We start from the raw sequence: 57,671 nt of genomic DNA, 5'->3' as shown, positions 1-57,671 counted from the left end.
TGCGCGGCCCCTTGCTGGCGACGGTTCCGTCCTTGTCGTAGTCAACGTCGGAGAGGGCTTCGGTCGCGGCTTCTTCCTCTTCGTGGCTGACGCGCAGCTCGCGCCACATCTTCCAGCAGACCCACAAGAGCAGCAGGCCGCCTGCGATCAGCAGCATCGGCCCGATGGCCAGCAATGTTTGCGTGATCAGTGCGAAGATGATGCGCAGCACGGTGGCGGCGCCGATGCCGACCAGGATGGCCTTCTTGCGCTGGTCGGAGGGCAGGCCGGCTGCAGCGAGTCCGATGACGATGGCGTTGTCACCTGCCAGAACCAGGTCGATGGCAATGACCTGCAGAAGGGCCGAAAAGCCCGCAGCCGTGAATATTTCCATGAGACGAGACCTCTCCGTAGCGCGTCAGGAATGGGGCTATAACGCGCAAAGCTTCGCCGTCAACCGACAAGCCGGACGTTTTGGCGAATTCGCGCAAAACTGCGGGAATGCTGACGCCAGGCTGACGAAAATTGGTGAAAAACGGCCTTTTTCGGCTGCGATCCGCAGCCGGCCAGATGCTCAATCGCAGACGTATCTGACCCGGCCGCCGGCGCCGGCGACGTTGCGGCAGGACAGCGGCTTGTCCGCCTGCGCGGATGCCGGGGCCGCGGTTCGGCGGGACGGAGCAGCGTGCGGACGACCTTCCTGCTCGACGAAACGGATGTCCTGCCCGGTCGGGAAGGTCGACGCCTGCGCACGCTCGGCGGCGGCGCGCCTGGCTTCGTCGTCCTGCCAGAAGCGTCGCGAGTCCAATGGCCTCGGGATCACCACCGTGCCGTCGGACGAGCGGGCGCAGCCGCTGAGTGAGACGGCAAACAGTAGGGTCGATAGCGCAAGGACAAGTCGCGAGAGCATCATGATGGATCTTCTATAGCCTGCCGCATATCCTTGGAAAAGACCAACATTACAGTAAGTTGCGCAAAGAACTGCATGCCGTCGCCGTGACGGGGCGGTTGAGCCTTGCCAACGAGATCGCGCCGCGGGCTCAAAGCGCGTTCTCGGCCAACGTCAGGGTCGCCGCGATGACCTCCTTGTACTTCTCGAACTCCGGCGAGGTCTGGCGGATTTCCTGCACCGGGGGACTGGTCGCGGTGGGCTGTGTCGGCGGTGCCCTGCCGCGCATCTTCTTTTCCGCCCATGCCACGACGTAGCTGGCGTTCTTGCCGGTCAGGAACGGGTTCGCCTTGATGACGCTCGCCCCCAGCAGGTCGACCAGCATGGCCTCCTGCGGCGCGGACAGCACCTGGCTTGCGCCCTCCATGCCGAGGAAATGCGCCAGATAGAGCCGCCCGGCCGTGATCTGGTGGCCGCGCGCCTTGAGATAGGCCTCGCCCTCCCGTGCCAGGTTGCGCACCATTTCGCGCGAGATCGTCGGATCGAACCGCAGCGCCAGCAGTTCTTCGGTCGAAAGCGATTTCGCCAGGTCGGGCCGATAGGTGTTCATCATCCGCAGCCAGGTCTTGCTGATGAACTGGCCCAGGCCGGTCGCCGAGGAGAGGGGGTTCTTGGCGGTGGCGCTGCCTCCGCTCTCGACGCGGACGATGCGGTCGGTGAGCAGTTCGATGGCCGAGTCGTCCGTGGCCACGACGGTCACGTTGCCGAGCGGGTCGACGGCCTGTGCGTCCTGGTAGAGCTCGAAATGCAGGTGCGGCCCGGTCGACAGGCCCGTGGTGCCGACATAGCCGATGACGTCGCCGGCCTTCACCGATGAACCGACGCCAATTCCGGGCGCAAAGCTCTGCATGTGGGCATAGCGCGTCTCGCGGTTGCCGGCATGGGCGATGCGAACGAGGTTGCCGTAGCCCTTGCCGTCACCCTGGAACACGACCTGGCCGTCGAAGGCGGCCGCGATCGGGGTGCCGACGGGTGCTGCCCAGTCCACGCCCTTGTGGATGCGGACGGTCTTGAGGATCGGGTGCATGCGCGGGCCGAAGGTCGAGGTCATCACCCCCTTGACCGGGGTGAACAGGCCGCTCGTGGCCGCCAGCGAGCGAACCTGGTCGTTCTGGCTCACGCAGGCGAACTGCCCGTCGGACTGCTGGAAGACGAAGCACTCCAGGCTCTTGCCCGCGCCGCGCACGCCGACATAGAGCACCCTGCCGCTCAGCCCGTCCTTGCCGCGGGCGGTGTCCGAATACATCAGCACGAGGCGCTGGTCCTCGCTGGCGAAGGCGTTCAGGTCCTCGCCGCGCGAGAGATACATGATGGCCTCGCCCAGCACGCCGGTCGGCACCTGGTTGCGCGCGGCCGTCGAATAGATGGCATCGAGCAGCCGGTACTGCCGCTTGCGCCCGCCGGTGTCGGGGACGCCCGAATAGTTGAAAAGGTCGTCGCGCACCCATGGATCGACGCCGGAGGCGAATTGTCCGGTCGAGGCGCGCGCCAGCGTGCCGACGAACTTGTTCCTGGCGTAGATGGAGACCTGCATGAGGGCGAGCGCGGCATTGCGCCGGGGCCTGAAGCCGCGCATGGCCACGACATAGCCCGGCTCGAGCTTCTCCATTCTGAACAGCGATTTCAGCGAGGCGCCTGCCAGCGTCGCCTCGTCGGCGGCGAATTTCGCCTCCGCGACCACGCTGTCGAGGCTCCGCTCGGACAGAACCTTGACGAAGATATCCTCCGTCGCCTCGAAGCGGTCCTGTTCCGATGCGACCGCCGCCACACTCGTGTTGTTTTCGACCGCCGTCTTCTGGAAGGCGGGCAGGGCGGCTTCGCCCTCGTCGATCGTCTCGCCCCAGCCCGCGCTCAGGTCCGCATCCGGGCCGGCCTCCGCCTCGGCGTCGCCGGGCCGCAAGGCCTCGTCTTCAGGCATGCCCGCTTCGGGAAGCGCAGGCTGCACCGGCGAACCTCTTTGCGCCTGGAAGAACGCGAAATCCTCCTGCGACGAGGGAATCGCCGTCATGAAGCGCTCGCTCGAGCTCAGCATCGCGTCGGAGAGAAACTCGATCCGGGGCGATATCCCGTCGTCCCCAAGGTCGGCCGGCCTCGCGATCCTGCGCCGCTTCGTGTCGCTGCCCGCTTCGCGTGCGAGGTTGATCCACATCGGATCGCCGGCCAGGTCGACGATGGCAGGTACATAGACCGGGGCATCGGCGGGAACGATGTCCGCATCCTCGGAAACCTGCAGGTCGCCTTCATATTCCTCGACCGGCTGCAGATAGCCGGAAAGCAGATAGAACGCGGCGCCGACAGCGACCAGCGCCAGGACCGCCACCGCCGCCAGCGCCCGGCGCAAGCGCGCCCGCCGTTTCCTGGCCGCCCGATCCTGCTTGCGCATCCGGAAGCTCGAGTCGATGCCATGCGTCATGGCGAAGCCCCGGTGAGGAAGAAGGTCCACCGGACCTGGGCCTGCGTGTCGACTTCCTGGAACCGCGCCGCGATGTGCCCGCGCAGCCAGCACTCCTCGATGCCGCGGATGGTGAAGCGCCGGCGCTCGACGCACATGTCGGTCGTGCCGGCGAGGATGGCATTGCCGAAGACGTCGGTCGCGTAGACGTAGATGAACCGGTTGGTCAGTTCCTCGCGGATCACGTTGACGCACTGGTTGGCGCCGATGGTCCACCACCCATCGGTCTGGAAGGCGCCCTCGACCTCCTGGCCGACGGCGAGGTTGACCACGTCGAGCGTCTGGTTGCAGACCGTGAATTCGGCTTCAGCCCTGGTTGGAAACCACAACAGCATCAAGGCGATGGCGGCACTTGCTGATCCGAATCGCAGCAGCCGGCCTTCAGCTGCCGGCCCGGACGTTTCGGTCTGCCGCCGCCAGCCCCTAGCGGCCTCCCTCCGAAGGCTTGGTCTCAGCACTTGCGCCCCGCATCCGCACCAGCACGATGGTCACATTGTCGGTTCCGCCGCGCTCCAGAACCTTCGCCAGCAGCGCTTCGCAGGCTGCCTGCGGCCCGGCGGAACTCGCCGCCGATGCGATCTCCTCGTCCGACACATGCGCGGTGAGCCCGTCCGTTCCCAGCACGAAAACGTCGCCGGGTTGGATGTCGCCCTGGCGGAAATCCACCGTGATGTCGTCGCTGACGCCGATCGCCCGGGTGATCACGTTGCGCCGCGGCCACCTTCGCGCCTCCTCGGGTGTGATCGCGCCGCGGTCCACCAGTTCCTGGACTTCGGTGTGGTCGTGCGAAACCTGCACGATCGACCCGTCGCGCACCAGGTAAAGCCGACTGTCGCCGAGCCACAGTCCGGCAAACTTGCCGTCCATGGCCAGCAGGGCAGCCACCGTGGAGCCGATGGTGACGCCGCGCTTGGCAGAGATCTGGCGGATTTCGGCATGCGCCTGCCGCAGCCGGTCCTCGAAACGGGCGCGCAGGTCGGGCGCCGAGGAAGCGATGCCGATTGTCGCCAGATGGTCGACGATACAGGCGGAGGCGATCTCGCCCGCGTCATGGCCGCCCATTCCGTCGGCGACCACCCACAGGCCGCTGCGCGGCTCGATCAGATAGCTGTCTTCATTGGTCTGGCGGACGCAGCCCTGGTGGCTTACGCCGAAGCTCTCGAAGAGGAGGGCGACATCGGTCAATTGCGTCGGCGCTTTTCGGGCGCCCCTCTACGGTACGGTCTCCCACGCGCAGACCCACTCTGCCACAGAGGCGGGGAATGGAATATCGAAATCAGCAGTCCGGCCGGTACCCCCATCGGAGGAGTCACAGCCCGTCCGGACAGCTGAATTCGGAAAAGGCCGGCAGTGCGAACGGATTGCCGGGCGGGTTCGTCTGCAGCCGGTAGGCGACGTCGCGCCCACCGATCACGAAGCGCAGCTCAAGATCCTCGCCTGTGGGTGTCGCGGTCGCCGCGTCGAGCAGGCGCTTCAGGGCCCAGGGGCCTTCGAACTTGAGGGCGGACTCGCGCCCCGGCAGCTCAGGCGTCAGGCTGAGATGGGCCGTTCCGGCCTGTAGGCTGCCCGGCCAGGTCACCACCCCGGCGCTGCTGCCGCTCTGGTAGCTCTGCACGATCTGGCCGTTCACGTCGAGCAGGGCCATGTCGGCATCGGTGTGCAGCGAAAACGGCATGAAGGTGAGGTTGACCGACGGCATGGAGCCGCCGAGCGGAAAGAACGCATCCCTGATCGCGGCGGCCCGTTGAAACTGCTTCAGGCTCGCCACCGATAGCCCGCGGCTGGTGGGGTTGTCCTGCCTCCACGACCATTCGGTCCCGGATGTGTCGGCGAGCGAAGCGAGGTTCTGCGCGAAGAACCGGTCCATGATGCCGCCCGGGGCGAAAAGCCTGGCGAAGTCGGCGATCGGCACGTCGTTCGCGGCGCCGGCCGCGAAGGGAAAGCGGTTGGCGATCGCCTGGTCGCATGCGGCGCTGACCGTTTCCTTGAGCGCGCTGTCCAACTGGGCGACCGACGCCGAAGCCACGTCGACCTCGAACTCGTCGGCGGCAGCACGGACCATCCGCGCCAGCGCCTTCGGCAGGCGGGATGCGTTGATGCCGAGGTTGGAGATCTGCATGCGCAGGTTGGCGTTCGCCTGGCCGGCCTGGGCAGGTGCTGCGGCGGATATCGCAAGGCTCTGCTGGATCGCGCGGAAGTTCTGGATCAGGGCATCGATGGGCCGCTGCCCCGGTCGGCCGTCGACCAGGAGCTGGAACAGCCGGAACTGCGCCTCGATGTTGGCGCCCAGCACCTGTCCCGCTTGCGTGGCGGTGCCGGCGCGGTTTGCCGACTTCTGACCGGCAACCTCGATGCCGATGCGGGCCAGGCCGTCGGCGCGCGCCGCGTCCATGGCAGGCGCGTTGCGGGTGAGGGCGGTCTCCCGGGCGATAGCCTCGAACAGCTGTGCGAGCGGCGAGTTGGGAGCGCCCGCCGCCGACAATGCCAGGTAGTCGGGCTTGTCCGCGGCCAGCGGCTTGAATTTCAGCCGGTCGAGGACGTCGTTCCAGGCCCTGGCGAAGTCGGCGCTGTAGCGATCGAGAAGCTCCGGGCCGAGCCGCAAGAGGTCCTGTTCGATGTCACCCTGCTCGCCGCCCGCGCCAATCACCCAGCTGTCGTCCTGAAGCCGCCCGGCGATGTCAGCGAGTTGATCGAGGTAGACGTCGTGAAAGCCGGCATAGGTGTAGATGCCCGGAACGCGCAGGCTGGAGAAGTTGCTGCCGTCGACGGTCTCGAACACCAGCGAGGCCTCGGGGCCGCTCCGCGCGGTGACCGAAAAGTCCTCCGGCGCTTTCGCCGATGTCGAAGCCTGGATCAGCGCCGCGGCCCGCTCAGCGACCGTCATTTGGCCGAGCGAGCGCTGGGCTGCCTCCACCAGCTGCCGGTCGAGCGCGACCGCCGAGCCATAGGCATCGTCGAGCACGAGCATGGCGCGAAGGTGCCGTTCGAGCGCCATCCGGCCGTCGCGGTTCTGCGGCCCGGGATAGAGGTTCTGCTCCCAGTCGCTGGTCAGCCAGGCGACCACCGCTTCGTCATCGTTGCGGGGGGCCCTGCCGCCCAGCATCAGGTAGGTCTTCAGCGGCTCGTAGAGCGCGGCGGGATCGTTCATCCGCTCGGCGATGATCTTCTCCAGGTGGACAAGCAGCCTGGGCCGGAACAAGCGCTCCAGCGCCTGCCTGTAGGCGCTCACCGAGGCGGACTGCAGCCGCGCGCGCTGGCTGAGGCCGAGCGTTTCCCGCGCCGGTACGGCCTGCTCGCTGGTTTCGTAGCCGACGGGAAGATTGCGGGCGGCCTCCAGCGCGTCGATCACCGTGCCCAGGTCCGCATCCGCCACGGTTACGGCCGCGAGCTGGGCATCGGCGGTGGCCCTGAGCTGCTCCGTCGACTGCTCGGTGCGCTGGATCAGGTCGCGATTGGCCTTGAAGCTTGCCCCCAGGACCCCGAGCGCTGCCAATGCCGCAATCGCGATCCCGCCGATGGCAAGCGAGCGGCCGAGGCGCGCCCGCCTGTCGGCCGAACTGTCGAACGACACCCAGCCGGACTCGCCGAACACCACCTTGGCCAGCAGGTCGTGCAGGAAGAAGCTCTTGCCGGTTCCTGACAGCTGCGGCCGCGGCGCGCCGGCGAGACCTCTTTCCATCGCCCCCAGCACGCGGTCGATCGGCGTGCCCTCCTGGGTGCCCGAGGAAAAATAGAAGCCACGCAGGATGGCGCCGGCCTGCTGCCGGGCTGCAAAGACCGTCGCAATGAATTCGGTGCAGTGCCGTTCGAGCGAGGCGAACTGCGCCGGAAAACCGAAGATCGCGATCCGCGAGACCGGATCGGCCTCGTCCTGCAGCCGATCCGGCAACTCTTCCCCAAGGCGCTGGACGAGCGCCCGGAACTCGCCCGGCACGTCGCCGGGCGGGTTTTTCGTGCGGTCGGGGCTCTGGAAGGTCGCTCCCCATACCGCTCGCCTGCGTTGTTCGTCGAAATCGCCGAAATAGTCCATGAACCCGGCGATCAGGTCTGCCTTGGTGAACATCACATAGACCGGAAAGCTGATCTTCAGCGTGTCGCCTATTTCCTGCAGCCGGTTTCTGATCTCGATCGCGCGGGCCTCCGCTTCCTGGCCACCGGCGAGCATCAGGTCCGAAAGGCTGATGGCGACGACCACGCCGTTGATCGGCTGCACGGCGCGGTGCTGCTTGAGCAGCGACAGGAAGGCCAGCCAGTCGCCGCGATCGCGCTCCGGATCGGAATCCTGCGTTGCGTAGCGCCCGGCGGTGTCGATCAGCACGGCGTTGTCGGTGAACCACCAGTCGCAGTTGCGCGTGCCGCCGACGCCGGGCACTGGCTGGGCCGTGCCGGACACCGCCAGGGGAAAATTCAGTCCGGAATTGACCAGCGCCGTCGTCTTGCCCACGGCCGGGGGACCGATGACGAGATACCACGGCACCTCGTAGAGGAAGTTGCGCCTGCCGCTGGCCCGCCTCAGCTTGGCGATGGCATCCTGCATGCCCCTTTCCAGCGCCCGCGCGTCGCCCGCGGCGTCGAACGGACGCGAAACCGCCGCTTCCAGCGCATGCTGTGCCTCGCGGGCCCTGAACAGGCGAAAGAACTGGTAGCCGCCAATCATTGCGATGGCCGCGCCGATGAGCGAAAGGCGCACCCACGTCGAGCCGAGCGGACGCGCTTCGCCGAAACCGATCAGCGGACCCGCGTACCAGACGGCTGCGGCAAGACCTGCGAGGGCGAGCGCGCTGATCACCGGCATCAGCCAGTTCGCCGGCGCCCGTGTTTTCGGGCTGCGGCGCGCGCTCACTGGCTGGCCTCCCTGCGGATCATGACGTCGACACGCCGGTTCTTGGCCCGGCCCTCCGGCAAGGCGTTGTCCGCGATCGGCTCGTCCTCGCCCTTGCCCTCGACGGTGATGCGCGACGGGTCGCCGACGAGCGGCGCAAGCAACGTGGCCACCGCCTGCGCGCGGGCGACCGAAAGGTCGTAGTTGGATTTGAACGGGCTCGTCCGCCCCGGCCGCAGATTGTCGGTATGGCCAACGATGCGGACAGGTCCCTGTTCGGCTTGCAGGGCGGCGCCGATCCGCGCTGCCACCGGGGCGAATTCCGGCTTCGTGTCGGCGCCGCCGGGTTCGAACAGCAGCCTGTTGTCGATGGCCACGACGATGAAGTCGCCCCTTGGATCGACCTTCAGTGCGCCGCTTTCGATGTCGGGGGCGAGCGTGCCGCGGATGCGCTCGATCTGCGAGGTCACGGGTGGCGCCGGCTCTTCCTCCGCCGGAGGTGCTGGCATTGCCCGCTCGATGGTTACCTGAGCGGCGGGCGCGAGCGCAAGCAGCCGGCCGGCGAGGGCCTCGCCTTCGTCGGTGACTTCCGCCCGCATCCAGAAGAATGCGCCGGTGACGGCAGCGATGGCAGCCGCGGCGATCGCCCATAGAGGCAGCCGCCGCGAACGCCTTGCCGTCGCCGTCGACTGGCCTTGCCATCGCGGCGACAGGTCGATGCCGTCGCGCGGCCGGAAATAGCGGAGCGCGTTGAACACGTCCTGCCGAACCGGCTCGAGGCTCTGCCCGCCCCGCGCCGTGCCTCGATAAGGCCCCTCGAAGCCCAGCGACAGGCAGGCATGCATCAGTTCGAGCAGGTCGCATCGCTCCTCCGGCGCCCCGAGCACCGAGTTGAGGGCGTCGAGGAAGCCGTTGCCGGGCGCTTCGAGCTGGTAGAACCGCCGCAACAGGCTGTGCGGTTGCCAGGCGTCCCTGCCGATGCCCGGCAGGTTGCCCGCAATGTCGTCGGCGGTCTCGCAGAGCACATATTTGGCGATGCGGGCGTCTTCGTCGGCGACATCGGCCTCTGCCGCGCTGTGGTCGAATGTGTCGACGAGCTCGCCCAGGTGCCGGCCAAGTTCCTCTGCGCCCGCCTCGGGACCGGCAAGGCGCAAGCGGCCGAGCATCATCAGCAGTGGTGCCGCTGCAGCGATGAGCGGGTTCGAAGCCGGAAAATCGACGCGATGGTAAATGTCGTAGGAGGGCCGCTGCAAGTGTTCAGCATCAGCCGCGGAGCGCTTGCCCCGCCGCCGGTTGCCGTCCTGAAATCCGGGCCCGTGAAACACCGCGCCCGAACCCTCCGCCGCCGGACTGGCTGCGTAGAAGATGGTCGAATCGGAAGGAGCGGCCGGCGGGCGATCACCGCCAGGGCTCCGCGCTGCACGATGCGGCGCGGAGCGAACGATGGTCCTGCCGCCGGAGCCGGAAGGATCGTCCTTCGAACTCATCGCCGATCACCCCGTTCTCGTGCGGCGGTAATGCCTTGCAGCCGCAACTTCCCGCAGGCCGCACGCGCCGGAGGTGAGCCATCCTCGCTCCTTCGGCCCGCCGCTCGGAACCATGGTAGTGCAAGCAATTGGCGATGCAACGGGCATGCGCGCCGGCTGCCGGCAACGCTGGAAGGGGTCGGAGCGCTACTTGTGGCCCGCGGATTTGGCGTAGGCCTCGGCGAAGTAGGCAAGGAAGACGTCCAGCATGCCGTTTTCGTGAGCGTCCTCCTTTGCTTCCCACGTCGCCACATAGGCATCCCAGGCGCGCCCCTTCTTCGAGACGAACGATGGCGGCGCCTTGCGCTCCATGGCCTCGGGCGACAGCTCAGAGAGCAGCCGAGACAGCGCCGCCTGCATGGCGGCGTAGGTGGCGATTTCGTGCGACTTGAGATCGCGGAATGCATCTTCGATGCTGCGCCGCGCGTCGAGATAGCCGGCATGCCGCCGCGCGAACATGATTTCGAGGATCTCGTCCGCACGCGGAATGAACTTGAGCGGATTGTTGTCCGCGCCGCCGATCATGGTCCGGTGGCTGCTCTTGGCCAGCGCCTTCGCCGCGGCACGCGCCTTGAGCAGCTGGGCAAGCTCGTCGACGACCGCGCGCAGCACCGAGCCGATCTCGGCCGCCACGTCCTGCGGGTCGCGTTGGGTGAATACCTCGGGTGCCACGCCGGCGCCCGCCGCGATCAGCCTGAGCAGTTCCGTGGCGTCGGCCTGCGGCCGGGCAGGAGTGCTTTGTGGCGCCGGAGATATCTGCCTCGCCTCTGCGGCGGGCGTTGCCCTCGCCGGGGGCGCGGGCCGGGCAGCCGGCGGTGCGAAGAACGGGTCGACGGCCTGCGGCGCGGGCGAGGGGCCGAAGTCCCCGCCGCCGTGGTAGGGCGCGCTGGCCCATTCGCCTGCGCCGACCGCATCGGCCTGGCGGTCGTCCTCGATCGACACGGCAACGATGTAGCGGCCGATCCAGATGCGGTCGCCGTCGCACAGGCGGTAAGGCGAGGCCAGGCGCTCGCTCGTGCCGTTGACGAAGGTGCCGTTGCGTGAAACGTCGTGCAGCCAGAAGCTGCCGCCGTCATATTGCACCTGGCAGTGCAGGCCCGAGATGAAGAGATTTGGATCGGGCAGGTTCCAGTCGCGCCGCTCGCGGCCGATTTCGAAACTTCGGCCGTTCGAACTGAAGCTGATCGGCCCGCCGTTCGGCAGCCTGTCGACATTCTCGATAGTCAGACTGATGAACATCCGAATTTGCCCGCCAGATCTCCGGTAGCCAGCAGCCTCGTTGTAAATCTGCTTGTCATTCTAGCAGTTTGCGGCCCGTCGAGCACAGCGGCATTTCAAATGGCCGCATCCAGCGCCATCCGACCGGCATTTTGGCCGCCCGATAAACTTATGCTAAGCTTCCAGGGAAGGTCCGGCCGTCCCTGGAGAGGCACGACGCCATGGCTAACGATCGTGCGACAGTGGTCCGGACACCCCTTGGCGCCGATACGTTGACCTTCACCCATCTCACCGGCCGGGACGAGGTGAGCCGCTGCTTCGGCTATACCGTCGGCTTCGTGAGCCCCGATCCCGACATCGACCCTCTCGAGATGCTGGGCGGCGCCGTTTCGGTCGAAGGCGAATCCGACCCCAAGCGCTGGTTCAGCGGCCTGGTCTCGGAGTTCCGTCTCACCCGCATCGAGGACCGGCTGGCCTATTACGAGGCCATGGTCAGGCCGTGGCTCTGGTTCCTCGGCAACACCACAGACTGCCGCATCTTCCAGAACATGACGGCAATCGAGATCGTCGAGAAGATCTTCTCGAAATACGGCGCGGCGAAGTTCGAGAAGCGGCTGCAGGGCTCCTATCCCTCGCGCGAATATTGCGTCCAGTACGACGAGAGCGACCTCGATTTCGTGCAACGCCTGCTCGAACACGAGGGCGTCATGTACTTCTTCGAGCACGGCGACGGCGAGCACAAGCTGATCCTCGCCGACGCCATGAGCAAGCTGAAGCCTTCGCCCGGCTACGAAAAGGTTCCCTACCACTTCGAGGGTGAGGTGACGCGCCGCGACGTCGAATACATCACCGAATGGGTGCCCGGCAGTTCCGTCCGGCCCGGCGCCTACGCCCATACCGACTATGACTTCCAGAAGCCCGGCGCCGACCTGATGGCCAAGTCCGAGCAGGCGTTCGGCCACAAACTCGCCTCGGGCGAGCATTACCGGCAGCCCGGTGCCCATCTCGACGTCGGCCGCGGCGACGCCATCGCCTTGCTTCGCCGCGAGGAACTGCAGGCGGTACACCAGCGCATCGCCGCCGCCGGCACCGTGCGCGGCCTTTTCTCCGGCTGCACCTTCAAGCTGGAAAACTTCCCGCGTGACGACCAGAACCAGGAATATCTGGTGCTGAGCGCCGAATACCGGATGTTCGATCCGAACTACCGGGCAGGCATCGACACCGAGGGAGAGAATTTCACGGTGGTTCTGGGGGTGGCGCCGACGAGCCTGCCTTACCGGCCGCCGCGCATCACGCCCCGCCCGATCATGCGCGGGCCGCAGACGGCGACCGTGGTCGGGCCGTCGGGCGAGGAGATATTCACCGACAAATATGCCCGCGTGAAGGTGCAGTTCCACTGGGACCGCGAGGGCAAGAAGGACCAGAACAGTTCCTGCTTCGTGCGCGTCTCGCAGACCTGGGCCGGCAGCGGCTACGGCTTCATCCAGATCCCGCGCATCGGCCAGGAGGTGATCGTCGACTTCATCGAGGGCGACCCGGATTGGCCAATCATCACCGGGCGCGTCTACAACGCCGCCCAGATGCCGCCCTATGGCCTGCCCGGCAACGCCACGCAGTCGGGCTGGAAGTCTGACTCCTCGAAGGGCGGAGGCGGCTATAACGAGCTGATGTTCGAGGACAAGGCCGGCTCCGAACTGGTCAATTTCCAGGCGCAGAAGGACCACAAGCTGCTGGTCAAGCATGATCGCACCAAGCTCGTGCAGCACGACCAGTCCGACCGCATCGATCACGACGCCAAGCATTCCGTCGGCCACAATCTCGATGAGGACGTCGGCAACAACAAGACCGTCAAGGTCGGCGTCGACCAGAAGACCGACATCGGCTCGAACGATACCGAGACCGTCGGCAAGAACCGATCGCTGACCGTCGGCTCCAACGAGACCATCAGCATCGGCTCCAATTCGACCGAGACCATCGGCGCCAATCATGCGCAGACGGTGGCAATCGCCCAGGCGATCACCGTGGGTGCCGCCCGCGTCGACACCGTCGGTGCAACCGAGACGCGCAGCGTCGGTGCTGCGCAGACCAACACCATCGGCGCCACCCGCTCGGTGAGCGTGGGCTCGGGCCAGAGCCACCAGATCGGCGCCTCCGACAAATGGACCGTCGCCGCCAGCCAGGAGGTGACGATCGGCGCCGACCAGAGCTTCACCGTGGGCGGCGGCCACTCCTCTCAGGTCGGCAAGGCACGCCTGGCCAGGATCGCGGCGGACGAAGGCGTCGAGGTCGGCGGCGGCTACTCGCTGAAGGTCGCCAAGGCCAGCACCGTCAATGTCGGCGAAGACGGCGTCATGAAGTTCGGCAAGAAGCTCTACATCGAGGCGGCCGACGAGATCACGCTGAAATGCGGCGACGCCAGCATCGTGCTCAAGAAGGACGGCACGATCAGCGCCAAGGGCAAGGACATCAGGCTCGACGGCAGCGGCGACATCGACGTCAAGGCCGACGGCAAGACCAAGATCAAGGGCAGCAGTGTTCACAACAATTGAGGGCCAGGCGATGGACGTTGTGGAGAGAATTGACGGCGTGGTCATCGGGCTGTTGATCGGCTTCGATGGCGACCAGCCACTCGTCGTTTTTGTGGGCAACCCCAGCGACACCGCGCTCAAGGCGCGCAGCCTCGCCGCCCTCGACGGTTCCGCCGTCGGCTCGGAAGTGGCGCTGCTGTTCGAGGCGGGCGACCCCTCCCGGCCGCTCGTGGTCGGACGGATCGTCGATCCGCGCCGCGATCCGCAAACGGTCGAAGCGCTGCGCGACGGCGACACCGTGATCCTCGACGCACGAGACCGCATCGAACTCAGGTGCGGCCTGGCATCCATCATCCTCGAGAAGAACGGGCGCGTCTCCATCCGCGGCACCCAGCTCAACAGCCATGCGACGGGCACGAACCGCATCCGTGGGGCGGCCGTCCACCTGAATTAGCCGAGCCGATGCAGCGCCTTGCCACGATCCCGGCCATCGTCGAGCAGCACGCCGAGGACGCGGCCTTCCTCTGGTCGCGGCGGCGGCGGGAGATCGACGGGCCGCTTCTGGGCGAAGCCGACATCGGCCGCATCGACCAGCGGCTGGATGCCAATCTCGAGGGCCTGTTCGCCTCGGGCGAGGCCGCATGGGAAATGGCGAAGGCGCGTTTCTCCGACTATCCGGAAGCCCCTGAACTCTTCGTCATGGCCTGCCTGGCGCTCCATTGGGGTTCGGAAAGGCCGCTTGCCGAGGTGATGGAGGCGGCAGCGTCGCTCGGCGAGGCCGGCACCACGGGCATGTCCGGCGCCATTGCGCGGACGCCGCGCGAACAACTCCGGCCCTTCGTCGCCAAATGGGTCGATAGCCCCGAAACGATGCTCAAATGCATCGGCCTCGCGGCACTCTGGCATTACCGCGCCGATGCCGGGCCAAGGCTCGGCGACCTCATCGCGAACGGCCAGGCCGAGGTCCGCATCCGGGCGCTGCGCCTGGCTGGCGCGATGCGCCGCCGCGATCTGGTCGCTGCGGTCTCCGAGCGCCTCGCCGCCGACCAGCCACGGGAGCGGCTGGCGGCCTCGGCCGCCGCCTGCCTGCTCGGCGCGGGCCACATGGCGCTGCCGGTTCTCGACGAACTGCTCGCCTCGGCAAGCGTCCCCCCGGCCGAAGTGATCGACATGCGCCTGCTCACCTCGTCGCGAACGGCAGCCAAATCCTGGCTTCAGAAATGCCTGACCGAACCGTCCTTGCGACAGCCGGCGATAGCCGCCCTTGGCGTGCTCGGCGACAGGTCGGTGGTGCCGTGGCTGATCGAACGCATGAGCGAGCCTCGGTCCGTCTGGACGGCGGGCCTCGCCTGGCGCGACCTGTTCGAGGTCGATTTCAACGACACCGACGTCTTCACCGTCGATCCGGCGCCGCTTGGCGACGGTTTCGCCGAGATCGAGGAGACGCCGCTTGCCGTGGCCGACCGCGCGAACGCCTGGTGGGACGAGGGGCGGGGACCCGGCAGGCATGCCCCGTTCCATTCGATGCGCCGGCAGCGGCTTGACGCCATGCGCGCCGCTCTCGAGAATCCCGGCCTTCCCCTGGCCGACTGGCGGCGTACGCGGCGCTTTCCCGCCTGGATGTAGCTCAGGCCGACCTGACCTGGCTGACCAGTGCCGCGGCGCGAAAGCCGGCTTCGGACGCGACCTCGCACATCGCCACCGGACCGGGCGCATAGCCGGCCGCAAGGCTGTCAGCCGCGACCAGCAGGGCGAGTGCTCCGCCGGCAGCACCCGTCTCGCCGACGGTCATCGCCGGGTAGGCGATGGGCAGGATCTCTCGCCGCGTGCGGTAGAAACGCGACCGCGCGATGTTCGCCTCCCAGCCGCCGTAACGTTCGCCATTGCCGTTGCTGACCACAAAGACGATGTCGGGTTCGCGCGGCCCGTTGCCGGTCCCGTTCAGCGCGGCCCGAAGCGAGCCGAGCAGCGCCTTGCCCTGGCTGTAGCGCTCGGTCAGGACGGAATCGGCCTCCGGGGCAAATCCGGCACCGTGAATGGCGGCAAGGCCTGGCGACTTCGGATCGGGGCGCGATTGCAGGCAGACGAAGGCCGCGGCCTCTCCGGGCACGAGCCCCTGGGCATTGTCGGAGCCCTTCAACCGTCCCGCCTGGGCAAGCCGGGCGATGTCCCTGTCGTTGACCAGGCTGTCGACGCCGCCGAGCAGGACGCGCTCGACGCCGGGCTGGGCGAGGATCTCGGCCACCTGGCCGAGCACGCCGATGCCGGCCGCGGCACCGCCATCGATGGCGCGCGACGCTGGGTGGAACGGGCCGCCGCATGCGCGCGCGACCGCATCCAGGAAGCCCGAGGGATCGCGTTCCTCGAACGCCGGATGGTTCCTGAACTGCTCCGGCAAGGCCAGCATCAGCGCGCTGGAGCGCGGATCAGCCGCCGTCGGCGCGAGCGCATCCATGATGGCGCGCGCGGCCATGTTCACCAGCCAGTCCCACTCCGTGCTCCTCAGCGACCAGTGGGTCGGGATGCGCGAGACGATCTGGCTTTCGCCCATCGGCTCTTCCAGCAGGTATTCCTCGAACGCCGAGATCCCGGCGCGGATCGCGGCGAGCGTCTGCCGCCGGTTCAGGCCGGCGGGCGTCACAGCACCGCCGCCGCAGACATAGATCGGCCGCTTCATGGCAGCCACGCCGGACGGTCGGTGATGGTGCCGTCGGTCCCCCGCAGCGCGATGTAGTCCTTGCCCTTGAGCTTCGCCGCGATCAGCGCCGGCGTGACATGGCCGAAGACGATCTCGCGCAGCGCCGGTCGGTTGCGCCGCGCCGTCACGGCCACCCGCGCCTTCAGCGTCACCCGCAACATGTCGGGCTCGATGATGATCGTGTCCGGCTTGAAGACCTGGTCCTCGACGCGGTCGTCGAAGATCAGGCGGATGGGTGCCACCACGCGCGGCAGCCTGAAGCTCCAGCGGCCGCCGGGCGTGAGCCCGATCAGCGTGGCCTGCTCGCCGCCATTCAGATGCGGAAGCTGCTGGTCGGCCGGCGCCGCGAGATTGTAGCGCGGGTCGAAGTCCTTCGGCGGCAGCGGCCATTGCGTGTCGATCCAGGCCTGGTCGTAGGTCCCCGCCAGCGGCAGGCGCGGCTGCCACCCACGCCCGAGCGCCCCGAAACCCGCCGGCCGCGGCTTGTCCGAGGGGCTCGTGAACGGCTCGGCCGGGTAGGTCATGTTCGGCGCCTGCGTCCTGACCGCCGGATCGGCCGAGCGGGCATGGGCGAAACCCACGCCCAGCGGATTGCGCGGATCGGTCTTCTGGTCGGCGGTGGTCCCGCCATAGGCACGCTCGTAGACGATGGGCATCCGTGTGAACGGATGCGGGGCGCTGTAGCTGCCGGCGTCGTAGATGCGGTCGCCGACGACGTTGAGCACCTTCTGCAGCGGTCCGAATTTCACGCCCGCCTGCATTTCGCGGACCGGCTTGCCGTTCGGCGCATGGGCAGTGCCGTTGACGATGACGTCGACGCCGGGCTTCACCGCCGCGATGTCGGCCTCGTAGCGCGTCGATGAACAGGAAGGATCGCCGAAGAACACGTCGCCGAGCGTCACAGGCAATTGCTCCTCGGCCGGTTCAAGGGCGCTCATTTCGTCCACACCTGCAAAACTCGCCGAGAAGAGTCCCAGGAAGACCTCCTGGCCGTCCGCGTCCGGCAGCGCATAGGAGCCGACTGAAAAGGGGGTGCGATTCTCCAGCCAGACAGCGAAGCTCATGGCTCAGCACCAGGCGCCGTTAGCGTCCATGCCGATCGGCCAGTAGGGCATGCAGGCGATCAGCCGCACCAGCTCAACTTCCTCGGCGTCGACCAGCCATTGCAGCAGCAGGGTTTCAGGGTAGACGACGCTGCCGGTTTGCTTGTTGACCTCGCAGCAATCGAGCCAGTAGTTGCGCACGATCCAGATCACGTTGCCGTGCGCGGCAGCGCCCGCGGCTCGCTTCATGAAGGCTTCGCGGATCGCTGCGTCGCGGCCGAGGCCCAGTTGCAGCTGCGCGGCGACCGTGTTGGCCCACCAGTGCGCCGCGATGTCGTAGGCGGTCCGGATATCGTCCCGGTACCCGTCGAAAAGCGCCTGGTGTCGTTCGGAACTCTCGCCGAGCTTGCGGGCCGCGACCTTCGCGTCCCTGGGCTCGACATGACCCGGCTGGCGCAAAAGGCGACGAATCCCGCGTTCCGTTTCGAAGAAGGTGATCAGCGACATCAGGTGATCTCGTCGTCCTGGTCTAGCCCGATGGGCACGAACACGAAACCGTTGACGACCTCGACCAGGTCGGGCGCCTTGCTGGGAATGTCGTCGACGAGCAGGTCTATTTGGCCGGCGTAGCGGGGGCTGTCGCCGATGTCGTCGACACCCCATTTCTCCTCCGGCGCCTTCTCCGCTGCTTCAACGAAGTCGTGCTCGTTCTTCCGGTTCAGGTTCTCGATCTCGAAATAGAACTTTCGGAAGACGTGCAGGAAGCGCGGATGCCCGGAAATTCCGGTCGGCCAGGTCAGCGAGGCCGCATCATAGCCCTCCGCCGCGACGATGCCGCGCCACCAGGCCCTGATCTCGGGCAGGACCGCGCGCAGTTCGGCGATATAGCGTTGCTGGATGTCGTTGTAGCTCTTGGCAATGGAAATCATGGCCCGCCCCCTCAAAGCGTCGCCGCATAGGCGTCCGCCTGGCTTCCCTGGCTGCGGTAATGCGCTTCGCAGTGAGGTTTGACCCGGCTTGCGCGTTCGAAATACTTCTTGAAATCCGCAAGCTTCATGTTGCACCCGCCGAGCGCCCAGGCCACGCACAGCGGCGGCTGGTGGTCGTGGGTCATATGGCCCTTGCCGCGCGCCATGTCCTTTCCGTGGACTGGGTCCTCGTAGCGTACGATCGCTCCGGTGCTCGACCTCTCGGTACGCCAGTGGGCGCGCGAGACCCTTTTGTCGTCTCGCTTGCATTCCCAGCATGGCTTGTTGCGCACCGCCTTCTTCTGGGCCGGGGAGGGGTCCTTGTCCGGCCGGTGGACGTCTGCGTCATAGGGCTTGCTCGGGCACGGGCCGGGCGCGATGCCCTTGCGCCTCAGCAGCGCCTTGAAGGTGTTGATCGCCGTCTGGTCGATGCAGTTGGGTATGTCGCTGGCCGTGTTCTGGGCCATCATGTCGCCGTGACGGTCGACGCCCTTGCCCTCCGCCTTGACCGTGAACGACCACAGCTTGAAGACGCCCTTGCCCTTGATCTTGTGGGTGATGACGCCGGCGCCGAGGCCCTGCGTCGCCGGCTCGTTGCCGGTGCTGGTCGAAATCTCCGAGGAATTCTCGATCGCCGTCGGCTCGCCGTCGATCTTGACGCTCTTGGTGCCGTTGGACAGGTCCGAGGAGGACAGCATGTTGACGTAGGGCACCGGCACCGGGCCTGCGGGCGGCGAGGGCGGCGACAGGCACACATCGCCCGGCGCAATGCCCTTGCCGTTGCTGCCCTTGTGGAAGAAGCCCATGCTCTCGGCAAAGACGGTGATCGCCATGATCAGCCTTCCTCCGCCGGCAGGGGCACCGTGCGCATGGCCGGCAGGCCGTTGTCGGCGAGATCATGGATGTCCCTGAAATGGCATTCGTGCACGTGCCAGCCCTCGCACCAGAACACGATCCCCGGTTCCGCGTCGCCGGCGGCCGGCAGCGGAACGGCGCCGAGCCGTTCTGCGATCATGGCGCTCGCCCAGTAGCGCGACACCGCATCGCCCGCGATTGCGGCGACCGTTTCGAACCATGCGTCGTCCTTGCGGGGCGCGTGCCCGACGGCGGCGATCACGAACGGATACCTGCGCCCGGCGCGATCCTCGCTCATCCGCCACGCCCCGGCGCCCGGCTGGTCGCAGAAGATGCCGGCCGGCACCGTGAAGCGCCACACGCGCGGATCGAGTTCGCCCTCGTCGGGGCGGGCCCGGAGTTCCATCGACATCCAGCGATCCCAGCGGTCGACGAAGCTGCGCGGCAGGTTCCAGGAAACGAAGTCCCCCGTCGCCGGGATCTTGCCGAAGAAGCCCGTGGTCACAGCTGCGGCGGGCATGTGAACCTCTTGAACATCTGCAGATTGTAGGGGTTCTCGACGCTTGCCGCCTTGAGCTCGAAATCCGCATAGAAGTTCTTCGCCCCGAGGCGAAGATTGTAGACGTCGGGCAGGGCCGTGCCGGAAAAGCGGCCGTTGCTCAGCATCCTGAGCCACGCCCAGCTGCCGGTCTCGTTGACGATCACCTCCGGCGAGCCGTCGATCGGCTGGAACGCCAGCGAGATCGTGCCGGTGCCGTCCTTGCCCGGCCAGGTCATCGGCTGCGGCCGCGTGGCGTTGTTCGAATAGACGAGGTTCTGGCCATCGAGATTGAGCGTCACGCGCACCACGCTCGGCGACAGGTCCTTGGGCTCGAGCGTAAAGCTCATCACCGGCCCGGTGCCGCCGGGAAAGAGGTCGTCGCGGATGCGCCGCGCCTGCTCGAAGGCGGAGAGCGCCGCGGAATCGAGGCCGAAGTCGGCACGCCATGTCCACGGCTGCCTGGCCGTGTCGACATAGCTGATCAGATGGTCGTTGGTGAAGCTGTCGATCAGCCCGCCCGGCCCGAACAAGCGGGCAAAATCGCGCACGTTTACGTCGACGGCGCTGTCGGGGCTGAACGGATAGCGGTCGGTCAGCGCCGCCTGGCAGAAGGGCAGGATGTCGGCGCGCCAGATGGCGTTGAGCTCGGAGGTCACGGCCCTTTCGGTGAGGCCGCTGGTGTCGCCGGCGATGCCGCCGAGCCAGTCGTCGATCGGGTCCGGCAGGATCTGGGCCTGCCTTGCCACCGCGCCGGTGAGTTCGGCGAGGCCGCCCTGCTTCTTGATCGCGTCCTGCGGGTCGGGGCTGGCGGTCACCGTCTGCAGCACGTTGGACAGCGCGGTCAGCGCGACGACGGCCGAGTCGAGCGCCGGCGGCTGCCCGTCGACCTCGGCGACAGCGCCCTTGAGAGGCTTGAAGTGCTCGGCGACCAGCGTGCCGGTCATGTCGACCTCGTCCGCCGATCCGGCGCGCGGCAAGAGCTTTGCGCCGGCCTTGGCGAGCTTGCCGACCTTGCCGAGCTTGCCCAGAAGCTTGGACGCGCCTTTGGAGCCCGCCTTGTTGTCGGCCGGCTCTTCCTCGTCCGAGCGGGTCAGGTCGGTCTCGCGCACGACGGCGGTGACCAGCCGCTTGAGCGCCGAATCCGCGCTCGACAGGTCCTTCAGGTTCTCGCTGGCGACGTTGAGGTCGGTCAGCGGCGCGAGCCGGATATCGCGCAGCATGCTGTCCCACTGGGCGATGAAGTCCTCGTAGTAGAGTTTGAGGATGTCCTGGGAGAGCGCCGACACCGACGTCTCGGCATTCTCCTCGCAGCCGCCGGCGAACACCGCACGGTCGAGCGCGGCCTGGGCGGCGACGTCCTCCAGCCTGTCGAGGATGACATCGTGGAACCCGGCATAGGTGAAGGCCCCTGACACTCCCATGCGCAGGGTCTTGTCCGAGCGGCGGGCGAACACCTTGGAGCCGTTCGGGCCGGCAAAATTGGCCGGTATCCACTCCTTCAGCTCGGCCACGGCCGGGTCGCCCAGCAGCTGCTCGTAGGCGCGGGCGGGCAGCGAAATGGTGCACACGCTCTTCAGCGCTTCGCCGACCAGCGCCTGGTCGGGGGCGACGTAGCTCACGTCGACGGCCATGCGGCGGATCGCGGCGAGCTGGTGCTCCTCCGCGTCCGGGGTCGGGAAGGGGGCGACCGGCGCATATTCCGGCAGCTGGTTGACCCACCAGTCCTGCGCGAACTCCGTGTCCATCTGCGACAGGCCGGTCATCATCCGGTAGGTCTTGAGCGCGCCCAGCATGAATTCGGGGTCGCGGACCTGCCGCCACATCGTGGTTTCGAGCAGCGCCACCATGCGCGGCTCCAGTATGTTGCGCAGGGCGTGGTCGTAGGCGTCCGTCTGCGCGCGCAGCAACTCCGGGGAGGCGCTCGGCCCGATGAAGTCACGGGCGCCGCCGGGCGGCGCCGTCCGCGCGTTGGCGACCTCCGTCATCGCCGCAAGGGCCACGTCGATGTCGGGCGTGTCGACGGGGGCAGGGCTCGCCGCCATCGGCGCCAGTGGCCCCTGCAGCGCCTCGAACTGGCCCGCCTGTGCCGAAATCGCGTTGCGGCTGTCGTAGTAGGACAGCCCGAACACCAGCGCCGCGACCAGGGCGGCGGCGGCCGAGGCTGCGGCGGCGCCGCGCCAGATCCAGGTCCGGCGGCGCTGCGCCAGCGGATCGAAGGTGCCCAGCCCGGCTTCCTTGAAGATCACCTCGGTGAGCAGGTTCTTGAGGAAGAAGCTGCGCTTCTCGATCCGGGGCGAGGACATCATGCGCCGCTGCGGCAGGCCGAAGGAGGCGGACAGTGCGGCAGTCAGCCGGTCGATCGGCGCGCCCTCCTGGGTAGCCGACGTTAGATAGACGCCGCGCAGCCAGGCGCTGTCCTCATAGCGGCTTTCGCCGAAGATCGTCTCGACCAGCAGCCTGACCGGATCGGACAGGCTTTGCAGCTGCGCTGGGAACCTGAATATCTCCGCTCGCGCGGCGAGGTTGTCCTCTTCTTCCAAGCGCGGCACCAGCCGGCGTTCGAGCTCGCCGCCAAGCACTGCGATGCCCTGCGCCACCATGTTGCCGTCGACGCGGGCGTCGGGGGCGTAGGTCGTGCCCCAGACCTGCTCGCGCGCCGCGGTCGAAAGCCCGTCGAAGAAGGGTTCGAACCCCTTGATCAGGTCCGCCTTGGTCAGCATCAGATAGACCGGCAGGCGGATTTCGAGCCGCTCGTTGAGTTCGGCCAGCCGCCGGCGGATCTTGCGGCCGTGCGCCTTCACCGCCTCGTCGCCCTCCGAGAAGGCGTCGACCGACAGCGCCACGATCACGCCGTTGAGGGCGCGGCGGCCGCGATGCTTCTTGAGCAGGTCGAGGAAGCCCAGCCACTCGGCGGCGTCGACGTCCGGCTGGCTCTCCTGCTGCACGTAGCGGCCGGCGGTGTCGATCAGCACCGCGCTCTCGGCAAAGAACCAGTCGCAGTTGCGCGTGCCGCCCACCCCGTGCAGGTCGTCGCCGAGGTCGATGGGGAAGCTCAGGCCCGACTGCCGCAGCGCCGTGGTCTTGCCGGTGGCAGGGGGCCCGACGATCACGTACCAGGGCATGTCGCGCAGCAGCTTGCGGCCGCCCAGCTTGCGGCGCTTCAGCTCGTCCATCAGCCCCTGGAACCTGGCGCCGACGGCGGCGACGCTTTCCTCCTGCGGCGTCAGCGGCTTTTCAGTGGGTGCCGCGGCGATTTCGGCCACGAACACCCGGTTGGCCAGGATGGCGCGCCGCTGCGCCACGATCAGCCAGATCAGCCACAGGATGACCAGTCCCGCGATCATGCCGATGCGCACCGTTTCCGAGGCGAAGGGCGCACTCCGGCCGATCTGGACGATGGGGCCGAACACCCAGATGATCGCCGAAAGCAGCGCCAGCCCGATGAACGTCCAGAGCCACCGCGATGTCAGGACCGACCAGAGGAAGCGCAGGATGAACATCTGTCACAGCCTCTTTTCGACCAGCACTTCGACACGGCGATTGAGGGCGCGGCCTTCGCGCGTGGCATCGTCGGCGACCGGATCGGTGGCGGCGCGTCCCTCCGACTTGACGCGCTCGGCCGGCACGCCGTTGTGGACGAGGAGATCGGCGATGGTCTCGGCGCGCGCCTCCGACAGGCGCTGGTTGGTCGACAGCGGGTTGCTGCGCTGGAGCGGAATGCCGTCGGTATGGCCGACGACCGTGACGTTGCCGATCAGTTCCTGGTTGTCGAGGATCACCTTGGCGACGGAGGCGATGAGCGGCTGGAAGCCGTCGGTCAGTTCGGCGCGCGACGACTGGAACAATTCGGGATTGGTAGCCTGGATGACCAGCTTGGCGAGCGAGACGCTTTCGGTCCCGCTCAGCGCAGGGCGCAGCCCTTCCGGCGCCGCCGCCTGGAATTCGGGCAGCAGCGCGAAATCGACCTTCTCGACCGGCGGCGCTTCGGCCTGCGGTGTCGACCGCAGCAGCTCGGCGCGCTCGGCCGGCGGTAGCGCCCGCACCAGCGCCGACAGCTGCAGCGCCTGGTTGCTCAGCGACATCTGCAGCGCCACGTAGATCCCGGTCGCCACCACCGCCGCCAGGGCGGCCATCACCCAGATCGGCACGGTGAAGCGCTGCGGCTCGTCGGCGGCGACCACGCCCCGCCAGTTCGGCGAGAGCGGCGCATCGGCGGCGTCGGCATCGCGCAGGAAGCGCGCGGCGGCGACGCGCACGGCGTTCAGCGAGCGGTCGCCGGCCCGGCCCGGCACGCGGTACTTGCCGCGGAAACCGAGCGCCATGCAGAGATACTGCAATTCCAGCATTTCCCTGTCGCGGTTCGGATGGCGCTCGAGCTCCTCCAGCCGGGAGAAGAACTGCGCGCCGGCATCCACGTCGCCGCGCAGCATCACCACCAGCGGCTGGCGCGGCCAGGCGCTGGCGCCGCCCCATGGCGTGTTGAGCGCGAGATCGTCGAGCAAGGCCGCGACCGACCACGCCGCCTGGTCGGCCCGGTCCAGCGACGATCCGCCGGCCACCGCCGTGTCGCGCGCCCGCACCAGTTCCTCCTGCAGGCGCGTCCTCAGCGCCTCGGGATTGTCGGGCGGCAGCGCGCTCTCCAGCTCCGGTGCGAATTCGAGCAGCGCCGAGAATGCATTGACCAGCTTGTTGGGGTGGCTTCGCAACCGCCTGGCGGGCGCGGATGCAGCGGACACGGCGGCCGCACGCGGCATCGGCGTGGCGACCATGCGTATCCTGGTTCGCTCGCGATCCTCCGACAGGCCGAAAGGATCGTCCTGGCTCATCGCGTCACCTGTTCACCGAATAGCAGTCGACCTCGGGTTCGCTGGGCAGCACCCCGGAAACGCCGATGACGAAGCCCGGCGCGTTGAGCAGCGAGGCCCAGTGCTCGCTGCGCTGATCCAGTTCGAGGCACAGCCGGTCGCCGTCATAGGGGATCTCGCGCGGCTGCGAATGCAGCGGCTTGAGCGGGATGCCGGGCAGGCGCGACTTCCACAGTCCCTCGAAATCCCCGGCCGCGCCCACCGTCGCCTGGTTGACGAATATCTTGCGCAACGCGTCCTCGGAAAGCTCCGAACCGACCCGGATGACGATGCGGCTGGACACCAGGAGCTTCGGGTTGTCGATGCGCACCTTCCACACATTGGTGGAGTGGCGCATCACCGGCAGGGCGCGCGACTTGGGCTCGACATAACGCAGGCTGAGGATCAGCGAGCGCAGGGTCTCGGCCAGCGCCAGGTAGGCCGGTCCGGGCGCCATGTGGTCGTAGGCGGGCAGTTCCGCCAGTCGCCGCGAACTCGATCCGAAGGTGGCCATCGAACCCGCCAGGCCCGCCAGTTCCAAGAACAGGTCGGCCGGGTGGAAGATGTCCTGCGCCAGCATGTGCGCCAGCCGTGGCCGGGCGGCGTTGGCGAGATGCAGCATCATCAGGTCTTCGACGCTGCGGCCTGGCCCGCCGAGCACCATCTTGGCATGCGCCTCGGCGATCTGGTCGAGCCCGGTGATGACCTCCTGCAGCAGTTGCGCATACCAGGCGACCGCCCCGGTCGCGAGCGTCGGCGGCAGGAAGGTCTCGTCTGTGGCGACGCCGCCGTCGGCCCTCAGTCCGCGGACCTCGGTCACCGGCAGGGCGGTGTAGCCGCCGATCGATTTGCCGGGCGGCAGAAGCAGCGCCTCCGGCCTGGCGATCTCGATCTCCTCGGGATCGGCCCCTCCCTGGACGGCGTCGCGGACGGCGACGATCCGCCCGCGATAGCGCGCGCCGGACGTCTCCGCATGCGCCGGATCGAAGCCGACCCCGCCCGGCGGCTCCAGCGGCAGCGCGACGAGCACGGGGCCGACGCCCATCTCGGCGGTGATGGCGAGCGGCCGTGGCGGGTCCATCGTCTCGGGAATGGCGAAGGGCGTGCCGTCCGGGAAGATGCCGCGCGCTGTCAGCACGGCGACCTGCCCGGCTTCGAGCAGGGCAGGGTCGAGCGTCAGCGAACGGAATCCGAAGGTATGGAGCTGCCCGGCCTGGAGGGCGCCGCGCACCGTCGTTTCGAAGAAGCGGTCCTGCTGCTGGAAATGCTGCGTCCTGAGGAACAGCCCTTCGGACCACAGAACCCTGTTTGCGTCGGTCATGCGGCAACTCTCTGCATCGACAACCCCACGTCTCCGGCTAGGCCGAAATGCCTCCCTTGCCGAGCGTCACGGGTATCGTGAGCGTCGACCCGGGCGACACCGACTTCGTCGTCCGCCATGTCCTGCCGGTGGGCTCGCGGACGAGTGCGACGAAGCCGAGCGCCGTCGCCTCCGGCTCGACGGTGATCGTCTTCGAGGCCGGCTTGCCGGGCCCCACCGCGATCTGGTCGGAGCCGAGCAGGTCCCCGGCAAGCGCCGTGGCGGCGTCGCCCTGGAGGGCGAAATAGTCGGCCGAATTGAATTTTCCGGTGCTCTTCAGCCGCAGGACGAGAACGGTCACGGGCCGGTCGCTGCCGTCGGGCCCGGGGTTCATGCCGGCTTGGCCGCTCATGTTGATGGTGACCGCGGAAGGCTTGGGCGGCCCGCTTTGGCAGGCGGCCACCAGCCCGGTAGCACCAAGGGCAAGGATGAAGTCGCGCCGGTCGATCATGCGTCACTCCTCTTCATAGGCGTTGCGGAAATCGGCGCCGATCTCGCCCATGAAGCGGGTTTCCGCGCTCACGGCGATCTCGCGATGGCGTTTCTTGTAGAGGTCCCAGAGCTTGGCGCCGCGCCCGCCGGCAAGCAGTGTCTCCAGCGACGAACTCGACTTTAGCTCTTCCTCTAGCGCGGCCGGGTCGAAGCGGTCGATCATCCGCCGCAGCGCCCCCTGCAGGCCGCGCCAGGCCCGCACGTGGTGATGGGCGAGGTCGCGGACCGCGTCCTGGATCGCTGCGTCGCCATTGAGGAAGCCCGCGCTGCGCTCGGCCAGGATCGTGGCGAGCGCGTCGTCGACGGTGGGCAGGAATTTCAGTGGATTGACCTCGGAGGCCCCCACGACCGTCTGCTCGAGGCGGGCATTGCCCTTCTCCTCGGCCCGCTTGCGCAGGAGCTGCATCAGCCCGTCCATCATCATGCGGTACTGCCGGCCGAGCCTCTCCATCTCGGCGATCGGATCTAGGCCGGAGACTTCCGCGTCGTCCAGGCCCATGCCGCGCATGAAGGCGGCCCTCAGCTCCAGGTCGGATGGGGCGGCGTGTGCCTGCGTCCGGCCCGGTCTTGGCTGCGGGACACGAGCCGGCGGACTTGGCGCGGCCGGTTGCACCGGCAGGTCCCAGGGCGCAGGCGAGGGCGACCTTGACGCGGGTGCGCGTCGTTCTTCCGGGCGCGGAGCGGGCGTTGCCGGTTCCATGGCGAAGCCGTCGTCGAACGCGACCGCGGGAGGCGCCGGGTGGGACGGCGGCGCAGCCATGCCCGTGTCCGGCGCGAACGGATCGGAAAATGTCGACGTGGCGCTCCGCTTGTCGCCATCCTTGTTCGAAGCCGGCGTGGGCACGGGATCGAGGCTGAACGGATCGTCGAAGGCGGGCGGAGTCCGTTGCGCTGCGTCGCTTCGCTCATAGGCCCGGAACGCGCCGGCCTCGGGCTGCTCGAACGGGTTGGGCAAGTCTGCAGGGCGCGGCATCGGAGGCGCTTCCTCCGTCGTTGCCGCAAAGAAGTCGTCGCTGCCGATGCCGGCAGGCGCGCGCGATGGGATGGGCGGGATCGGCGCGGCGCGAACGGGGGCGGATGGCCCCGCCGCTTCGCCAGCCTGCAGCTCGACCCACAGCACATAGTCGCCCAGCCTCAGCCGCATGCCGTTCCTGAGCCGCACGCTGTTGCCGGCGCCCAGCGGGCTGCCCGCATTGTCGACGAACAGGCCGCTGCTCGACGTGTCGGTGACGAGATAGCCGTCCCTGTCCGCCGTGATCTTGCAGTGGGCGCGTGAGACGAACATGTCGGGATCTTCGATCTGCCAGTCCGCATCGGGACTGCGACCTATCACCAGTTCCCCCTTGTCCAGCCGGGTCTGGCGCACAGCCTGTGCGCGCGGTCCCTGCTCAAGCGTGAGGAGCAAGCTCATGCCCCGACTCCCGCCACTTCGGGACGCCAGCCGACGATCGTCCGCAGGCGCATATCTTCAGCATCTTCCCTTTCCCGCCCAGGCGCAAGCCACGCCGTTCTGCCGAGCCGTGCCGCCCCGACGCGTGCCGGCGGCACCTCGTCGCGCGCCAGCACGATCCTCAGGTCGACGTCGAGCGTCTCGCCGATCAGGTCGCGTATCGCCCGTTTCAGCAGCCCGAGGCGCGCGCCGCCCGGCAGGAACTCCAGATAGGTCGCGAGCCCGAGCGGGCCGATGCGAAGTTCGACCCTGCTTTGCCGGCTGAAGCTGCGCGGTCCGATCGTGGCGCCTTGTCCCAACGCGGCATGCTGGCCGCCGAGCCGTGTCTGCAGCGCGCGCGGAACCGGCAGCCAGGCTGCGACGAACTCCTTGAGCCGGACCGGCACGTTGAAGGCCTCGGCGATGAACAGGGTGAGGCGCTCGGGCCCGTCCACCTGGCAGGCCAGCGATGCGGCCTGGCGCAGCTTCACCGCATCCAGTTCCGGCGCTTCCGCATTGCCGGTGCCGGGCAGGCCGATGCCGGCCATGGCTTCGAGCATCGCGTGCACCCGTCCGGCCACCGGGCGTTCGACCTGCACTCCCGGATGGGCGTCCGCCCAGGCCCGGTAGTAGAGCGCGATCATGCGGTGCTGCAGCACGTTGACGAAGTCGACGAAGGTGGTGTCGCTGGTCTGGTGCGCGTCCTGCCCCGCGAACCAGCGCTGCGACAGCCGGTCCAGCACCCAGCGCGTGATGTGCAGCGGCAGCGGCCCCTCCGGGCCGAGCAGCCCGAGATTGGCGACGGTGACGCGGGCAGGGGCGTCCTCGCTTTCCGCGCTGAAAGCGACTACGTCCTGGGTGGAAAAACCGAGCCGGATGTGTTGGCCCAGGCGCGCCGGCTCGCGCTCCGGCCGCCCGGAATGGCCGAACAGCCGGCCGCTCTGCGCCTCGAGACGCCGCAGCAGCTCGAAGAAGTCGTAGCGCTCCGAAAGCGGCAGCCCCGCGCCTAGATCAGGAAGCGGTTGCCGGGCGTCATCGGCCATGGCACATCCTCCTGCTTTTGAAGCAACCGCGTGCGGGTCCGCACGAACCCGTTGATGCCCGAGTGCCGGGCAAACAGCCGCGCCAGCAGCGCCGACAGCAGCAGGCTGCTTTGGCCGGAAAGCACCGACTGGTCCACCTGCAGCGTCACCTCGGTGCCGCGGCCGAAGCACATCGGGCCTTCGATCGGAAGCCGCTCGATCACCGGGCGCGACTCGATGCGGACGATCGAGCGCACGTGCCGCGCCATCCCGGGACCGCCGCGGTCGGCATAGAGGTCGAGCAGGGCGTGCAGCGGATCGACCCCGCGGCCCTCCTTGGCGAGGCTGAGGAAATTCAGCGACAGTTGCGCCACCAGCCGCCAGGCAAGCTCGTCGGCCCGCGATTCCCCGTCCGCCCCGGCCGGCAGCGCTGCCGGTATCGACGGCTGCGGCGCGCGCAGGGCGCCAAGCAGCCTGACCGACTCGACGGGATCGCCGCTTTCAAGCGTCAGCGACGGCGTGTCGTCGAGGATCGGCAGGTCGCGGTTGGTGCACAGCGCATTGACCTCGATGCGCCTGAGCGGCCGGTTGGCGGCGCTTGCGGCCGGGCGCGAGATCGACAGGAAGACGTCGTCCCCGAGATAGGAGGTGCGGGTCACGCCTTCGCGGCGCTCATCCTCCGTGGCCCGGCGCGGCCGCCGCTCGGTGGCATAGACCCAGCCGCTGCCCCGGTTCTGCCCGAGGCTGAACAGGGCAGGGATCTCGGCATCTGGACCCTCGCTCTCCGCATCTGCGACCCGGGTGACGCGATAGATCTCGAAATCCCTTGGGCGCGTGCGGTCGGCGTAGAGCACCTGCCGCGTCCGGCGGGCGTCGAGCTCGACGACGTTGCATTCGCGCTCGAACAGGTTGATCAGCGGCGTCGCGAACAGCTCGAAGTCGGCCGGTGCCAGGTCGGCGAGTTCAGGCACCGGGCGGCGCAGGAACAGTACGATCTCCAGGCCGCCGTCGCAGTTGCGGGCCACCGGCTGCAGGCCCTGCACGCGCAGATAGTGGAAGCGTTCCGGCATCATGAAATACTCGCGCAGCAGCCGGTAGCCTTCGAAGGTCGGGCGCGTGCGCGGCATCAGCGCTTCGCCATCGCCGATGCCCGCCATCTCCGGCGCCGGCAGCGGCACCAGCTTGCCGGTCTTGCCCGCGGGGCGGGCGGCCATGCCGGCTGAGGCGCCGAAGATCGTGTCGAACAGCAGCGGCGCCTTGGTGCGCCCGGCAAGGTGCAGATCGAGCCGGTCGAGCGCCAGTTCGCCAAGCTTGCCCTTGCCCGCCCGTCCGATGCTTATGCGGATCGCCGCCTCGCCGCCCATGCCCGCGACGGGCGCCAGCCCGGCCGTCGCCAGCGCGCTTCGGTCCTGGAAGTAGCCGACCGACGAGATCTCGATCGGCCACAGCGTCACGTCCTGGACGGTGGTGAAGGTGCAGCGCGTCGAAAGTCCGGGCTGCAGGCTCGACACCAGCCGCGTCCCGCGGCTGACGAGGTGGCCGGCATTCATCGTTTGGACCTGCTGTCCGGGCTTGAGCACCGCCATCGCCGTCGCCGGCGCCGGCGCAACCAGGTCCGGATAGAGCACTTCGATGATGCTGCGGGCGAACCGCGAGCGTTCGGCGTCGACCTTCAGCCGGGTGCGGGCGGCCAGGAACGCCACGCCGTCGAGCAGCCGCTCGACATAGGGGTCGGGGCAGGGCGCGGTGTCGAGCGACAGGTTGCGCGCCACCGTCGGATGCATGTCGGCGAATTCTGCGGCCAATGCGCGGATGTGGGTCAGTTCCTCCTCGTAATATTCCAGGAAGATCCGATCCATGGTCAGGCTTCCTTGAAGTCCGTGCGCGCCACGCCGTTGTCGAGGTTGATCGTGGTCCGCAGCCTGAGGCGCTCGGGCGTCGGCGTCATGATGAGCACGGCGTCGATCTCGATCTTGAGACCCGTCCTGTCGCCGAGATTGACCGTCACCTTGGTCGCGCTCTCCTTGAGGCGCGGCTCGAAGGTGGCGAGCACCGCGCGGATCTCGCGCGCCAGCGTCTCGCGGTCGAAATCGCGCGACGAGCGGCCGGAGAAGGAGGGCACGCCGTAGTTGACGACGCTGCGGCGCACCTCGGGGAAGTCCTCGAGCGTCGGCGGCAGGCCGGCCGACTGCTCCAGTTCATAGTCGGAGAGCAGCGGGTGAGCCTCGAAGCGCTCGGTGTTGAACAGCGCCTCGATGTCGCGCCGCACCGCCTCGCGCAGGACGCGCGCCGACACCACCACGCCGCGGCTTTCGAGCTCGGCGCGGTGCCGGTTCTGGACGATCAGGCGGTGCAGCCGGCGCTTCTGCTCGGCCGTCAGCTCCGCGTCGGCGTCGATCGCCCGCGCCCCGGCGGTCATCAGCCCGTCGAGGCGCTCGGCGCCCAGCTCGTCCTGCAATGCCCGCTGCAGGGCATCGATCTCCGAGGCGAGCCCGGGGATGTCGTTCAGCAGGCGATCCCACAGGGACGGCTGGACGGCCTCCCGTCTGGCCCGCGGGCTTGCTGTGGTCTGCGCTGTATCGGTACCGTGACGGCGGGCATGCTCACTTGCCGACATGGACATCCATTTCGACCTCATGCTTGTCGTCATAGTTGAACTTGATGGACTTGTAGGCGAACGCCACCTTGTCCTCGATGACGTCCGGCTCGTCCTCGCTCGGGTGCATGTGGTAGGTCACCACGGAGGCATCGGTGAGGGTCACCACCAGGTAGTCGCTCGTTTCGCCCTCGATGGTGCGCCGGCAGGAAAACACCACCTCGTCCATCAGCGTGTTCTCGAACAGCGCCTTCTGCAGGTAGGGCGACGCCATGTCGTAGTGCTTGGTGAACTCGATCATGCCGAGCGCCACGCGGCCGCGCCGCGACAGCGAGTTCGGATCGTGCGGCGCGACCATGTTGTAGTCGACGCCGTAGATTTCGATCTCCTCCTCATGTCCGTCGCGCACGCTCGGGCCGGGGATGTCCGGGACTTTCAGGAAACCGTCTATTCTGGTTCTGATCTCAGGCATTTCGCTCTCCGTGGCTCAAGGACAAAATCAGGACTTGACGGAAGGCAGCTCCGAAACGAGGCGGAGCGAAGCGTTGATCCCTTCCAGTTGGTAGTGCGGGCGCAGGTAGAAACGGGCGTTGTAGTAGCCGGGCCGCCCCTCGACGCTGTCGACCTGGACCTCCGCGGCGGCCAGCGGCCGCTTGGCGCGGGCTTTGTCGTCGGCGAAGGCCGGATTGGCCAGCACGTAGCGGTTGATCCACTCCGTCAGCCAGATCTGCATGTCGGAGCGTTCCTTGAACGAACCGATCTTGTCGCGCGCGATCGCCTTCAGATAGTGGGCGAAGCGCGAGACCGGGAACAGATAGGGCAGGTTGGCGCTCAGCCGCTCGTTGGATTGCGCGTCCGGATCGACCAGCCGACCGGCGCGCGTCTCGTCGTCCTGCAGCGAATGCGCGCCGATGAAGGCCGCGATGTCGGTGTTCTTGCGGTGCAGGATCGGCATCAGCCCGAGCTTGGCGAGCTCCGCCTCGCGCCGGTCGTCGATCGCCACTTCGGTCGGGCATTTCATCGCCACCGTGCCGTCGTCGGTCGGGAAGCTGTGCACCGGCAGGTTGATCACCGCGCCGCCGTTCTCGACGCCGCGGATCTGGGTGCCCCAGCCGAACAGCTTGTGGCTGCGGTTGATGTTGACCCCCATCGGGAAGGCGGCGTTCATCCAGACATATCTGTGGTGGTCGCCCTGCACCTCCTCCTCGAAGGCGAAGCCCTTCACCGGCACCGTCTCCGAGCCATAGGGCAGGCGGGCCAGCACGCGCGGCATGGCGAGCCCGATGTAGCGCGCGTCCTCGCTCTCGCGCAGCGACTGCCACGACGCATAGGCGGGATTGGAGACGATCTGCTGCAGGTCCTGCGGATTCGGCAGTTCCTGCCAGCTGTCCATGCGGAACAGGCGCGGCGAGGCGGCCGCGATCAACGGCGTGTGCGCCGAGGCGCAGATGCCCGAGATGTTGCGCAGCAGGCTGACGTCGCGGGGGTGGTTGGAGAACTCGTAGGCGCCGATCAGGCAGCCGAACGGCTCGCCGCCGAACATCGAGTATTCGTCCGTATAGACCTTCTTGAAGATGGGGCTCTGGTCCCACATCTGGCCTTCGTAGTCTTCGAGCGTATCGGCCAGCTGCTCCTTGGAGATGTTCATCACCCGGATCTTCAGCTTCTGGTCGGTCTCGGTGTTGTTGACCAGGTACCAGAGGCCGCGCCAGGTGCCTTCCATCTCGCGCACTTCCGGCGCATGCAGGATCTCGTTCACCTGCTCCGACAGCATCTTGTCGATGCCGGCGATCAGCGACTTGATCGACTTGATCGCATTCGACGAGATCGTCGTCGTCTCGGAGCGCGACTTGGCGGCGAGCGCCAGGTTGCGCACCAGCTGCTGCAGCTTCTCGCTGTCGTCCTTCTTGACCTTGAAGTCCTTTTCGAGGAGTTCGCCGAATTCGCCCAGGTCGACGGCTTCGGCCTCGGCGACGGTTGCGACTTTCTGCTGTTCGGCCATGGTTCAGCCCTCGACCTTGTCTTCGCCGGCCACGGCCTGGCTGGCGATCTGTCCCAGAAGCGGTTCGTTGTTCAGGAGCTGGGCGATGCGCTTTTCGGCATCCACGCGGCCATCCATGAAGCCCAGCAATTCAACGAGTTGGCGGCGCATCTTGAGAATTTCCGCCAACTGCGGAACCTGCTCGGCGACCTTGTCGGGAGCGAAGTCGCCCATGCTGGCGAAGCTCAGGTCGACCGCCAGCTCCTCGTCCGTCGCCTGGCCCTCGGCGACGGGCAGGGTGTTCTTCACCCGCGCCTTCACCCTTGGCCCCAGCGCTTCCATGAATTTCGGGAACCGGTTGGCGTCGGTCTCGACGAAGCTGCGATCCTGGATCGACTTCATCGCTTCCCTGGTCTGCGACGCTCCGGAGAGATCGGCCATCACGCCCATGACGAACGGCAGTTCGATCGTGGTCGGGCTGCCGTAGGTCTCCACGTCGTAGGCGATCTGCACGCGCGGTGCACGATTGCGCTCGATGACCTTTGCTTTGCTTTCGGCTGGCATGCTTGGCTACCTTTCATCCTTCTGGGGCGTCTTCTTCGTGTCCGGAACCCCGGCCAGGAGCCGGAATTCCTTCAGCCCGGAGGGGGCCAGATCTTCCATCAGCTCTACGAAATCCATCGGCACCATCCTGCGCACGCGCCGCGCCAGATGCGGGATCGGGCTCGACGGTTCGGTTCGGTCGTAGAACGAGATGACGAGGTCGAGGCACTTGACCACGTCGTCGCGCGAATTGATCCGCTCCGGCAGCACAGCCGCGCCGGCCTGCACGGCTGCGGGCGCGGGGTCGTGGCCGTTGCCGACCGGAGGCGGGGGCGCCTCGGCGCCGGCGGGCGCCGCGCGCGCCGAGACGCGTTCGAGCGTGGCCAGGGCGCGTTCCAGGAAGCGCGACAGCGACGGCACGGCCGAACCCGTCGCCTCGACGCGGGCGTTGAACGCCTTGTCGAGCTCATCGAGGGCGGCGCGTGCGGCCTGCAGCTCGGCTGCCAGCCGGTCCAGTTCCGCCGGCGCCTGGTCCCGCTGCGCCGCGCAGGCGCTGCGCACCCGCGCCAACAATTGCTCATGGGCGGTTGCAAGTGCGGCCCTTTCGCTGCTGCTCAGCCCTTGTGCGGCCTCCTGCAGCATCACCCGCTCGTCGATCGCCGCCTGCTCGAGGTCGCGGCCGCTCACCGGGCCGACCCCGCGCGGGGCAAACAGCTTCATGCGCCGCAGGTTCCCCAACAGCCCGTCCTGGGCATTCTGCAGGTCGAGCAGCGCGTTGACGCGCCTCAGCGCCGCGTCGCGCGGCGTGCCGGCGGGCCGCAGGGCAGGGTGCATGGTCTCCCAGTGCTGCTCGAAGCTCCGCGCGATCAGCGTCAGGCCTTCGGCGAGACCGGGAAAACCCTCTTCGTTGGCGAGTGCGCGGGTGACGATGATGAGCAGGCGCAGGTCGCGGCCATGCGGCCTGAGTTCGTCGGCCTTGCGCAGGACGGCCGACCAGTCGACCGGCACGGCGACTTCCGCCGAGGGCTTGTTGTTGGCGTCGTGGACGACTTCGGCGGCGGGTTCGGTCAGCCGCTCCAGCTCGTGGAAGCGGGGATCGTTGCGCAAATCTTCTCCCGACGGATTCGCACCGTCCAGCGGACTAAGCCAGAGAGCAAGATCAACCACGCATCCCCCCACGCCAGTACTCGAAGGTCGGAAGTCGCCGGTATTTCACTCAGCCTTGGTTTATCACAATTCGATGCGTGCTCAAAGTTGGGCGAAGCCATGGATTAAGCGATGGTGACCTGCATCGTGCGAATTGTTCCGGTTTCGTCTGATACCGCTAAACCCCGGCACCGCTTTGTAAACTTCCGCTTTGTGTGGCAAGCTGTCGGCAACGCAGTCCGGCCATCGGAGCAGTCCCATGGAACAAAGGGGCATGCAGCAGCGCAGGGCATCGCAGGGCGTCAAGCGCAAGGAACTCGTCGGCAAGCTCAACCCCACATGCGTGCGCGCCTTCAAGGCCGCCGCCGACACCGCGAAGCTCCGCGGCAACCCCTATGTCGAGCTCGTCCACTTCATCGAGCAGCTGGTCCTGTCCGACCGCTCCGACATGCAGATGATCCTGCGCGACGCGGGCGTCGACGCCGCGCGAATTGCCGCCGACATGACGCGCGCCGTCGACAAGCTGCCTTACGGCGCGACGTCGATCGAAGAATTCTCCGACCACATCTTCCACGCCATCCAGGAGGCGTGGAGCCTCGCCACGCTCGAATTCGGCACCGAGGAGGTGCGCAGCGCCCACATCCTGCTCGCCTGCCTCAGGACACCGGTGCTGGAAGGGCTGGTGTCGAAGATCAGCGCCGAGTTCGACAAGGTCGACGCCGACGCCGTCATCGGCCGCTTCGGCGAGGTCATGGAGGGTTCGATCGAAGCCGGCGCGCCGGTCGCCGCGCCTGCCTCCGAGACGCCGCGGCGTGCCGGGCCGGGTGGCGATTCGGCGCTCGCCAAATACGCCACCGACCTCACCCAGCGCGCCAGGGACGGCAAGATCGATCCCGTGGTCGGCCGCGATCCCGAAATCCGCCAGATCGTCGACATCCTGATGCGGCGGCGCCAGAACAACCCGATCCTCACCGGCGAGGCGGGCGTCGGCAAGACCGCCGTGGTCGAGGGCTTCGCGCTGCGCATCGCCGAGGGCGACGTGCCGCCGATGCTCGAGGACGTCAGCGTGCGCATGCTCGACGTCGGGCTGATGCAGGCGGGCGCCAGCGTCAAAGGCGAGTTCGAGAAGCGTCTGAAGGCGGTCATCGACGAGGTGCAGTCGTCCGCGGTGCCGATCATCCTGTTCATCGACGAGGCGCACACGCTGATCGGCGCCGGGGGCGCTGCCGGCACGGGCGATGCCGCCAACCTGCTCAAGCCGGCGCTGGCGCGCGGCGAGCTGCGCACCATCGCCGCCACCACCTGGGCCGAGTACAAGCAGCACATCGAGAAGGACCCCGCACTCACCCGCCGCTTCCAGGTGGTCAAGATCGAGGAGCCCGAGGAGGCCGCCGCCATCCTGATGCTGCGCGGCGTCGCCGGCATGCTGGAGAAGCACCACCAGGTGCAGATCCTCGACGAGGCGATCGAAACCGCGGTCCGGCTGTCGCACCGCTACATTCCCGCGCGCCAACTGCCCGACAAGGCCGTCAGCCTGCTCGACACGGCCTGCGCCCGCGTCGCCGTCTCGCAGCACGCCCGGCCGGGCGAGGTCGAGGACCTGATGCGCCGCAAGCAGGCGCTCGAGGTCGAGCAGGGCATCATCGGCCGCGAGGCGGCGATCGGCATAGAGGTCGACGACAGGCGCGCGCGCGTCGAAATAGGCCTGGCCGACACCGAGACGGCGCTGGCGGCCGCGCAGGTGCGCTGGGACGCCGAGAAGGCGCTTGCCGCCGAAATTCTGGAACTGCGCGCCCGGCTGCGCGGGCAGGGCGTGCCGCTCGACCCTGTGACGGGAGCTTCGGGCGCGGATGAACTTGCGCCGGAAGAAGGAGGAGAAACGCCACCAGCTTCGGCAACGGCCGACGGTTCAGGTACCCCCACCCCTAACCCCTCCCCACAAGGGGGAGGGGAGCCGGCATCGTCAGCGAATTCGATGGCAATCGCCGAGGCTGGCGAAGCGCAGGCCCGACAGGGGGAGAGGGGTGACATCGCCGAAGCGGCTGCTGCAGCCGTCGCAACCGCCGGCAATATTTCCGCGCAAGCGCAGGAATCTCCCTCCCCCTTGTGGGGAGGGGTTAGGGGTGGGGGTACGGCTACGGCCACGGGCGGGGATACCTCCGCAAGCGACACGCCGGCCAAGGGCAAGGGAGAGACAAAATCCCCGCCCTCCGATCCCGTCGCCGATCTCGCCCGGCTCAAGCAACTGATGGCGACGCTCGCCGAAGCCCAGGGCGAAGCGCCGCTGATCCTCCTGTCGGTCGACCGCAACGCGGTCGCCGCCGTAGTGCAGGACTGGACCGGCATCCCCACCGGCCGCATGCTGTCGAGCCAGACCGAGAAGGCGCTGCGCCTGGCGCAGACGCTGGCCGAGCGCGTGGTGGGCCAGGATCATGCAATGGAAATGATCGCAAAGCGCGTGCAGACCAGCCGCGCCGGCCTCGGCGCGCCGGAAAAGCCGGTCGGCGTGTTCCTGCTCTGCGGGCCGTCGGGCGTCGGCAAGACCGAGACGGCGCTGGCGCTGGCCGAGACGCTCTATGGCGGCGAGCAGAACCTCATCTCCATCAACATGTCGGAGTTTCAGGAGGCGCACACCGTCTCCACCCTCAAGGGCGCGCCGCCCGGCTATGTCGGCTACGGCAAGGGCGGCATCCTGACCGAGGCGGTCAGGCGCCGGCCCTATTCGGTGATCCTGCTCGACGAGGTCGAGAAGGCCCATCCCGACGTGCACGAGATCTTCTTCCAGGTCTTCGACAAGGGCATGATGGACGACAGCGAGGGCCGGCGCATCGACTTCAAGAACGCGCTGATCCTGCTCACCTCCAATGTCGGCTCCGAGGTCATCATGCAGAAGACCAGGAACGGCCAGCTGCGCGAGAAGGTCGAGGACCTCGACGCGGCCTTGCGGGCGCCGCTGCTCAAGGTCTTTCCCGCGGCCTTCCTCGGCCGCGTCGTGACCATCCCCTACTATCCGCTGTCGGGCGACATGATCGAGGCGATCACCCGCCACCACTTCGCCAAGATCGCGCGGCGGCTGGCGGCCAGCCACGGCGCCGAACTGGTCATCGGCGAGGGCGTGATGGAGCTCATCAAGGCGCGCTGCACCGAGATCGAATCCGGCGGCCGCATGATCGACGCGATCCTGACCAACACGCTTTTGCCGGAGTTGAGCCGCGGCGTGCTCAACCGCTCGCTCGACGGCGAAAAGCTCACGCGCGTCACCGTGGGCGCGTCAGGCGAGGGGTTCACCTACGAGTTCGGGTAGGCGTGGCCAGCGACTCTATCCGCCCCAACCACCACCGCTGTCACTGCCCTCCCTGTCCCCACGCTCGTTCGCAGCCGGAGTGGGCGGAACGATAGGCTTCTTGACCACCTTCTTCTGCACCGGTGCCGGTGCCGCCGCCACCTTCTTCACCGGCGCCTTCTTGACCTGGACCGGAGCCGGCTGGACCACGACGGGCTCCTCCGCCTTCATCATCGGGAGACACCCCGCCACCGATACGGCCGCGGTCGCCATGAGCAGCCTGAGGACGAGCGATCGCATTTCGTGTCTCCCTGTCGGTTTCGAGATTTCAAAGCATGTCGAGCCGGGGCCTTGAGGCCAGCCACTCCTTCCGAAGCAAATCGATCAACAATTGCCGCGGCTCCCGCGGCGCCGCTTCGCCAAGCACCGCATTCGCGGCTTCGCGGCTGCGCGCGCCCAAAACGCCGTCCATGTCGCCGACATCCTGCCCCATGCGCGCAAGCGCCGCCTGGACCTGCATGCCGATGTCGCGGCTGCCCATCTTGCCCAGCGCCGCCTTCGCTTCGTCGGATGCATCGGGCACGTTCTGAGACGCGCCCAGAGCCAGCAGGCGGATGACTTCGCCGTCGTCCGCCTTGAGCGACGGATTGTCCTGCAGAAGCTCCGCCGCGAACAACGCGCCCCAGGCATCGCCGCGCTCGGCGCTTTCGCGGTACCAGCGGACGAGGGTGGCAGGGTCGGCACTTTTGTTCTTCACCGCCATGCGCCCCAGCAGCCGGCCGGCATAGGGATGGCCGTTTGCGCGGGCCTTCTCGAACAGTTCGGCCGCCTTGGCGGTATCCTGCTGCACGCCACCTCCGTCGCGGTAGAGGACGCCGAGATTGACCATGCCGTAGATGTCCTGCCGCCCGGCGGATTCGGTGAAGAAGCGCAGCGCCCTGGCGTCGTCCTTCTTCACGCGCTCGCCGATGTGGTACTCCCAGCCCAGCTGGTTCATGGCATAGGTGTGGCCGGACTCGGCGGCGCCGCCCAGCAGCGCCAGGCCGCGGTCGATGTCGGTGCCGACACCGCGTCCGTCGATCAGCGCGCGGCCCAAAGCATATTGCGAATATGGGTCGCCGCGCTTGGCGGCTGCTTCATATAGCGAAACAGCTTTGCGAACGTCGCGTTTCACGCCTGCTCCCAATTGATACAACCGCCCGAGCAGATAGCTCGCCCGCACATGCCCGGCGTCGCTGGCGGCGTTGAGTTCCGAAAGCGCGGCGTCGAACTGGCCGTTCGCGTAGAGCGCGCGCGCATACTGGTACCTGAAACGCGCGACGTCCGGATATTGCCCGACCGCCGCCTTGCAGGCCGTAAGCGCCTTGGGCACGTCGATGTCGTTGGGCAGCCTGCCGTCCGACACCGCCTGGACGTCGAGCGGCTCGGCGGCAAGCGTGTCGCATTCGTTGACCGACACCGCGACCTTGATGGTGATCGGCGCGGGCGCCTGCGTCTTCACGGCCGGCGTCAGCACCACGGTCCGCACCGGCGCCGGCATTGCCTTCGGCGCGGGCAGGGGAGCCGCCGCGGGTTTGGTCTCGGTGCCCGGCTGCCCGCCGGCCGCCACCCTGGGCTCGGCGGCTTCGGCGTCGCTGACCACGCGCAGCGAAGGACGGATGCGCAGCTTGGCGATGTCCTCGACCTTGATCAGGTCGCCCTCGGACACGACGTCCTCGCCTACCGCCACCTGGGTCTCGGGATCGCGGCTTTCGAGCCGCAGCCAGCCGTTCGGCACGCTCACCGAACGCACCACCTCTTCCGGCATCGGCACGAAACCGGTGCCGATGTCCGACGCCATGGCCACCTGGATCGGCTTCGGCGCGGGCTTGGGCTTTTCCTCCTCGCCGCGCTGGATGGCGAGCGTCGGCTTGACCGGCTTCTCCGCCGTCGCCTTGGGGTCGACCACCACCTTGACGATGCCGCTGGCGCTGCGCCCGCCCTCGGTCGTGACGCTGTAGCGCACTTCGTCGGCGGTCATGTCGGCGGCCGACGGCTTGAGCATCACCCGTTCGACGTCGTCGGCCGCGATCTTGCTGTCGAGATCGAGCTTTTTGTCGTCGAGCCACAGCGAGCCCTTGTCGGGCAGCTTGGTGAAGCTCAGCCCCAGCGGCGTGTCGCCGCTGGTGATCGGCGGCGAGATGCGCAGCGCCACCTGTTCGATGCCGGGCGGCACGCGCACTTCGCGCAGGTCCTCGATGATCAGCAGGTTCTGCCGGGTGACGAAGAAGAAGGACGACGTCAGGCTCGACGTATCCCACGGCGTCTGCTTGCCGTCCGTCCGCCGCACCACCTCGGAGCGGATGTCGCTCAGCAGCTTGCGCACCTCCACGTTCGGCTTCAGCGCAAATTCGGCGAAGGTGCCGGTGAAGGGGCTGAGGTCGCCGCTGCCGTCCAGCGCCACCTGGTCGGGGGCGGTCGAATAGACGATCAGCGTGCCGGTCTCGGGCGCCACGGTGGCGAGGCCCTTCTTGCCCTCCACCGCCACCTTCTTCTGCCCGACATAGTAGGAATTGTTGGCGAAGGGGTTGGCGCGGCAGGCGTCGAGTATGGCGATCTGCAGCGACGAGGTCTCGCGCATGTATTCGAGCAGGTTCGACATGTTGTAGGCCTCGACCTCGAGGTCGTAGGAGGTCGCGAGGCTGGCGTCGACCGGGATCATGTAGTTGTTGCCGGCCACCTGCACGGCGTGCCCGCTGTAATAGAACAGGGCCACGTCGCCGTCGTTCAGCGTGCGCAGGAAGCCGAGGATCGCTTCCTCCAGGCCCTTCTTGTCGAGGTCCTTGCCCAGCGTGACCTCGAAATTCGCCCGTTCCAGCACCTCGCGGATACGGTCGGCGTCGTTCACCGCGTTGGGCAGTTGCACGAGGTTCTGGTAGGTCGAGTTGCCGATGACGAGCGCGGCCCGGCGGCCGTTCACCCCGGCGGCCGAGGCAGCGCCGACGGCAAGCACGAGCATTGCGGCGCACGCCAGGATGGCGCCGAAAAGGCGCGCAGGAAAACCGGCACTGCACCTGGGCGACAAGCCCCCGCACACCAATTGACTGCCTCCTCCATTGGGATCGCAGCGTTCACTCGGCTAGGCACGGCTTGCAGTCTCGGCTGCGAGCATCCTCCTTGCCGGGGAAGGTGTCAACGGAGTTCGCCGTAGGCGGTAAACGTCGCCTCGGGCGGGTCCGGCAGAAGGCGAGCCGGGCGCAAAATTCCGTGTTATTGTCGCGCCGTGATCCAGCACCCGCAGGTGTGAAGCAATGGCCGACCGGCGTTCGCGCATCGATGGAACAAGGTCATGACGTCGGACGACAAGACCCGCATCGCACCCGATGCCGGCGTGCGCCCCGGCGTCCAGCTCAACGGCATCTACGAGATCGACGAGCACATCGCCACCGGCGGCATGGGCGAGGTCTACCGCGGCCACAACATCCAGACCGGCGACCCCGTCGCCATCAAGGTGGTGCTGCGCGAGTTCGCCCGCGACCAGGCCATCCTGGCGCTGTTCCGCAAGGAAGCCTCGATCCTCAACCACCTCTCGCACGACGCCATCGTGCGCTACCACGTCTTCACCATCGACCCGGCGATCGGCCGGCCCTATCTCGCCATGGAGTTCGTCGACGGCCAGTCGCTGGGCGAGCGCATCCGCAAGGGCCCGCTCGACCCGCGCGAGGCGCGCAAGATGCTGGCCCGCGTCGCCTCCGGCCTGTCGGTCGCGCATGAGGCCGGGGTCATCCACCGCGACCTGTCGCCCGACAACATCGTCCTGCCCGGCGGCAATGTCGAAAAGACCAAGATCATCGACTTCGGCATCGCCCGCTCGACCAATGTCGGCGGCGGCACGCTGCTCGGCGGCAGCTTTGCCGGCAAATACAGCTTCGTCTCGCCCGAGCAGGTCGGGCTGTTCGGCGGTGAGGTCACCGAACGTTCCGACATCTACAGCCTTGGCCTCGTGCTTGCCGCCGCCCTGCGCGGCAGGCAGTTCGACATGGGCAGTTCCCCCGTCGAGGTAATCGAGAAGCGGCGCGCCGTGCCGGACCTCGGCGGCATCGACGGCGACATCAGGCCGCTGCTCGAATCCATGCTGCAGCCCGACCCGGCCGACAGGCCGCAAAGTGCCACCGAGATCGTGGAGTGGCTGCGCGAGACGAGCGGCGCGACCGCGCCGCCGCCGGCGAAGCCCGCGGCGTCGGAGCTTTCCTGGCGGCCTCCCGGCTCGGCCACGGCGCCGGGAACGCCAAGAAGTGCTCCGCCGCCGCCGGAATCGCTGTTGCCGCGCGACGCTCCCTGGCGCAACGCCCAGCGGTCGGCCAAACCCGCTCCAGCGCCTACGCCGCCGAGCCCGGCCGACACCCGCCGGGAGCCCTCGGGGCGAGGTGGCCTCGTCGCGGCGCTGGCGCTGGCCGCGCTCGTCGTTGCCGGCGGCGGCGCCTATTTTTCCGGTGCGCTCGACGGGTTGCTTGGCGGCGGCCAGGGCCAGCCGGGCGAGGGCGGCAAGCCGGCGCTCGAACCCTCGCCCCGGCCTCCTGCCGACGGCTCCACCAAGAATGTGGCTCCGGCACCTTCCGGCCAGGCCGGAACGAAACCGTCCGCCAAGCCGGCCGAACCGCCCAGGGAGGCCGCCGCCAAGCCGGCGCCGGTGCCGGCGAGCGCCGCCGACTGGCTGAAAGCCTTCGACGGCGGGCCGTGCTTCTATGCCGCCAGCGCCGACATCGGCGCCCAAAACCCGCGGATCGAGGGTTTTGCCACCTTCAGGGCGCCGTTCGACAAGCTCGGGCGCGACTTTTCCAGCGCATTCGGCAGGACGGCCACCCTGGATCCTCGCATCATCGAACGCGACCAGTGCCCCGTCGCCGACTTCCTCGAGGCGCTGCGCCCCGATGCGGCCACCAGCCCCGGGCTGGAACTCAGCAAGGACCGGCTCAAGGTCGGAGATTCGTTGCAGGGCAAGCTGACCGGGGCCGGCAAGCGCGACGTCAACCTGCTCCTCATCGGCAAGGACGGCGTGGTCTACAATTTCGCCAGCCTGCTCAAGCGGACCGATACAGGCGAAGCCACCTTCAGCATGAAGCTGTTTCCGCTCAGCGACCAGGAGGCGGGCGAGCCCGAGCCCCATCTGATCATGGCGCTTGCCAGCGACGGCGGCATCCGCGCCGCCGACATCCGCGATCCCGAGCTTGCCTCCGACCTGTTCCCCAAGATCCGCCGCGAGATCGAGGCGCGGCCCGGCATGCCGGGAATTGCGGTCGGCTATTTCCTCTTCGACCGCTGAACGCTCTCACGCCTGCTGCAGCGCTTCCGCCTCGGCGAGGGCGATGCCCATCTCGACGAAGTCGGCGAGCACCGAGCGCCTGTCGTCGAGCGCCACCCGCGCCAGCCCCATCAGGATGCCGGTGGCGACGGCCCTTGCTGCCTCGTCCTGTGGCCCGTTGCGAGCGGCCAGCGCGATCCACCCGGCCGACGTCCGGCGCTCGATCGCCTCGTCTTCGCCGAACCAAGCGTCGGACCCGCCCACCCATGCCTGCACCTCAGCGAGCAGGCCGTGGTCCTGCTCGTCCAGGAGATCGCCGAGATTGCCCAGGCATTCATGCCCCCACCAGACGGCGGCGCGGGTCGGCAGCATGCAGGCGCAGAAGCTGATCGCTTCCTCCGGCGTCCTGCCTGCGAGCAGCGCGCGGCAGAACGCCACCGACGGCCTGTCGTCGGGAACAGCCAGCATGTCGCCGGCCGCTGTGGGGCACGCCGCGAAAAGCTGCCGCGCCGTCTTGAACCTCAGTCCGTCGACCATGCCGTGCCCCGTTCGCCTGCCGAGGGAACCTGTCCGGGCGAAGTCTAGCAGGGTTTGCTTGCGCGCTCGACCCATGTGTGCGATCGCCGGCGCGAAGGGTCGCGCCCGGCAGTGTGCACAGGCAGTCCCGCCGGCTTGAACCGGCGTTCTCGCCCATCCATCTAATGCGAACAGGGCATGAACAGGCACTCCGCCGCCACGGCAAATCGCCATAGGTCGCTGCGTCTCGAGGACCGGATCATGGGCTTCATCGACAAGGACATAAGACCCGCCGACGACGGGGCGATCACCGACGCCTATTCGCGGACGGTGGCCGGCGTGGTCGACCTGGTCGGACCGGCCGTCAGCCGCATCGAGCGCCTGGGCGCCGGCGCCGGGCACGGCTCGGGCTTCGCCATCTCGTCCGACGGGCTGATCGTCACCAACAACCACGTCGTCGAGACGGCCAAGGCCGTGCGCATCACCATGCCCGACGGGCTCGTCACCGAAGGCAGGGTGCTCGGTCGCGACGTCGACACCGACATCGCGCTCATCCGCGCCGATTCCGGCGTCGGCCACTGGGCCCGCCTGGGCGACTCGAAGAACCTGCGGCGCGGCCACATCGCGGTCGCGATCGGCAACCCGCTGGGGTTCGAATGGACCGTCACCGCGGGCATCGTGTCGGCGCTCGGCCGCTCCATGCGGGCGGCCAGCGGGCGCCTCATGGACGACGTGATCCAGACCGACGCCGCGCTCAATCCGGGCAGTTCGGGCGGTCCGCTGGTTTCGTCCGGCGGCGAGGTGATCGGCGTCAACACCGCCGTCATCCAGGGCGCCCAGGGCATCGCCTTCGCGGTCGCCTCGAACACCGCGAACTTCGTCATCTCCGAGATCCTGCGCTACGGCCACGTCCGGCGCGCCTTCATCGGCATTGCCGGCGACACCATCGCGCTGCCGCGCAAGGTGGCACTCGCCGCAGGCACGAGCAGCTCCACCTCGGTGCGCGTGCGCAGGCTCGAGCCCGGCGGACCGGCCGCGCGCGGCGGGCTGCGCGAGGGCGACTACATCCTCGCCATCGGCGGCACCCCGGTCGGCGGGGTCGACGACCTCGTCAGGCTGATGGGCGGTGAAAGGATCGGCCAGGCGACCGAATTCCTGATTTTCTCGGTGGACGGCAAGATCGAAACCAGGACGCTGCTGCCCGTCGCGCGGCCTTGAAGGCGAGCAACATGGTCGCGCCGCGCGGAAAAAAGCCCGCGCTGAATGGGGATACAGCGCGGGCGAGCAAGGCTGGACCGGGGCAAAACAGAGGGTGATTGCCCCGACGAGGGTGAACATAGCCAGCCGCGGCGGCGGGCTCTTTGCGCTAGATCAAATGGTGGGCCATCTCGGAGGAAACGATCCGGCCGCAACCGTGGCTGTTCGGGGACTTCCCCCATCCATCTATTGAAGCAATTGCTAATATCAATCAGGCGTGCCAGCGTCAGGCTCCGCATCGCATATGGGAGGTTGCCATGGCCGATGGTGGAGTGAACGTCACGAAATTCGAATCCAAGTCCCACAACGCCCCGGACGAGGTCCGGGCGCCCGACAAGACCCGCGTCGAAGTGGTGCGGCTCCCCGGCTTCACGCTCGGGCGGCTCAATTTCGAGCCGGGATGGAGATGGTCCGAGTGCATCAAGCCGGTCGCCAAGACCGACAGCTGCCAGCTGTCGCATGTCGGCTACGTCGTATCCGGAACCCTGACCGTCAGATTGAACGACGGAACCCAGAAGACCTTCGAGCCGGGAACGTCCTACACGATCCCGCCCGGTCACGACGCCTGGGTGGAGGGTAAAGAGCGCTTCGTCTGCATCGAGGTCATGAGCGCCGAGCAATATGCCAAGCCGGCATAGGGCAGGGCTCTACTTGCGGGTGCATTTTTCCATGATCGGGTTTTGCCCGCGCTGTCCCTTTTCAGCGCGGGTCTTTTTTCGTGGCGGGCGCGACGGAGCAGGGGAACCGTTGCCGGCCGTCTCGCGCATACGGGGCGGAGGCCGCCCCGGCGAAGCTGATGCTGGCCGTGGCGGCGTCCCGCCGTTCAATGGTCGCAATGCCGTCAGGAAGCGGCCCGCACCGGCCGGACCTTATGCGGCACTACCACCATACCCAATACCAGACCCACACCCGCCGCCTGTAGCAGCGCCGGACGCGCCTGCCGTAGCGCCAGTAGCGCCGGCAGAGCCGCCGCCAGGCACGACGCCGGCGCCGCCGACGCCGCCGCCGTCCGCGGTGGCGCACAGGCTCGATGTCGGCCCAATCTTCGTCGTCGATGACTTCGGCGTCAGGGGCTTCGAGTTCGTCCAGAATGCCGCGACGGGCTCCCGGGATGCCCGGCATCGCGTAGGCCGGCCGCACCATGCTGGTTGCGGCGGCGGCTCCGGCCAGACCGAGCACTCCCATCAGGAATAATCGTCGATCCACTTGAACCTCCCAATCCTGTTGATGGGTCCATCAGTTCAACATGGTTCCGGCGGATTGGTTCCGAACCGGCGGTCGCCGGTGGTCGTTGCGAGATTGGCTGATTTGCCGGCTGGCGGGCAACGCCCCAGCACGACTGGCGGAAGAGGTGGGATTCGAACCCACGGTGAACTCGCGCCCACGCCGGTTTTCAAGACCGGTGCCTTAAACCGCTCGGCCACTCTTCCAGGGCTTTGACTGCAGGTTGCGAGCGACGAACGCTGCGACCGCTCAAGGCCTTCGTGGCGCGCTTGTAGCGCCCGCGGGTTCGCCGCGTCAACTTGTTCGGCTCGGGTTTCGCTTCGGCCGCACCGGGCAGCGGCGTTGCCGTCGCAGCCGAGCGCGAGGCCGCTTGCGCGTCCCATCCGGCCGATGCAGCGGCCGAACCGTACCCGACCACGGGGCGGGGCATGCAAGCCACATTCGCGCCACAATTGCGCCCGGATCGAACCACACTCGATTAATACGCTGGCAAGCATTTCCTGCGCACAAGGTTCAGGGGTCGTGCGCGGCAACTGTTTTTCAATGTGTAGAGCGCCGTGACGGTCTGATTCGACGGCCGGCGGACGAGTAGAAGTGCAGGGGACATCTGGGGCGATGCAGCATACCGCGCGCAAGAGGCTCGGCCGCACGGCCAGGTTCGTCGCACTCGCCGCCACCGCGGCCTTCGTCGCCGGCTGCGCTGCCCCGAGCTTCGTTGCCTCCAAGAAGCGCTCGAAGGAATACTTCGCCGAATCCGAATATGGCGTGAAGGCGAGCCCGCGCGTCACCACCAAACTCTCCGGCCTGCCGCGCGGCGGTGGCCGCGACCAGCTCGGCAGCCCCTACAAGGTGCGGGGCAAGTGGTATTATCCCAAGGAAGACCCCGCCTATGTCGCGGTCGGCCCCGCCTCCTGGTACGGCGACGCCTTCCACGGCCGCCTGACCGCCAATGGCGAAGTCTACGACATGACCAATCTCACGGCGGCCCATCCGACCATGCCGCTGCCGAGCTACGCCCGGGTCACCAACACGGCCAACGGCAATTCGGTGATCGTGCGCGTCAACGACCGCGGTCCCTATTCCGACGGGCGCGTCATCGACCTGTCCAAGCGCGCGGCCGAAATGCTCGGCTATGCCCGCAGCGGAACCGCCAACGTCCAGGTCGAATATGTCGGCCGCGCACCGCTCGACGGCCAGGACGACCAGTACCTGCTCGCCTCCTACAGGCCGGGCCCCGGCATGGGCGACCCGACCAACGACGGCCTGCCCACCGGCGTCATGGTGGCGATGAACGGCCCGACCCCGAGCGTCGGCGTCGGCGCCGCGTTCCCGGCCGCGATGGCCGAAAGCGCGCCGGTCCCGGTGATCCAGGCAAACGTGCCGGTCAACACGCTCGCCGCCCAGGCGGCCCAGTTCGAGCAGCAGCCCGCGATGGCGGCCCAGGACGGCTATGCCACCCAGGATGATGGCTATGTCGACGTCGTGCTGCCGGACTTCGGCCCGATCGCGCCGGAGCGGCCCGACGGCATGACCCGCATGGCCATCAACACGCTGTCCTATGCCAGCGAACGCGTCGCCGGCGCCTCCCGGGCCTTCGATGCGCTGCAAGGGCAGGCGATGTCCTCGGACGACATCGTCAATTCGTGGAAGCGGCTCAACCCGGGTCCGCGCGCCGCCGAGCCGAAATTCGAGGCCTATGTCGCGGCCGGCACCTTCGACAGCGACAAGGTGGCGCGGCGCATCGCCGACGAGCTTGCCGCCTTCGGCCGCACGGCGATCGAGCAGACCGAAATGGACGGCAAGACCTGGTATTCGGTCGAACTCTATTCCGACGGCCGCAACTCCCTCGACGCGATGCTGAAGGCGGCATGGTCGCATGGTGCGCCCGACGCATTCGCGGTCCACGACTGACCGGTCCTTTCCGGCCATGCAGCCTGTGGCTATCTGCCCGGTCACGGTTGCGGGGCGCGGTCGAAGCCTGTTAGTCTCAATTCGCTCGACCGGAATACGAGGCCGAACGGGGCAGAATCTCCAATGACTTCCAGAAAATCCGCGACCGGTGTCCTGTTGGCCGGCTTGCTCGCAATGCTCGTCCTGGTCGGCCAGGCGCATGCGCAAATGTTCGAGACCAAGGCCACGCAGGCCTACATGATCGATGCCGAGACCGGCACCGTGCTGTTCTCCAAGGAACCCGACAAGCTGTTCACGCCGGCCTCGCTCGCCAAGATCATGACGATGGAGGTGGTGTTCGACGCGCTGAAGAACGGCCGCTACAAGCTCGACGACACCTTCGCCGTCAGCGAGAACGCCTGGCGCACCGGCGGAGCGGCCTCGCGGGCGACGACCATGTTCGCCGCCGTGCGCTCGCAGATCCGCATCGAGGACCTCATCAAGGGCGTGACCGTGCAGGTGGCCAACGACGGCTGCATCGTGCTGGCCGAAGGCATGGCCGGCTCCGAGGCGAACTTCGCCCTGCAGATGACCGAGCGGGCACGCGCCATCGGCCTGGAGAAGTCGGCCTTCGCCAATTCCACCGGCCTGCCGGCGCCCGGCCAGCAGACCACGGTGCGCGAGCTCGCCCAGCTGGCGCTGCACCTGTGGCGCACCTATCCCGAATATTATCGCTATTACAGCCTGCCGGATTTCACCTGGAACAAGATCCTGCAGCGCAACCGCAATCCGCTGGTCGCCATGGATTTCGGCGCCGACGGACTGGCGACCGGCTTCACCGAGGGCGAGGGCTTCTCCATCGTGGCGTCCGTCAACCGCGACGGCCGGCGCCTGTTCCTGGCGATGGCCGGCATGGCCAGCGACCGCGAGCGCTCCGAAGAGACGCGCAAGCTGCTCGACTGGGGCCTGCGCGCCTTCGAGAAGACCGAGATCTTCGCCGCCGACGAGACCGTGGGCGACGCGCAGGTGTTCGGCGGCACCAAGTCGCACGTGCGGCTGGTCGCGCAGAAGCCCATCACGATCTTCCTGCCGACCGCCAGCCGCGAGCGCCTGGTCGCGCGCGTCGTCTACAACGGGCCGGTGTCGGCCCCGGTCGAGAAGGGCACCCCGATCGGCTCGCTCAAGGTCTGGATCGGCGACACGCTGAGCCAGGAGACGCCGCTTTTCGCTGCCGAGACGGTCGGCGTCGGCTCGCTGCAGAGCCGCGCGCTCGATGCCGTCAAGGAACTCGCCATCGGCTGGATGCGATAGGCCGGTGGACCTTTGCCGGTCTCGACTGTAGAGCAACGGCACCTACATGTGTCGTACGGCGCTCGCGCATGTGTTGCGGGGCGCGGCGGGCACGCGACAGACAAGAAGGGCATCGAAGTGGCGCGCGGCTTCTTCATCACATTCGAAGGCGGGGAAGGGGCGGGCAAGTCGACCCAGATCGAACGCCTCGCCGCCAGGCTACGCGACAAGCGCTACGACATCGTCGTCACGCGCGAGCCGGGCGGTTCACCCGGCGCCGAGGCCGTCCGCCACGTGCTCCTGTCGGGCGCTGCCGAGCCGTTCGGCCCAAAGATGGAGGCGCTGCTCTTCGCTGCGGCCCGCTCCGACCATGTCGAGCAGGTCATCCGCCCGGCGGTGGAGCGTGGCGCCATCGTGCTCTGCGACCGCTTCATCGATTCGTCGCGCGTCTACCAGGGCGTCACCGGCAATCTCGACCCCGACTTCATGGCGACCGTCGAGCGCGTCGCCATCAACGGCATGATGCCCGACATGACGCTGATCCTCGACCTCGACCCCGAGGAGGGGCTCAGGCGCGCCACCGCCCGGCGTGGCCAGGACGTGGCCGACCGCTTCGAGAAGGAGACTGTCGACGTCCACCGCCGCCGCCGCGACGCCTATCTCGCCATCGCCGCAAGCGAGCCCGAGCGCTGCCGGGTGATCGACGCGGCACAGCCAGCGGAGACGGTCGAGAATGCGGTCACGGAAGCGGTGTTTGCCGCCCTTGAGGCGCACGCCGCCAGCGGCAGCCGGGCGAGGGCGGACGCCTGATGCTCGAACGCCTTGCCCCCGAACAGCACGACACGCTCGACGAGGTGCCGGAGCCGTCCGAAAACCCGCATCTGTTTGGCCACGAACAGGCGGCTTCCATGCTGGCCGCTGCCTATCGCGCCGGCAAGCTGCCGCATGCGCTGATCCTTGCCGGTCCCGTCGGCATCGGCAAGGCGACGCTCGCCTTCCATCTGGCGCACTATCTGCTGACCAATCCGGACCACAGGACGGCCCCGGAGGCGTTCACGGCCCCCAATCCACAGTCGGCCCTGTTCCGCCAGGTCGCCTCCGGCGCACACCCCGGCGTGTTGCATCTCACGCGCCCGCAGAACGACAAGACCAAGGGCTTCAAGTCCGTGGTCACCGTCGACGAGATCCGCAAGGTCTCGCGCTTCCTGTCGATGACCTCGCACGACGGCAGTTACCGGGTCGTCGTCGTCGACCCGGCCGACGACATGAACACCAATGCCGCCAATGCCTTGCTCAAGAACCTCGAGGAGCCGCCGGCGCGCACGCTGTTCATCCTTATCGTGCACGCCCCCGGCAGCTTGCTGCCCACCATCCGCTCGCGCTGCCAGACGGTCCGGCTGACGCCGCTCGACGACGAAAGCCTGCTTTCGGCGCTGGATTCGGCAGGGCAGCCCGCACCGGATGAGCCGCAGGCGCGGGCAGCACTGGTGGAGCGGGCAGGGGGCAGCGTCAGGGCGGCCATCCTGCTCACCCAGTATGGCGGGCTGGAGATCGCCGAGGCGCTCGACCGCGTCGTCGGTAACGGCCACGCCGGCATCGCCGCCGCGCACAAGCTCGCCGACGCCGTGGCGGGGCGGGACAGTTCGATCCAGTTCGACATCTTCAACCGTAGGGCGCTCGATCTGCTGGCCGACACGGCTTCGGAAGCTGCGCGCAACTCCGACCTGCCGCGCGCCAAGGCGCTGTCCGACGCTTGGCACGACGCGCAGAACGCGATATCCGAGACCGAAACCTACAACCTCGACAAGAAGCAGCACGTCCTGGCCATGATCGACCGCCTGAATGCCGCGATGCGAATGTGACGCCCGGCCGAGCCGGGTGGCATTCGGCCGCCCGATGCGTTATCTGACCCGCGACACGTTTCATTCAGACATTGACGACGGCCTCCCATGTCCCGCGAAAAATTCTACATCACCACCGCGATCTCCTATCCCAACGGCAAGCCGCACATCGGCCACGCCTACGAGCTGATCGCCACCGACGCGCTGGCACGCTTCCAGCGCCATGACGGCAAGGACGTCTTCTTCCTCACCGGCACCGACGAGCACGGCATCAAGATGCTCCAGACGGCCAATCGGGAAGGTATCTCCGCGCGCGAGCTTGCCGACCGGAATTCCGGCGAATTCAAGAAGATGGCGACGCTTCTGAATGCGTCGAACGATGACTTCATCCGCACCACCGAAGAGCGCCACTACGCTGCCTCGCAGGCCATCTGGAAGGCGATGGCCGACAGGGGCGACATCTACCAGAGCAGCTATGCCGGCTGGTATTCGGTGCGCGACGAAGCCTATTACGGCGAGGAAGAGACCGAGCTCCGCCCCGACAACATCCGCTACGGCCCGCAGGGCACGCCGGTGGAGTGGGTCGAGGAGGAGAGCTACTTCTTCCGCCTCTCGGCCTACCAGGACAAGCTGCTTCAGCTCTACGAGAACCAGCCCGACTTCATCGGCCCCAACGAGCGCCGCAACGAGGTGATGAGTTTCGTCCGCTCCGGCCTCAAGGACCTGTCGATCTCGCGCACGACCTTCGACTGGGGCGTGCCGGTGCCGGGCGACGAGAAGCACGTCATGTACGTCTGGGTCGACGCGCTGACCAACTACATCACCGCCGCCGGCTATCCCGACACGGGGGCCGACAAGTGGGGATTCTGGCCGGCCAACGTGCACATCATCGGCAAGGACATCGTCCGCTTCCACGCCGTCTACTGGCCTGCTTTCCTGATGTCGGCCGGCATCGAGCTGCCGAAGCGCGTCTTCGGCCACGGCTTCCTGTTCAACCGCGGCGAGAAGATGTCGAAGTCGCTCGGCAACGTCATCGACCCGTTCACCATGGTCGAGCACTACGGCCTCGACCAGGTGCGTTATTTCTTCCTGCGCGAGGTGCCGTTCGGCCAGGACGGCAGCTACAGCCACGAGGCGATCGTCAACCGCACCAACGCCGACCTCGCCAACGACCTCGGCAATTTGGCGCAGCGTTCGCTGTCGATGATCGCCAAAAACTGCGGCGGCGTGGTGCCTGAGCGCGGCACGCTCGCCGACGCCGACAAGGCGATCCTCGACCAGGCGGTGGCAGCGCTTGCGACCGCACGCAAGGCGATGGCGGAGCAGGGGATCCACCACGCACTTGCCGCGATCTTCGCGGTGGTCGCCGAGGCCAACCGCTACTTCGCCGGCCAGGAGCCCTGGGCCCTGAAGAAGACCGATCCGGCGCGCATGGAAACGGTGCTGTGGACCACCGCCGAGGTGATCCGCCGCGTCGGCATCATGTGCCAGCCGTTCATCCCGGGTTCGGCGACCAAGCTCCTCGACCTGCTGGACGTCAGCGAGCGCGACTTCGCCCATGTCGACGAAAAGCACGCACTGGTTCCGGGTGCCGCGCTGCCTGCGCCGCAGCCCGTGTTCCCGCGCTATGTCGAGCCGGCGGCGGAAGCCTGAGGCGGTCGAGAAATGCTTGTCGACAGTCATTGCCATCTCGACTTTCCCGACTTCGCCGAGGAGCGCGCGGCCGTCGTCGCGCGCGCCAGGGCGGCCGGCGTCGAACGCATGGTCACCATCTCGACACGGGTGAAGCGGTTCCCGCAAGTCCTTGCGATCGCCGAAGAGTTCGACGAGGTCTACTGCTCGGTCGGAACCCATCCGCACAACGCCGGCGAAGAGCTGGACGTGACCGCGGCCGAACTCGTCAGGCTGGCCGGGCACCCGAAGGTCGTGGCGATCGGCGAGGCGGGTCTCGACTATTTCTACGACAAGGCGCCGCGCGATGCCCAGGCGAAGGGGCTGCGCACGCACATTGCGGCTGCCCGCGAAACCGGGCTGCCGCTGGTCATCCATGCGCGCCAGGCCGACGAGGACATGGCGGCGATTCTGACGGAAGAGACGGGGAAGGGCGCCTTCCCCTTCATCCTGCACTGCTTCTCCTCCGGCGCCGGGCTGGCCCGCGCCGGCGTCGCACTGGGCGGCTATGTGTCGTTCTCCGGCATCCTGACCTTCAAGAACTCGGCCGACCTGCGCGACATCGCAAGGGACGTGCCGCGCGACCGGCTGCTGGTCGAGACCGATGCGCCGTATCTCGCGCCGATCCCGCACCGCGGCAAGCGCAACGAGCCGGCTTACGTCGCCAACACTGCCGCCGTGCTCGCCGAAACCATAGGCGTGAGCGCCGAAGAGATTGCCGCGATCACCACGGACAACTTCTTCCGCCTGTTCACCAAGATGCCGAGACCGGCCTGACGCCATGGCTGATGTGCTGCGCCTCACCATCCTGGGCTGCGGCTCTTCGCCGGGCACGCCGCGCATCACCGGCGACTGGGGCGCCTGCGACCCGGCCAATCCGCGGAACCGGCGCACCCGCGCGGCCGCCATGGTCGAGCGCATCTCGGACGCCGGCACCACGCGTGTCATCATCGACACCGGCCCCGATTTCCGCAGCCAGATGCTTGCCGCCGGCGTCAGGCATATCGACGGCGTCGTTTACACCCATCCGCACGCCGACCACATCCACGGCATCGACGATTTGCGCGGCTACGTGCTCGAGCGCGGCAGCCTGATCGACATCTGGGCCGACGATTTCACCCTCGAACGCCTGAACCAGGCCTTCGGCTACTGCATCGAGACGCCGCTCGGCAGCTCCTATCCGCCGATCGTGCGGCCGAACCAGATCCGCCACGACAGACCGTTCGTCGTGGAAGGAGAGGGGGGTCCCCTCACCTTTTTGCCGCTGCCGCAGATCCACGGCGACATCGTTTCGCTCGGCTTCCGCATCGGGCCGATCGCCTATTGCTCGGATGTCAGCGACTTTCCCGAAACCACGGCAGCACTGATGTCCGGGCTCGAGCTGCTGGTCGTCGACGCGCTCCAGCACAAGCCGCATGTCAGCCATCTGTCGCTGTCGGAGGCGCTGCAGTGGATCGACCGGCTACAGCCCGCGCAAGCGGTGCTGACCCATATGCACGTGCCGCTCGACTACGCCGCGGTGATGGCCGCGACGCCGCCGCACGTGGAGCCGGCCTATGACGGCATGGCGATCGAAATCGCTTTTGGCACAGGCGCATAGCACAAAGTCTTGAGTCTCACGATCGGCGCCCAGCTGGTTCGCAACTACGCCAAGAAGGCCATCGGCGTCGAGCCTACGACGGAGCCTCGTGGTCAGCGTCGTTTGCGCTGCTGCAGCCTGCGCCTCTTAGGATTGCCGCTGGCGAAGCCTCTGACAGCAGTCTGACCCGCCGCTGAATTGATGATCAGCTGTTGCGCGCTGTATCGCTTCCCGATACCTGCCGCGGCAACGTGCGTGTTCCATAATCTATCTTATGCGACCAGTATAGACAAATCCCCTGACCGGTCTTCGCAGTCAGATCGATGTGTCTGCGCTGCCCAAGCTGCCCAATGAGGCCCTGCTCCTCGAGCCCCAAGCGCCACGATAGTCGCGCGACAGCGATCGTATGTGCCACCCAGCCCAGCCGAACGTCGAGCCGGCTGAGTTGGTGGCGCGCCGGCTTGTCGGCTGAGACGCGGCATTCGGGTGCGCCATCGCAAGAGCCAGTTCCAAATGGAACTTCCTTCCCTGGCAGCCGTTAGCCATGACGTTGGCTTCTGAGGAGTAACTGTCATGGGACGCGCTTTGTTGTTCTGGCTGATCGGCGTGCCGATTCCTTTGATTATTCTGTTTCTTCTGTTCTGGAATTGATTTCTGGACATCAGATATTTCGTGAACATGCCAACGTGGGGCATTGTTCACAGTTGTCGGCGGTCGTTGCCTCGACGCCCCAGCAAGGTCTTCCAGTGTGAAGGAAGCGGGCTCTCCTGTGCCGGCACCATGAAAAAGCCGCGCCCAAAGGCGCGGCTGAACTTGCGCCCAGTCGTGGCAATCAGAGAAGGCAAGGGAAGCGCGACCGCTTCCCTGAAGCTGCGACCGGCCGGCTCAGGCGAAGAACGCCTTGATGCGCGGCCACAGGCCGATGGCTGCGCGAACACGGCGTGCGGCATTTCCGGACCGGACGGCGCTGCCGAAGTGGCAGTTGCAGACGATGTCGTGCAGTTGCCTGTCCGAGAGCTCGAAGAACCGTTTGGCTTCGCCATAGCTGTCGTCGGCGAGGCCCGCGGCACGCATCGTCATGTCGTCGAAAGCGACCGTCATCGGCGAGCCGCTGACGCGCATGGTCTGGCGCGCGCCGCTGGGCGCATATTCGGTGCCCGACAGCGTTCCCAGCCTGCGCTCGGGATCGCGTTCGAGCAGCTCGGCCCAGCGTTCCAGCCGCTCGGTTCTGGTCATTGTCGGCGCGGCTTGGATGTCGGCGAGAGCTTGCAATTGTTCGATCGTTTGATGCTTCATTTTCGCCTCCTGATCGACCAAGGAAATGAAGCGCCTCCGGGCGCATCCTGCGGGACGGAGAACGCTTCCCCTTCAACTCTCCACCGGGATGCGCAGTTCCGTAGGGCACGCAAAAAAGCCGCCGCTCGCGAAGCCGGCACCGCGGCCGACCGCGGGGGCCGCAACCTGTGGTCGCGACAGCGCGGAGTCGGGCGGCGCTTGGTTCTCGAGGGGCGCGGCCCTTCCCTGCCCGACGCGCCTTCGCCGGCGCCGCGGGTTCGCCATACCAACGAGGCCCGCCAGGTCCTGGCGGGCCTCGTCTCTGTCCGTCGTCGCAAAGGATGCCGAGCCTACATTGCAGACGTCATCACCGCTTCAACCTTGGTCGCGTCGTCGTCACTGACGGTAATGGTGATCTTCTGGCCTACAGCCAGGTCGGCTGGAAGTGCCACGTCGGCCGGCACGGTATAGCTCTTGCCGTCCTCGAGCATGATCACCCGCGTGTCCTTGTTGAATTCCTTGATGACGCCTTCGGCGGTGGCTGCAAATGCGCCGCCGGCGAACAGGGCGAGGGTTCCAAGCGCCAAAATGAGCTTTCTCATCTGGTGTCTCCTTGTTGGCTCGTTTCATCCCTTCCGGGTCGTCAACGTCCAACAAGGCCAGAGGTTGCCGGTGTCTGGTCGCGGCCGCCCGCGCTCAGGCGCAGGCCTCGCCCGGCGCGTCCGGTTGCGGCGCGCCTGGGCTGCTGCGCCCTCAGCCGGCGGTCTCGACCACTTCGAAGTCGTGGGTGATCGTGGCCGTCTTGGCCATCATCGCCGACGCCGAGCAATACTTCTCGACCGAAAGCTCGATGGCGCGCTTGACCTTGTCGTGCGAAAGCCCCCTGCCCTTGACGATGTAGTGCATGTGGATCTTCGTGAACACTTTCGGCTCGGTGTCGGCACGGTCCGCCTCGACCTCGACCACGACGTCCTCGACCGCCTCGCGGCCCTTTTCGAGGATGTGCACGACGTCATAGGCTGAGCAGCCGCCGGTGCCGATCAGCACCAGTTCCATCGGGCTCGGCCCGGGCGTCCTGCCCTCGGCTCCATGAGAGGTTCCCAGCACGAGCTTGTGGCCTGTGCCGGACTCGCCGACGAAAGTGCGGTCCTCGACCCATTTGATGCGTGCTTTCACGGGAAAATATCCTTCTACCTCAAAAAAATATTCCTGCGGGCAGCGGCCCCGCAGGTTCCGTCGAGTCAGCTAGCGCGACCGGCCGGTATGCGCAAGGCGCAGCAGCGGAGATGACCCGCAAGTTGCTTCGTCCTCGATCGCTTTTGCGCTCGGGACCTCCCCGAGGAGGGCGTCGCGCTGCCTCGGACGACCCCACCCCGATCCGCTGCGCGGATCGACCCTCCCCTCGAGGGGGAGGGAAACGTTGCGCACTTCACCTGCGCCACGCTCGCTCTCGCGCCTGGCCATTGTCAAAGAACACTCCCGTTGCCGGGAGGTAGTTCGGGAAGCGGGGCGCGAGGCCGAGCCTGCCGATAATCTAGTAACGTGGCGCGACGTCCGCGCCCCGCCCGGCTG

The 57,671-nt window shown here is 67.6% G+C and carries 47 protein-coding genes and 1 tRNA gene (1 of these 48 running past the window's edge); 14 read left to right on the top strand and 34 right to left on the bottom strand.

Annotation, left to right across the window (positions count from 1 at the left end; all coding sequences use genetic code 11):
- From PV773_RS09530 to tagH (PV773_RS09495), 8 genes are all read right to left on the bottom strand, one after another.
- Window positions 1–373 carry the 5' portion of a TerC family protein gene (locus PV773_RS09530; protein WP_347966128.1) on the bottom strand. The gene continues 320 nt to the left of window position 1, outside the view, so only the first 373 of its 693 coding nucleotides appear in the window; its start codon is at window positions 371–373; the stop codon falls past the left edge of the window.
- 180 nt (window positions 374–553) lie between these two features.
- Window positions 554–892, bottom strand: coding sequence for a hypothetical protein (locus tag PV773_RS09525; protein ID WP_347966127.1), 339 nt, complete (start codon window positions 890–892; stop codon window positions 554–556).
- A gap of 127 nt (window positions 893–1,019) precedes the next feature.
- Window positions 1,020–3,341 carry a M23 family metallopeptidase gene (locus tag PV773_RS09520; protein ID WP_347966126.1) on the bottom strand — a complete coding sequence of 774 codons (2,322 nt, stop codon included), beginning with the start codon at window positions 3,339–3,341 and terminating at the stop codon, window positions 1,020–1,022.
- Window positions 3,338–3,715, bottom strand: coding sequence for a DUF1036 domain-containing protein (locus tag PV773_RS09515; protein WP_347966125.1), 378 nt, complete (start codon window positions 3,713–3,715; stop codon window positions 3,338–3,340). The genes PV773_RS09520 and PV773_RS09515 overlap by 4 nt, the downstream gene beginning before the upstream one ends.
- Window positions 3,716–3,803: 88 nt before the next feature.
- A complete protein-coding gene (locus PV773_RS09510) occupies window positions 3,804–4,565 on the bottom strand; it encodes a protein phosphatase 2C domain-containing protein (RefSeq protein WP_347966124.1) in 762 nt (253 codons plus the stop codon).
- A gap of 124 nt (window positions 4,566–4,689) precedes the next feature.
- Window positions 4,690–8,223: a type VI secretion system membrane subunit TssM gene (gene tssM / locus PV773_RS09505; protein WP_347966123.1), complete on the bottom strand. Its 3,534-nt coding sequence runs from the start codon at window positions 8,221–8,223 to the stop codon at window positions 4,690–4,692.
- Window positions 8,220–9,455, bottom strand: coding sequence for a type VI secretion system protein TssL, long form (tssL, locus tag PV773_RS09500; protein WP_347966122.1), 1,236 nt, complete (start codon window positions 9,453–9,455; stop codon window positions 8,220–8,222). The genes tssM (PV773_RS09505) and tssL overlap by 4 nt, the downstream gene beginning before the upstream one ends.
- A 420-nt stretch (window positions 9,456–9,875) precedes the next feature.
- On the bottom strand, window positions 9,876–10,967 hold the full coding sequence (gene tagH / locus PV773_RS09495; protein ID WP_347966121.1) for a type VI secretion system-associated FHA domain protein TagH: 1,092 nt from the start codon (window positions 10,965–10,967) through the stop codon (window positions 9,876–9,878).
- A gap of 200 nt (window positions 10,968–11,167) precedes the next feature.
- On the opposite strand from tagH (PV773_RS09495), the gene tssI reads away from it, so the two are divergent.
- Genes tssI through PV773_RS09480 form a run of 3 tightly spaced genes read left to right on the top strand, consistent with a single transcriptional unit; the run spans window position 11,168 to window position 15,100 of the window.
- The gene (gene tssI / locus PV773_RS09490) at window positions 11,168–13,495 is read left to right on the top strand and encodes a type VI secretion system tip protein TssI/VgrG (protein WP_347966120.1); all 2,328 of its coding nucleotides are present in this window, start codon (window positions 11,168–11,170) and stop codon (window positions 13,493–13,495) included.
- 10 nt (window positions 13,496–13,505) lie between these two features.
- Complete coding sequence (locus PV773_RS09485) at window positions 13,506–13,928, top strand: DUF6484 domain-containing protein (protein WP_347966119.1); 423 nt, start codon at window positions 13,506–13,508, stop codon at window positions 13,926–13,928.
- An 8-nt stretch (window positions 13,929–13,936) separates the two neighbouring features.
- Window positions 13,937–15,100: a hypothetical protein gene (locus PV773_RS09480; protein ID WP_347966118.1), complete on the top strand. Its 1,164-nt coding sequence runs from the start codon at window positions 13,937–13,939 to the stop codon at window positions 15,098–15,100.
- A 1-nt stretch (window position 15,101) separates the two neighbouring features.
- Here PV773_RS09480 and PV773_RS09475 read toward each other — a convergent pair whose 3' ends face one another.
- The 18 genes from PV773_RS09475 to tssA are packed head-to-tail and all read right to left on the bottom strand — an operon-like array spanning window position 15,102 to window position 35,013.
- The gene (locus PV773_RS09475; protein WP_347966117.1) at window positions 15,102–16,151 is read right to left on the bottom strand and encodes a hypothetical protein; all 1,050 of its coding nucleotides are present in this window, start codon (window positions 16,149–16,151) and stop codon (window positions 15,102–15,104) included.
- A complete protein-coding gene (locus tag PV773_RS09470; protein ID WP_347966116.1) occupies window positions 16,148–17,236 on the bottom strand; it encodes a DUF2169 domain-containing protein in 1,089 nt (362 codons plus the stop codon). Before PV773_RS09470 ends, PV773_RS09475 begins: the two co-directional genes overlap by 4 nt.
- A gap of 3 nt (window positions 17,237–17,239) precedes the next feature.
- On the bottom strand, window positions 17,240–17,722 hold the full coding sequence (locus PV773_RS09465) for a hypothetical protein (protein ID WP_347966115.1): 483 nt from the start codon (window positions 17,720–17,722) through the stop codon (window positions 17,240–17,242).
- The gene (locus PV773_RS09460; protein ID WP_347966114.1) at window positions 17,722–18,144 is read right to left on the bottom strand and encodes a hypothetical protein; all 423 of its coding nucleotides are present in this window, start codon (window positions 18,142–18,144) and stop codon (window positions 17,722–17,724) included. The genes PV773_RS09465 and PV773_RS09460 overlap by 1 nt, the downstream gene beginning before the upstream one ends.
- A gap of 11 nt (window positions 18,145–18,155) precedes the next feature.
- The gene (locus PV773_RS09455; protein ID WP_347966113.1) at window positions 18,156–19,016 is read right to left on the bottom strand and encodes a DUF4150 domain-containing protein; all 861 of its coding nucleotides are present in this window, start codon (window positions 19,014–19,016) and stop codon (window positions 18,156–18,158) included.
- A 2-nt stretch (window positions 19,017–19,018) separates the two neighbouring features.
- The gene (gene tagF / locus PV773_RS09450; protein WP_347966112.1) at window positions 19,019–19,558 is read right to left on the bottom strand and encodes a type VI secretion system-associated protein TagF; all 540 of its coding nucleotides are present in this window, start codon (window positions 19,556–19,558) and stop codon (window positions 19,019–19,021) included.
- Window positions 19,540–23,079 (bottom strand): type VI secretion system membrane subunit TssM, encoded by a 3,540-nt coding sequence (tssM, locus tag PV773_RS09445; protein ID WP_347966111.1) that lies wholly within the window; start codon window positions 23,077–23,079, stop codon window positions 19,540–19,542. Before tssM (PV773_RS09445) ends, tagF begins: the two co-directional genes overlap by 19 nt.
- A 3-nt stretch (window positions 23,080–23,082) precedes the next feature.
- Complete coding sequence (gene icmH, locus PV773_RS09440) at window positions 23,083–24,405, bottom strand: type IVB secretion system protein IcmH/DotU (RefSeq protein WP_347966110.1); 1,323 nt, start codon at window positions 24,403–24,405, stop codon at window positions 23,083–23,085.
- A 4-nt stretch (window positions 24,406–24,409) separates the two neighbouring features.
- A complete protein-coding gene (gene tssK / locus PV773_RS09435) occupies window positions 24,410–25,744 on the bottom strand; it encodes a type VI secretion system baseplate subunit TssK (RefSeq protein ID WP_347966109.1) in 1,335 nt (444 codons plus the stop codon).
- A gap of 37 nt (window positions 25,745–25,781) precedes the next feature.
- A complete protein-coding gene (gene tssJ, locus PV773_RS09430; RefSeq protein ID WP_347966108.1) occupies window positions 25,782–26,234 on the bottom strand; it encodes a type VI secretion system lipoprotein TssJ in 453 nt (150 codons plus the stop codon).
- A gap of 3 nt (window positions 26,235–26,237) precedes the next feature.
- A complete protein-coding gene (gene tagH, locus PV773_RS09425) occupies window positions 26,238–27,686 on the bottom strand; it encodes a type VI secretion system-associated FHA domain protein TagH (RefSeq protein ID WP_347966107.1) in 1,449 nt (482 codons plus the stop codon).
- Window positions 27,683–28,747 carry a type VI secretion system baseplate subunit TssG gene (tssG, locus tag PV773_RS09420; protein ID WP_347966106.1) on the bottom strand — a complete coding sequence of 355 codons (1,065 nt, stop codon included), beginning with the start codon at window positions 28,745–28,747 and terminating at the stop codon, window positions 27,683–27,685. The genes tagH (PV773_RS09425) and tssG overlap by 4 nt, the downstream gene beginning before the upstream one ends.
- Window positions 28,711–30,585 carry a type VI secretion system baseplate subunit TssF gene (gene tssF, locus PV773_RS09415; RefSeq protein ID WP_347966105.1) on the bottom strand — a complete coding sequence of 625 codons (1,875 nt, stop codon included), beginning with the start codon at window positions 30,583–30,585 and terminating at the stop codon, window positions 28,711–28,713. Before tssF ends, tssG begins: the two co-directional genes overlap by 37 nt.
- A gap of 2 nt (window positions 30,586–30,587) precedes the next feature.
- The gene (gene tssE / locus PV773_RS09410; RefSeq protein ID WP_347966104.1) at window positions 30,588–31,343 is read right to left on the bottom strand and encodes a type VI secretion system baseplate subunit TssE; all 756 of its coding nucleotides are present in this window, start codon (window positions 31,341–31,343) and stop codon (window positions 30,588–30,590) included.
- Window positions 31,330–31,794 carry a type VI secretion system tube protein TssD gene (gene tssD / locus PV773_RS09405; RefSeq protein ID WP_347966103.1) on the bottom strand — a complete coding sequence of 155 codons (465 nt, stop codon included), beginning with the start codon at window positions 31,792–31,794 and terminating at the stop codon, window positions 31,330–31,332. Before tssD ends, tssE begins: the two co-directional genes overlap by 14 nt.
- 27 nt (window positions 31,795–31,821) lie before the next feature.
- Entirely contained in the window at window positions 31,822–33,324 is a 1,503-nt protein-coding gene (tssC, locus tag PV773_RS09400) for a type VI secretion system contractile sheath large subunit (RefSeq protein ID WP_340040175.1), read from the bottom strand.
- A gap of 3 nt (window positions 33,325–33,327) precedes the next feature.
- Window positions 33,328–33,867 (bottom strand): type VI secretion system contractile sheath small subunit, encoded by a 540-nt coding sequence (gene tssB / locus PV773_RS09395; protein ID WP_340040177.1) that lies wholly within the window; start codon window positions 33,865–33,867, stop codon window positions 33,328–33,330.
- 6 nt (window positions 33,868–33,873) lie between these two features.
- Entirely contained in the window at window positions 33,874–35,013 is a 1,140-nt protein-coding gene (gene tssA / locus PV773_RS09390) for a type VI secretion system protein TssA (RefSeq protein ID WP_347966102.1), read from the bottom strand.
- A 253-nt stretch (window positions 35,014–35,266) separates the two neighbouring features.
- On the opposite strand from tssA, the gene PV773_RS09385 reads away from it, so the two are divergent.
- A complete protein-coding gene (locus PV773_RS09385) occupies window positions 35,267–38,296 on the top strand; it encodes an ATP-dependent Clp protease ATP-binding subunit (RefSeq protein ID WP_347966296.1) in 3,030 nt (1,009 codons plus the stop codon).
- A gap of 15 nt (window positions 38,297–38,311) precedes the next feature.
- On the opposite strand, the gene PV773_RS09380 is transcribed toward PV773_RS09385, so the two are convergent.
- Window positions 38,312–38,575, bottom strand: coding sequence for a hypothetical protein (locus PV773_RS09380; protein WP_347966101.1), 264 nt, complete (start codon window positions 38,573–38,575; stop codon window positions 38,312–38,314).
- Window positions 38,576–38,603: 28 nt separating this feature from the next.
- Complete coding sequence (locus tag PV773_RS09375; protein ID WP_347966100.1) at window positions 38,604–41,273, bottom strand: caspase family protein; 2,670 nt, start codon at window positions 41,271–41,273, stop codon at window positions 38,604–38,606.
- A gap of 330 nt (window positions 41,274–41,603) precedes the next feature.
- On the opposite strand from PV773_RS09375, the gene PV773_RS09370 reads away from it, so the two are divergent.
- Entirely contained in the window at window positions 41,604–43,577 is a 1,974-nt protein-coding gene (locus PV773_RS09370) for a serine/threonine-protein kinase (RefSeq protein WP_347966099.1), read from the top strand.
- A 6-nt stretch (window positions 43,578–43,583) separates the two neighbouring features.
- On the opposite strand, the gene PV773_RS09365 is transcribed toward PV773_RS09370, so the two are convergent.
- A complete protein-coding gene (locus tag PV773_RS09365; RefSeq protein ID WP_347966098.1) occupies window positions 43,584–44,093 on the bottom strand; it encodes a hypothetical protein in 510 nt (169 codons plus the stop codon).
- A gap of 240 nt (window positions 44,094–44,333) precedes the next feature.
- Here PV773_RS09365 and PV773_RS09360 point away from each other — a divergent pair, with 240 nt between their 5' ends.
- Together PV773_RS09360 and PV773_RS09355 are read left to right on the top strand one after the other, a co-directional pair.
- Window positions 44,334–45,290, top strand: coding sequence for a trypsin-like peptidase domain-containing protein (locus PV773_RS09360; protein ID WP_347966295.1), 957 nt, complete (start codon window positions 44,334–44,336; stop codon window positions 45,288–45,290).
- A gap of 296 nt (window positions 45,291–45,586) precedes the next feature.
- Window positions 45,587–45,967, top strand: coding sequence for a cupin domain-containing protein (locus tag PV773_RS09355; protein ID WP_347966097.1), 381 nt, complete (start codon window positions 45,587–45,589; stop codon window positions 45,965–45,967).
- Between the two features lie 241 nt (window positions 45,968–46,208).
- Here the strand turns inward: PV773_RS09355 and PV773_RS09350 are convergent, their stop codons facing one another.
- Window positions 46,209–46,535 (bottom strand): protamine-2 (modular protein), encoded by a 327-nt coding sequence (locus PV773_RS09350; protein ID WP_347966096.1) that lies wholly within the window; start codon window positions 46,533–46,535, stop codon window positions 46,209–46,211.
- Window positions 46,536–46,669: 134 nt separating this feature from the next.
- Window positions 46,670–46,759 (bottom strand) — tRNA-Ser (locus PV773_RS09345).
- Window positions 46,760–47,168: 409 nt separating this feature from the next.
- On the opposite strand from PV773_RS09345, the gene PV773_RS09340 reads away from it, so the two are divergent.
- The 7 genes from PV773_RS09340 to PV773_RS09310 all read left to right on the top strand — a co-directional run bounded on the left by PV773_RS09340 (window position 47,169) and on the right by PV773_RS09310 (window position 54,845).
- A complete protein-coding gene (locus tag PV773_RS09340; protein ID WP_347966095.1) occupies window positions 47,169–48,464 on the top strand; it encodes a septal ring lytic transglycosylase RlpA family protein in 1,296 nt (431 codons plus the stop codon).
- A gap of 174 nt (window positions 48,465–48,638) precedes the next feature.
- Window positions 48,639–49,754 (top strand): D-alanyl-D-alanine carboxypeptidase family protein, encoded by a 1,116-nt coding sequence (locus PV773_RS09335; RefSeq protein WP_347966294.1) that lies wholly within the window; start codon window positions 48,639–48,641, stop codon window positions 49,752–49,754.
- A gap of 117 nt (window positions 49,755–49,871) precedes the next feature.
- Window positions 49,872–50,543 (top strand): dTMP kinase, encoded by a 672-nt coding sequence (gene tmk, locus PV773_RS09330; protein WP_347966293.1) that lies wholly within the window; start codon window positions 49,872–49,874, stop codon window positions 50,541–50,543.
- Window positions 50,540–51,595, top strand: coding sequence for a DNA polymerase III subunit delta' (locus PV773_RS09325; RefSeq protein ID WP_347966292.1), 1,056 nt, complete (start codon window positions 50,540–50,542; stop codon window positions 51,593–51,595). Before tmk ends, PV773_RS09325 begins: the two co-directional genes overlap by 4 nt.
- An 87-nt stretch (window positions 51,596–51,682) precedes the next feature.
- Window positions 51,683–53,227: a methionine--tRNA ligase gene (gene metG, locus PV773_RS09320; protein ID WP_347966094.1), complete on the top strand. Its 1,545-nt coding sequence runs from the start codon at window positions 51,683–51,685 to the stop codon at window positions 53,225–53,227.
- A 12-nt stretch (window positions 53,228–53,239) separates the two neighbouring features.
- Window positions 53,240–54,022, top strand: a complete 783-nt coding sequence (locus PV773_RS09315) for a TatD family hydrolase (protein ID WP_347966093.1) — start codon at window positions 53,240–53,242, stop codon at window positions 54,020–54,022.
- 4 nt (window positions 54,023–54,026) lie between these two features.
- Complete coding sequence (locus PV773_RS09310; RefSeq protein WP_347966092.1) at window positions 54,027–54,845, top strand: MBL fold metallo-hydrolase; 819 nt, start codon at window positions 54,027–54,029, stop codon at window positions 54,843–54,845.
- Between the two features lie 864 nt (window positions 54,846–55,709).
- Here the strand turns inward: PV773_RS09310 and PV773_RS09305 are convergent.
- From PV773_RS09305 to PV773_RS09295, 3 genes are all read right to left on the bottom strand, one after another.
- Window positions 55,710–56,120, bottom strand: a complete 411-nt coding sequence (locus tag PV773_RS09305; RefSeq protein ID WP_347966091.1) for a hypothetical protein — start codon at window positions 56,118–56,120, stop codon at window positions 55,710–55,712.
- Window positions 56,121–56,449: 329 nt separating this feature from the next.
- On the bottom strand, window positions 56,450–56,701 hold the full coding sequence (locus tag PV773_RS09300; RefSeq protein ID WP_347966090.1) for a DUF1344 domain-containing protein: 252 nt from the start codon (window positions 56,699–56,701) through the stop codon (window positions 56,450–56,452).
- Window positions 56,702–56,852: 151 nt separating this feature from the next.
- Complete coding sequence (locus tag PV773_RS09295; RefSeq protein WP_347966089.1) at window positions 56,853–57,275, bottom strand: OsmC family protein; 423 nt, start codon at window positions 57,273–57,275, stop codon at window positions 56,853–56,855.
- Between the last annotated feature and the right edge of the window lie 396 nt (window positions 57,276–57,671).

It is taken from the genome of Mesorhizobium sp. CC13 (assembly GCF_039907765.1).
In the GTDB taxonomy this organism is placed as follows: Bacteria; Pseudomonadota; Alphaproteobacteria; order Rhizobiales; family Rhizobiaceae; genus Aminobacter.
Note: the sequence above shows the minus strand (reverse complement) of the source record. Positions and strands in the feature narration are given on the sequence as shown.

Excerpts from the sequence above, each read along its gene's own strand:
- PV773_RS09465 (WP_347966115.1), bottom strand. The coding sequence starts at position 17,722 with ATGTCGCTGATCACCTTCTTCGAAACGGAACGCGGGATTCGTCGCCTT.
- PV773_RS09370 (WP_347966099.1), top strand. The coding sequence starts at position 41,604 with ATGACGTCGGACGACAAGACCCGCATCGCACCCGATGCCGGCGTGCGC.
- PV773_RS09375 (WP_347966100.1), bottom strand. The coding sequence starts at position 41,273 with ATGCTCGTGCTTGCCGTCGGCGCTGCCTCGGCCGCCGGGGTGAACGGC.
- tssI (WP_347966120.1), top strand. The coding sequence starts at position 11,168 with ATGGCTAACGATCGTGCGACAGTGGTCCGGACACCCCTTGGCGCCGAT.
- PV773_RS09355 (WP_347966097.1), top strand. The coding sequence starts at position 45,587 with ATGGCCGATGGTGGAGTGAACGTCACGAAATTCGAATCCAAGTCCCAC.
- PV773_RS09520 (WP_347966126.1), bottom strand. The coding sequence starts at position 3,341 with ATGACGCATGGCATCGACTCGAGCTTCCGGATGCGCAAGCAGGATCGG.
- tssF (WP_347966105.1), bottom strand. The coding sequence starts at position 30,585 with ATGGATCGGATCTTCCTGGAATATTACGAGGAGGAACTGACCCACATC.
- PV773_RS09335 (WP_347966294.1), top strand. The coding sequence starts at position 48,639 with ATGCTCGTCCTGGTCGGCCAGGCGCATGCGCAAATGTTCGAGACCAAG.
- PV773_RS09340 (WP_347966095.1), top strand. The coding sequence starts at position 47,169 with ATGCAGCATACCGCGCGCAAGAGGCTCGGCCGCACGGCCAGGTTCGTC.
- tagH (WP_347966121.1), bottom strand. The coding sequence starts at position 10,967 with ATGTTCATCAGTCTGACTATCGAGAATGTCGACAGGCTGCCGAACGGC.
- PV773_RS09470 (WP_347966116.1), bottom strand. The coding sequence starts at position 17,236 with ATGAGCTTCGCTGTCTGGCTGGAGAATCGCACCCCCTTTTCAGTCGGC.
- tagF (WP_347966112.1), bottom strand. The coding sequence starts at position 19,558 with ATGCCCGCCGCAGCTGTGACCACGGGCTTCTTCGGCAAGATCCCGGCG.
- PV773_RS09475 (WP_347966117.1), bottom strand. The coding sequence starts at position 16,151 with ATGAAGCGGCCGATCTATGTCTGCGGCGGCGGTGCTGTGACGCCCGCC.
- tssC (WP_340040175.1), bottom strand. The coding sequence starts at position 33,324 with ATGGCCGAACAGCAGAAAGTCGCAACCGTCGCCGAGGCCGAAGCCGTC.
- tssB (WP_340040177.1), bottom strand. The coding sequence starts at position 33,867 with ATGCCAGCCGAAAGCAAAGCAAAGGTCATCGAGCGCAATCGTGCACCG.
- tssK (WP_347966109.1), bottom strand. The coding sequence starts at position 25,744 with ATGACCGACGCAAACAGGGTTCTGTGGTCCGAAGGGCTGTTCCTCAGG.
- PV773_RS09310 (WP_347966092.1), top strand. The coding sequence starts at position 54,027 with ATGGCTGATGTGCTGCGCCTCACCATCCTGGGCTGCGGCTCTTCGCCG.
- icmH (WP_347966110.1), bottom strand. The coding sequence starts at position 24,405 with ATGAGCCAGGACGATCCTTTCGGCCTGTCGGAGGATCGCGAGCGAACC.
- PV773_RS09455 (WP_347966113.1), bottom strand. The coding sequence starts at position 19,016 with ATGGCGATCACCGTCTTTGCCGAGAGCATGGGCTTCTTCCACAAGGGC.
- PV773_RS09385 (WP_347966296.1), top strand. The coding sequence starts at position 35,267 with ATGCAGCAGCGCAGGGCATCGCAGGGCGTCAAGCGCAAGGAACTCGTC.
- PV773_RS09525 (WP_347966127.1), bottom strand. The coding sequence starts at position 892 with ATGATGCTCTCGCGACTTGTCCTTGCGCTATCGACCCTACTGTTTGCC.
- tssG (WP_347966106.1), bottom strand. The coding sequence starts at position 28,747 with ATGGCCGATGACGCCCGGCAACCGCTTCCTGATCTAGGCGCGGGGCTG.
- PV773_RS09305 (WP_347966091.1), bottom strand. The coding sequence starts at position 56,120 with ATGAAGCATCAAACGATCGAACAATTGCAAGCTCTCGCCGACATCCAA.
- tagH (WP_347966107.1), bottom strand. The coding sequence starts at position 27,686 with ATGAGCTTGCTCCTCACGCTTGAGCAGGGACCGCGCGCACAGGCTGTG.
- PV773_RS09365 (WP_347966098.1), bottom strand. The coding sequence starts at position 44,093 with ATGGTCGACGGACTGAGGTTCAAGACGGCGCGGCAGCTTTTCGCGGCG.
- tssE (WP_347966104.1), bottom strand. The coding sequence starts at position 31,343 with ATGTCGGCAAGTGAGCATGCCCGCCGTCACGGTACCGATACAGCGCAG.
- PV773_RS09315 (WP_347966093.1), top strand. The coding sequence starts at position 53,240 with ATGCTTGTCGACAGTCATTGCCATCTCGACTTTCCCGACTTCGCCGAG.
- PV773_RS09485 (WP_347966119.1), top strand. The coding sequence starts at position 13,506 with ATGGACGTTGTGGAGAGAATTGACGGCGTGGTCATCGGGCTGTTGATC.
- metG (WP_347966094.1), top strand. The coding sequence starts at position 51,683 with ATGTCCCGCGAAAAATTCTACATCACCACCGCGATCTCCTATCCCAAC.
- PV773_RS09300 (WP_347966090.1), bottom strand. The coding sequence starts at position 56,701 with ATGAGAAAGCTCATTTTGGCGCTTGGAACCCTCGCCCTGTTCGCCGGC.
- PV773_RS09460 (WP_347966114.1), bottom strand. The coding sequence starts at position 18,144 with ATGATTTCCATTGCCAAGAGCTACAACGACATCCAGCAACGCTATATC.
- PV773_RS09380 (WP_347966101.1), bottom strand. The coding sequence starts at position 38,575 with ATGCGATCGCTCGTCCTCAGGCTGCTCATGGCGACCGCGGCCGTATCG.
- tssM (WP_347966111.1), bottom strand. The coding sequence starts at position 23,079 with ATGTTCATCCTGCGCTTCCTCTGGTCGGTCCTGACATCGCGGTGGCTC.
- PV773_RS09480 (WP_347966118.1), top strand. The coding sequence starts at position 13,937 with ATGCAGCGCCTTGCCACGATCCCGGCCATCGTCGAGCAGCACGCCGAG.
- PV773_RS09360 (WP_347966295.1), top strand. The coding sequence starts at position 44,334 with ATGGGCTTCATCGACAAGGACATAAGACCCGCCGACGACGGGGCGATC.
- PV773_RS09515 (WP_347966125.1), bottom strand. The coding sequence starts at position 3,715 with ATGCTGTTGTGGTTTCCAACCAGGGCTGAAGCCGAATTCACGGTCTGC.
- tssD (WP_347966103.1), bottom strand. The coding sequence starts at position 31,794 with ATGCCTGAGATCAGAACCAGAATAGACGGTTTCCTGAAAGTCCCGGAC.
- tssJ (WP_347966108.1), bottom strand. The coding sequence starts at position 26,234 with ATGATCGACCGGCGCGACTTCATCCTTGCCCTTGGTGCTACCGGGCTG.